This is a genomic window from Catellatospora sichuanensis, from assembly GCF_007483665.1.
Lineage (GTDB): Bacteria > Actinomycetota > Actinomycetes > Mycobacteriales > Micromonosporaceae > Catellatospora > Catellatospora sichuanensis.
Genome location: NZ_ML660192.1, coordinates 8,660 through 66,330 on the forward strand (window position 1 = coordinate 8,660; position 57,671 = coordinate 66,330).

General features: G+C 68.4%; 35 protein-coding genes and 1 pseudogene (1 of these 36 cut by a window edge). 12 read left to right on the forward strand and 24 right to left on the reverse strand.

The features are described 5' to 3' along the window. Positions 1-82: 82 nt before the first annotated feature. From FLL47_RS45150 to FLL47_RS13470, 9 genes are all read right to left on the reverse strand, one after another. Entirely contained in the window at positions 83-964 is an 882-nt protein-coding gene (locus FLL47_RS45150; RefSeq protein ID WP_425457690.1) for a DUF5915 domain-containing protein, read from the reverse strand. Further along, positions 913-3,231, reverse strand: a complete 2,319-nt coding sequence (gene ileS / locus FLL47_RS13435; RefSeq protein WP_425457691.1) for an isoleucine--tRNA ligase — start codon at positions 3,229-3,231, stop codon at positions 913-915. The genes FLL47_RS45150 and ileS overlap by 52 nt, the downstream gene beginning before the upstream one ends. A gap of 777 nt (positions 3,232-4,008) precedes the next feature. Beyond that, entirely contained in the window at positions 4,009-4,230 is a 222-nt protein-coding gene (locus tag FLL47_RS13440) for a hypothetical protein (protein ID WP_144120854.1), read from the reverse strand. Between the two features lie 390 nt (positions 4,231-4,620). Beyond that, positions 4,621-7,176, reverse strand: coding sequence for an NACHT domain-containing protein (locus FLL47_RS13445; protein ID WP_144120855.1), 2,556 nt, complete (start codon positions 7,174-7,176; stop codon positions 4,621-4,623). 11 nt (positions 7,177-7,187) lie between these two features. After that, positions 7,188-8,750 (reverse strand): vWA domain-containing protein, encoded by a 1,563-nt coding sequence (locus FLL47_RS13450; RefSeq protein ID WP_144120856.1) that lies wholly within the window; start codon positions 8,748-8,750, stop codon positions 7,188-7,190. Beyond that, positions 8,747-9,484: a hypothetical protein gene (locus FLL47_RS13455; RefSeq protein ID WP_144120857.1), complete on the reverse strand. Its 738-nt coding sequence runs from the start codon at positions 9,482-9,484 to the stop codon at positions 8,747-8,749. The genes FLL47_RS13450 and FLL47_RS13455 overlap by 4 nt, the downstream gene beginning before the upstream one ends. 1,778 nt (positions 9,485-11,262) lie before the next feature. Beyond that, complete coding sequence (locus FLL47_RS13460; RefSeq protein WP_222106063.1) at positions 11,263-12,099, reverse strand: hypothetical protein; 837 nt, start codon at positions 12,097-12,099, stop codon at positions 11,263-11,265. Between the two features lie 188 nt (positions 12,100-12,287). Then, entirely contained in the window at positions 12,288-16,169 is a 3,882-nt protein-coding gene (locus FLL47_RS13465; protein WP_144120858.1) for a ThuA domain-containing protein, read from the reverse strand. A gap of 1,199 nt (positions 16,170-17,368) precedes the next feature. Then, a complete protein-coding gene (locus tag FLL47_RS13470) occupies positions 17,369-19,255 on the reverse strand; it encodes a hypothetical protein (RefSeq protein ID WP_186315708.1) in 1,887 nt (628 codons plus the stop codon). Between the two features lie 276 nt (positions 19,256-19,531). Between FLL47_RS13470 and FLL47_RS44725 the strand changes: the two genes are divergently transcribed. Then, positions 19,532-19,663: a hypothetical protein gene (locus tag FLL47_RS44725; protein ID WP_281286707.1), complete on the forward strand. Its 132-nt coding sequence runs from the start codon at positions 19,532-19,534 to the stop codon at positions 19,661-19,663. Positions 19,664-19,910: 247 nt separating this feature from the next. Here the strand turns inward: FLL47_RS44725 and FLL47_RS13475 are convergent, their stop codons facing one another. The 5 genes and pseudogenes from FLL47_RS13475 to FLL47_RS42890 form a co-directional block, all read right to left on the reverse strand. Beyond that, positions 19,911-20,459, reverse strand: coding sequence for a DUF3558 family protein (locus FLL47_RS13475; protein ID WP_222106064.1), 549 nt, complete (start codon positions 20,457-20,459; stop codon positions 19,911-19,913). A 70-nt stretch (positions 20,460-20,529) separates the two neighbouring features. Then, a complete protein-coding gene (locus FLL47_RS13480; RefSeq protein WP_144120860.1) occupies positions 20,530-21,303 on the reverse strand; it encodes an LPXTG cell wall anchor domain-containing protein in 774 nt (257 codons plus the stop codon). Between the two features lie 84 nt (positions 21,304-21,387). Continuing rightward, the gene (locus tag FLL47_RS13485; RefSeq protein ID WP_246157892.1) at positions 21,388-24,003 is read right to left on the reverse strand and encodes a helix-turn-helix transcriptional regulator; all 2,616 of its coding nucleotides are present in this window, start codon (positions 24,001-24,003) and stop codon (positions 21,388-21,390) included. A gap of 216 nt (positions 24,004-24,219) precedes the next feature. Further along, positions 24,220-24,591: pseudogene (locus tag FLL47_RS44995) on the reverse strand (hypothetical protein); the annotation flags it as partial. Between the two features lie 84 nt (positions 24,592-24,675). After that, a complete protein-coding gene (locus FLL47_RS42890; RefSeq protein ID WP_186315711.1) occupies positions 24,676-24,852 on the reverse strand; it encodes a hypothetical protein in 177 nt (58 codons plus the stop codon). 375 nt (positions 24,853-25,227) lie between these two features. Here FLL47_RS42890 and FLL47_RS13490 point away from each other — a divergent pair, with 375 nt between their 5' ends. Then, positions 25,228-30,663 carry an AAA domain-containing protein gene (locus FLL47_RS13490; protein WP_222106065.1) on the forward strand — a complete coding sequence of 1,812 codons (5,436 nt, stop codon included), beginning with the start codon at positions 25,228-25,230 and terminating at the stop codon, positions 30,661-30,663. Positions 30,664-30,828: 165 nt separating this feature from the next. Then, positions 30,829-34,188 carry a DEAD/DEAH box helicase gene (locus FLL47_RS13495; RefSeq protein WP_144120862.1) on the forward strand — a complete coding sequence of 1,120 codons (3,360 nt, stop codon included), beginning with the start codon at positions 30,829-30,831 and terminating at the stop codon, positions 34,186-34,188. Between the two features lie 10 nt (positions 34,189-34,198). On the opposite strand, the gene FLL47_RS13500 is transcribed toward FLL47_RS13495, so the two are convergent. From FLL47_RS13500 to FLL47_RS42895, 3 genes are read right to left on the reverse strand one after another with little or no spacing between them, the layout of a single operon-like run. Continuing rightward, entirely contained in the window at positions 34,199-35,860 is a 1,662-nt protein-coding gene (locus tag FLL47_RS13500; protein WP_144120863.1) for an Hsp70 family protein, read from the reverse strand. Then, the gene (locus FLL47_RS13505; protein WP_144120864.1) at positions 35,860-37,965 is read right to left on the reverse strand and encodes a hypothetical protein; all 2,106 of its coding nucleotides are present in this window, start codon (positions 37,963-37,965) and stop codon (positions 35,860-35,862) included. Before FLL47_RS13505 ends, FLL47_RS13500 begins: the two co-directional genes overlap by 1 nt. 31 nt (positions 37,966-37,996) lie before the next feature. Continuing rightward, on the reverse strand, positions 37,997-38,554 hold the full coding sequence (locus FLL47_RS42895; RefSeq protein ID WP_186315712.1) for a hypothetical protein: 558 nt from the start codon (positions 38,552-38,554) through the stop codon (positions 37,997-37,999). A 236-nt stretch (positions 38,555-38,790) separates the two neighbouring features. Between FLL47_RS42895 and FLL47_RS13515 the strand changes: the two genes are divergently transcribed. Genes FLL47_RS13515 through FLL47_RS13540 form a run of 6 tightly spaced genes read left to right on the forward strand, consistent with a single transcriptional unit; the run spans position 38,791 to position 44,100 of the window. Further along, a complete protein-coding gene (locus FLL47_RS13515; protein ID WP_246157880.1) occupies positions 38,791-39,411 on the forward strand; it encodes an RNA polymerase sigma factor in 621 nt (206 codons plus the stop codon). After that, positions 39,411-40,493 (forward strand): CU044_5270 family protein, encoded by a 1,083-nt coding sequence (locus tag FLL47_RS13520; protein WP_144120865.1) that lies wholly within the window; start codon positions 39,411-39,413, stop codon positions 40,491-40,493. The genes FLL47_RS13515 and FLL47_RS13520 overlap by 1 nt, the downstream gene beginning before the upstream one ends. 46 nt (positions 40,494-40,539) lie before the next feature. Continuing rightward, the gene (locus FLL47_RS13525; RefSeq protein WP_144120866.1) at positions 40,540-41,139 is read left to right on the forward strand and encodes a hypothetical protein; all 600 of its coding nucleotides are present in this window, start codon (positions 40,540-40,542) and stop codon (positions 41,137-41,139) included. After that, positions 41,136-42,197: a peptidoglycan-binding domain-containing protein gene (locus FLL47_RS13530; protein ID WP_144120867.1), complete on the forward strand. Its 1,062-nt coding sequence runs from the start codon at positions 41,136-41,138 to the stop codon at positions 42,195-42,197. Before FLL47_RS13525 ends, FLL47_RS13530 begins: the two co-directional genes overlap by 4 nt. Further along, positions 42,194-42,901: an ABC transporter ATP-binding protein gene (locus tag FLL47_RS13535; RefSeq protein WP_144120868.1), complete on the forward strand. Its 708-nt coding sequence runs from the start codon at positions 42,194-42,196 to the stop codon at positions 42,899-42,901. Before FLL47_RS13530 ends, FLL47_RS13535 begins: the two co-directional genes overlap by 4 nt. Beyond that, on the forward strand, positions 42,898-44,100 hold the full coding sequence (locus FLL47_RS13540) for an ABC transporter permease (RefSeq protein ID WP_144120869.1): 1,203 nt from the start codon (positions 42,898-42,900) through the stop codon (positions 44,098-44,100). Before FLL47_RS13535 ends, FLL47_RS13540 begins: the two co-directional genes overlap by 4 nt. Before the next feature lie 185 nt (positions 44,101-44,285). Here FLL47_RS13540 and FLL47_RS13545 read toward each other — a convergent pair whose 3' ends face one another. Together FLL47_RS13545 and FLL47_RS13550 are read right to left on the reverse strand one after the other, a co-directional pair. Continuing rightward, positions 44,286-45,044 carry a VOC family protein gene (locus FLL47_RS13545; protein ID WP_144120870.1) on the reverse strand — a complete coding sequence of 253 codons (759 nt, stop codon included), beginning with the start codon at positions 45,042-45,044 and terminating at the stop codon, positions 44,286-44,288. A gap of 624 nt (positions 45,045-45,668) precedes the next feature. Beyond that, on the reverse strand, positions 45,669-47,825 hold the full coding sequence (locus tag FLL47_RS13550) for a CRISPR-associated endonuclease Cas3'' (protein WP_144120871.1): 2,157 nt from the start codon (positions 47,823-47,825) through the stop codon (positions 45,669-45,671). Between the two features lie 79 nt (positions 47,826-47,904). Between FLL47_RS13550 and FLL47_RS13555 the strand changes: the two genes are divergently transcribed. Then, the gene (locus tag FLL47_RS13555; RefSeq protein ID WP_144120872.1) at positions 47,905-48,306 is read left to right on the forward strand and encodes a hypothetical protein; all 402 of its coding nucleotides are present in this window, start codon (positions 47,905-47,907) and stop codon (positions 48,304-48,306) included. Between the two features lie 427 nt (positions 48,307-48,733). Beyond that, the gene (locus FLL47_RS13560; protein WP_144120873.1) at positions 48,734-50,179 is read left to right on the forward strand and encodes a family 43 glycosylhydrolase; all 1,446 of its coding nucleotides are present in this window, start codon (positions 48,734-48,736) and stop codon (positions 50,177-50,179) included. A gap of 644 nt (positions 50,180-50,823) precedes the next feature. Here the strand turns inward: FLL47_RS13560 and FLL47_RS13570 are convergent. Next, entirely contained in the window at positions 50,824-51,432 is a 609-nt protein-coding gene (locus tag FLL47_RS13570) for a VOC family protein (RefSeq protein WP_144120874.1), read from the reverse strand. A gap of 418 nt (positions 51,433-51,850) precedes the next feature. Further along, complete coding sequence (locus FLL47_RS13575; RefSeq protein ID WP_186315714.1) at positions 51,851-53,128, reverse strand: pectate lyase; 1,278 nt, start codon at positions 53,126-53,128, stop codon at positions 51,851-51,853. A 447-nt stretch (positions 53,129-53,575) separates the two neighbouring features. Here FLL47_RS13575 and FLL47_RS13580 point away from each other — a divergent pair, with 447 nt between their 5' ends. Continuing rightward, complete coding sequence (locus FLL47_RS13580) at positions 53,576-54,907, forward strand: SMI1/KNR4 family protein (RefSeq protein ID WP_144120875.1); 1,332 nt, start codon at positions 53,576-53,578, stop codon at positions 54,905-54,907. A gap of 68 nt (positions 54,908-54,975) precedes the next feature. Here the strand turns inward: FLL47_RS13580 and FLL47_RS13585 are convergent, their stop codons facing one another. From FLL47_RS13585 to FLL47_RS13595, 3 genes are all read right to left on the reverse strand, one after another. After that, positions 54,976-55,581: a P-loop nucleotide/nucleoside kinase family protein gene (locus FLL47_RS13585; RefSeq protein ID WP_144120876.1), complete on the reverse strand. Its 606-nt coding sequence runs from the start codon at positions 55,579-55,581 to the stop codon at positions 54,976-54,978. Positions 55,582-55,733: 152 nt separating this feature from the next. Continuing rightward, positions 55,734-56,720, reverse strand: coding sequence for a cellulose binding domain-containing protein (locus FLL47_RS13590; RefSeq protein ID WP_144120877.1), 987 nt, complete (start codon positions 56,718-56,720; stop codon positions 55,734-55,736). Between the two features lie 283 nt (positions 56,721-57,003). Continuing rightward, on the reverse strand, positions 57,004-57,671 hold the 3' portion of the coding sequence (locus FLL47_RS13595) for a hypothetical protein (protein WP_144120878.1). Its footprint extends 160 nt past the window's final position; only the last 668 of its 828 coding nucleotides appear in the window; its start codon lies beyond the right edge, outside the window; the stop codon is at positions 57,004-57,006.

Genomic DNA, 57,671 nt, shown 5'->3' on the forward strand with positions numbered 1-57,671 from the left:
CCCCCCCCCCCCGCACCCCCCCCCCGCCCCCCCCGGCGGCCGGGGGCCCCCCCCCCCCCCCCCCCCCCCCCGCGCCGGTGGGTCAGGATTCGCCGACGCGGCGGACCGAGACCGTGACGGGCAGGTCAGCGCCGGCGTTCCCGCTGTATCCGGCCTCGACATAGCTCTGCAGCACGACCTCGTCGGCCAGCGTCTCCTGGCTCAGGAAGTCGTGGTGCGAACGCACCGCGGACAGGATCTCGTCAGCGGAGCCGACCGCGAGGTGGATGTGATCGGAGACCTCGAACCCGGCTTCGCGACGAGCCTGCTGCACGAGCCGGATCACGTCCCGGGCGATGCCCTCTGCCTCCAGTTCCGGGGTGAGTGTCGTGTCCAGTGCGATGGTGGCGCCACGCTGCGTCTCGACGATCCAGCCGCTGCGCGGCGCTTCGGTCACCAGAACCTCGTCGGGCACGAGTGCGATCTCCTCGCCGTCGACGGTGACCGTCGCGCCGCCGGTCGAGCGAAGGCGCTGGACCAGCGCCACCGGGTCCGCCGCGTGGACCGCCGTGGCGACGAGCTGGGTCCGATTGCCGAACCGCTTGCCGAGGGCACGGAAGTTGGCCTTCACCGTGACGTCCAGCAGCTCCCCGGTCGACGCCAGCGGCTCGAGGCTCTTGAGATTGAGCTCGGCGGCGATGTCGGCGTAGAGCTCGGAGGAGAGCTGCTCGCCCGACGCGAGCCCGACGAACGCCCGCGCCAGCGGCTGGCGGATGCGCAGCCCGGCGGTCTTGCGCGCGGCCCGGCCTGCCTCCGTCAGCGCCCGCGCGCTGCGTACCTGGTCCGACAGGGCGGAGTCGAGCAGTGTGGCGTCGTGCTCCGGCCAGGTGGTCAGGTGGACGGACTCCGGTAGCCGGGCGTCGCCCGGCCGGATCACGCGGTGCCAGATCTCTTCGGTGATGAAGGGCGCGATCGGTGCGAGCACGCGGGTGAGCAGGCTGAGGCTCTCGTACAGGGTGGACAGCGCGTCCTGGTCGCCCTGCCAGACCGCTGCCGGCTGCGGCGCACGTACCAGTTGGAAAGATCGTCGATGAACTCGGCGAGCTGGCGGCCCGCGCCGGCGGTGTCGTAGTTGTCCATCCTGTCCTGCACCGCGGCGAGCAGCCGCTGGCCCTCGGACAGGATCCACCGGTCCAGGAGCGTGCGCTGCGCCGGCGCAGTGGCGTGGTCGGGGTTCCATGCCGAGTGGCTGGCGTAGAGGCTGAAGAACGACGCGGTGTTCCAGTAGGTGAGCAGCACCTTGCGCGTGATGTCTTCGAGGATGGACGGCCCGACGCGCCGCGCGGACCACGGCGAGCCGCTGCACGCCATGAACCAGCGCAGCGCGTCCGCGCCGTGCGAGTCCATGAGCGGGACGGGAGCCAGGATGTTGCCCAGGTGCTTGCTCATCTTGCGGCCGTCCTCGGCCATGATGTGGCCGAGGCAGACGACGTTCTCGTAGGAGGAGCGGTCGAAGACGAGCGTGCCCACCGCCATCATGGTGTAGAACCAGCCGCGTGTCTGGTCGATGGCCTCGCAGATGTACTGCGCGGGGTAGGAGCGTTCGAACTCCTCGACGCTGCCGGGCACGTGCGGGTAGCCGAGCGAGGCGAACGGCATGCAGCCGGAGTCGAACCAGGCGTCGATCACCTCGGGCACCCGGGTCGCCGTCTTCTGGCATTGCGGGCAGGGGAAGGTGATCTGATCGACGAACGGCCGGTGCGGATCGAGGCTGGACTGGTCCTGACCGGTCAGCTCGCCCAGACGCGCCCGGGAGGCGACCGCCGTGACATGGCCGTCCGCGCACCGCCACAGCGGCAGCGGGGTGCCCCAGTAGCGCGATCGGGACAGGGCCCAGTCGACGTTGTTGTTCAGCCAGTCGCCGTACCTGCCGTGCTTGATGTGCTCGGGATACCAGGTCGTGGCTTCGTTCTCGCGGTCCAGGGCGTCGGCGATCTGCGTGGTGCGGATGTACCAGGCGAGCTGCGCGTAGTACATCAGCGGGGTGTGGCATCGCCAGCAGTGCGGGTACGGGTGCTCGAAGCGCTGTGAGCGGAACAGCAGGCCGCGTTGCTTGAGGTCGCTGGTGAGGATCGGGTCGGCGTCCTTGAAGAAGACTCCGCCCACCAGGCTGACGTCGGCGCGGAAGCGGCCGTCGGACTCGATGGGGTTCACCACGGGCAGGCCGTTGGCGCGGCACACGGCCAGGTCCTCGACGCCGAAGGCAGGGGCCTGGTGCACCAGACCCGTTCCGTCGGTGACCGTGACGTATTCCGCCGCGACCACGACGTGCGCGTCCGGGATCTTGACCAGGTCGAACGGCGGCTCGTAGGACGTCCCGACCAGGTCGGCGCCGCTGATCGTGGCCAGGACCGCGGCGTCGGGGCCCAGCACCTGCTCCCGCAGCGCACCGGCGACCACGAACGTGCCCTTCGGCGTCCGGACGACCTCGTAGGCCACCTCGGGGTGCACCGCGACGGCGGTGTTGGACACCAGGGTCCACGGCGTGGTGGTCCAGATCAGCAAGTGGGCGTCGGCGACGCCGGCGATGGGTGCGGTGAGCGGGAAGCGGACGAAGACCGACGGGTCGGCGACCGTCTCGTAGCCCTGGGCGACCTCGTGGTCGGACAGGGTGGTGCCGCAGCGGGTGCAGTAGGGTGCCACCCGGTAGTCCTCGGACAGCAGCCCATCGGTGTGGATCTTCGCGATCGCCCACCAGACGCTGTCGACGTACTCCGCCTTCATCGTCTCGTAGGCATGCTCGAGATCGATCCAGTAGCCCATCCGCTCGGTCAGCTTCTCGAACTCGCCGACGTGCCGCAGCACCGAGTCGCGGCAGCGCTCGTTGAAGTCGGCCACCCCGAACCGCTCGATGTCCGGCTTGCCGGTCAGGCCGAGTTCCTTCTCGACCGCCAGTTCGACGGGCAGCCCGTGGCAGTCCCAGCCGGCCCGGCGCGGCACGGAGTACCCACGCATGGTCTTGTACCGGGGGAAGACGTCCTTGAAGACGCGCGCCTCGACGTGGTGGACGCCGGGTGCGCCGTTCGCGGTGGGCGGGCCTTCGTAGAACACCCAGCGCGGACCGTTCTCGGTCTGGCGCAGGCTCCTGTCGAAGACGTCGTTGTCGGCCCACCATTTGATGATCTTGTGGTCCATCGCCGGTAGGTCCACCTGCGCAGGCACCGGCTTGAACGGTGACGAGGTGTCGATCATGACGGGTACCGCTCCCTCTTCGTCTCATGCGAGCAACAAAATTGCCCGCGGGGACGAAGGCGGGCTCTCACCCGTTCCGCGGTACCACCCCGCTTGCGCCCGGCCGGCCGCCCGGACGCCTCTCATTGAGCCGCGATGACGTGCGGCAACCCCGTCCGGTTCTACTGAGCCCGTCAGGGCCGTTCTTCCGGAGGCTCCCCGGTGATGGCCGGATCAATGCCAATGGGCGCCAGTATAGCGGCGCCCGCTGCCTGCACAGCGACGTACGCCCGGCCTCCCGGCAGCGAAGCCGGGCCGGGCGGGCCATCGGAGATCCAACGTGGCCGGGCCCGGAGCGCCCGCCTGACGTGAACAAACCGGCAGCCCGAGCGGTCGACATATAGCGATATGTCAGCGCTCCCGACGGGGCGGTCGAAAGGCACACACGATGTCGGCTGACGTTCTCACGCCACGATTCGGCGCGCCGCTCCCGGTCGCCATCGAGTGATGGCGCCAGCCGCCACGCCCTCCGTATAGGAACTCGTCCTGGGCACGGTGACAGACCATCACAGCGAGGCCGCGCCGGTGCACGCGTACCGGATGGACGCCGGGACGGGATTCGGCGCGCTCGTCTGTGCCTACGGCGCATCGCCGCTGGAGGTTTGGACACCAGATCGATCAGATGCCCTTCCTCTATTTCGTCCACCGCGTGCCGGACCTTGCCGCGCCTCGAAGCCCTGCATATCGATCTTGCAGGCGAGGGGCCGCCGCCCCACGACATATCGGTCCATCACGTCGTCAGGCGATGTACCGCGATCTCAACCGCGGCGCCAAGCGCGCCTCGGGACTCGCACGGACGTAGGCCACCAGAATCGGCCGGACCGCGAGGCTTGAGGTCTCGGCGGGCGGCTTGACGACGATGTCACCGCCCAGGTCGTGAAAGGCCCGATCCAGCACAGGCTCATCGCGGACGATCGTGTGACTCACAGAGTACGGCGTGTCGCTGAGCTGGTCGCGCATGACGCCCTTGTCAACCGCCGCAGCAACCGCTTCCGGGTCAGAGCCATGCCACCCGGGGTCACGGGCGAACCGGGCAGCGACGGCACGGAAGTCATGGGGAAACGAAAGGACGGCACCGGGAGGATGGGGCCTCGTTGATGAAGTCTGGAATCTCTGGGGCTACATGAACCCCAACCACATGATCACGATGGCGAGTGATCTGCCACCTTTATGATCGTCGCGGTCGGGCGACGACGCGTAGGATCCGTCGTCGCCCGACCGGCCCGACTCGTCTCGCCAGACGGAGGGCACCTCTTGCGCCGATTATCGAGCCCCGCGTCGGCGACCGGAGATTCACCAGCCTTGCCGTGGTGCCTCCTGTATTGATCAGGTCATCTTGCGGAAGCCGCACTAGCCTGAAGATCGCGCGGCGAACGCAAGCGAGTCTCCTGACTCCAGGAGACGACGTCCACCGAGCCACAGCAGGCCGGCGCGTCTGATACGGCCAAGATCGCGAGTGCGCCGTTGCCCCAATCCATACAGTCTGCGGTACGCGCGCCAGATTGACGTCAGGCCGGCAGTTGTCAGGACGAGGCTTGTGGCCAGCAATGTAAGCACTACAGAATAAGCTGTCGCCACGAGCGGGGATTCCACGATCGATTGCTGGGTGACGGGCATGAAGGTAAACAACCCGATTGTCGCCGCCGCTGGCACCCCGAGCGCGAGTGCGGCATGCAACCAGGCCCTCCGTACCATCCGCACCGGAGCATCGAGATAACGCAAGACGCTCAAAAACGGCGCATCGAGCGCCGCCAATGTTTGGTCAGCGTTCACCGATGCCGTAACGCACGCCTCGAGCATCGACAGTTTGCCGCTCGAGGACTGCTCTATAAGCCACTGGCTGGATCTCGGGTATGCGAGATCGCCGCTCAACAGTTGCGGCGGGGCTTCAGTCGCATGGAGCTTCTCGGCGATGAGTGAGCGCCTCAGTGCAGCCTCCGCCAGAACTTGTGCCCATGATTCCACATCAGCGGTACCTGCAACCTCGATCGCGAGTGCCAAGAAGGCCGGCGTCTCGCATGCCTGCACCACGAGGTCAGGCGCGTCGACCGCGAGGTTGACGTTGCAGGCGGCGGCAAGCCTGTACGCACCGATCGCATCCTGGGCGGCGTACGTCGAGAACAATTGAACCAGCCGCACTCGATCATTGGCCGCGAGATTGCTGAACAGCGAGTCCAACGAGATGGTGGTCACGCGTCCTCCGGCCACCTCATCGCTGTGCGCTTTTGCGGCATCACCCACCACGACCTGGAACAGGTGCAAGCGGTCAAGCCACTCACGATCCCAGCGCTGGGAATCGGCTTCTATCAGGAAACGGGACTCAGCGGCGGCATATTCGAGCCACTTCGGATGGTGATATCGTTGAGTTTCGAGAAGGCATCGTCCGAAAACCGGCATGTCACCGAGGTCGAACACGTCATTAAGTGCTTTCGCTCGACTGCCTTTGTGCGTAAGGGCAACCGCGAAAGGGAAGATGTTGGAAAGTCGCATCCGCAGATTCGGGTCGCCGCTGGAAGCGAATCCCCGTTGGCTACTAACTATATGGTTCCAACCGTCTTCGACGCCCTCGGCGGCCTCGATAGCAGCGAGATATTCACATATCGTCAAGTGAATGAATCGGAAGGTTTCCGAATCGCGCTCTTCCTGGATCAACCCCGTGGCCTTGGCCAGCTCCCGAAGCGTGGCCTCCGCCTCCTGCAATTCAGTACCGGCGATATCGGCGGTCACCTCCACTGCCCGTTTCCAGTTGAGTTGATTGGGAGTCTGCTCTGGATCCAGCAGATTCTCTAGCGCCAGCTTGCCAAACAGAGTCTCCCTGATCTCTGCCTTAATCATACGCGCATCGGCGTCACCCACCTGACGTGCACGTCGATTGATTATCAGCTCCCGAACGATCTCCCGGTAAAAGCTCGAACGCGTGTCTGGGAGTACCGCACTATCGATGTTCTGGTAGTTCGCCACATACATGGACAGAATCAGCGGATTGCTGCAGATCTCGCGGAGAGTGGTACGTTGGCCCAACTCCGCGTAGACGTGATTTGCCAGCCGGTTGCCTTCCTGGTCGTCCTTGTACCATCGGACCAGAAAGTCATAGATGTCCGCAGGCGTGAACGGCTGGATCTTGAGCGCTACCGGAAAATGCTCCTTTAAGTCGTCTTGCGTCCTCCGCTGCACGTGGAACTGAGTGCGTAGCGTTAGGACCACTTTGTTATGTGGACCTTTCATAGCGAGCAGCGCACTGAGCCCGTTGATCGCGCCAACGGTCCGCTCGTATGCCGATCTCCTGACTTCGTCCAAGCCGTCCAGCAAGACGAGAAGGCCGCTACTCCGTGAGCTGAGATCGAAGAAGTCCTCCATCTTGTGGCCCGTGTGTCCCGTGACGTAGGCATTGAGGTACTCCCACAGCCATTCGCCTCGGTCACCATCGTCTTCCAGGTCCTCGGGCATCCGAAGATCCCGCAGGTGGACATGAATAGGCAGCAGACTCCTTGTAGGTTGCTCGATACTCTTGCGGCAGGCCTCGCGAAGCAGTCGAGTCACCAGGGAGGACTTGCCTGACCCCGGATCACCGTGAATGAGGAGGCGCGGTCCTGCTTCCAGCACGGTCTCGCTGGTGTGCGTCGATTGCCGTGCGCCACGCCTCAGGCGCATGGCGACGAACAGTTGATCAATATCGCGAGACTCCTCGCGAAGGCCTGGAATCCGCACCGTTCCAGTGCTGCCGAGCTGAGCCTGACAATAAGATCGCATGTTCGTGGTCGCTCGAACGATCCGCCTGACACGGCTGCTGAATATCCACACCACCGCATCGGCGGCATCGATGGCGTGCTTACGCAGTATGCTGCGTATCCCGAGAAGCACTGTAGCCAGAACGGGGCCGGCCAGCGCTGCGAGATAGCCCGTCATGTCCAGTACTCCTATCGCTGACTTCTGATTAGGTCACGCATGTTCGGGGGCTGGATGTCTGCATCCCACCTGAACTCGACGCCGTTGATGATTACGGAACTGTTCGGCTCGCACTCGGCGATGACACGGCGCTTGCCGTCCCTGGTCGGCGAGAATGTGATCTCCAACAGGTCGAGTCTGGGTCGGATCCCGGGTTTGCGAGTCCCGCGAATCACAGCGGTTCCGGGCAGAGAGGCCAAATGTCTGCCCGAGCCAGGCACGCGGATTTTGCGCCCCTCGAGGTAAACCTCTCCGAAGCTGCTCGTGCTCTCACCGGCACCGCCGGCCTTCAGCCTGCCAATCAATTTGGGGCGCCGCCTGAAAAGTATCAAAAGTGCCAAGGTGATGACGATCGCCAACCCGGTGCCGATACCCCATATACGAGGGTGTCCGAGTTCAACGGATCCACGAACCATCTGGCTCGCATCGTCAAGGTGCCAATTCTTTGAAACACCCAGACTCTCGACCTCCGAAAGATAGGGAGAGTCGAACCTACCGGTGATCTCGAGGGTCTCGTTGATCGTTTCAATGTCAGACGGCGCCATCGAAGCGGGTCCAGCAGGCCACTCCAGGGTTACATCAATTGTCTCGGACGCGTTGGGTTGTAGGGTCAACCGGTCGGCACTCGGGTAGGCAGCAGCTTTCCCGCCCGTGACGGTAATTCGTAGTTCGTGTACCGTGATGGGGAGGTATTTGGACCGGTTCCTGAAAATGACCGGAAAGACGTTGCGCCCCATCCGAATATTGTCAAGTACTTCATCTCTCGGCCAGCTTACGCTAACGACTCCATCAGCCTCCTCCAGCAGAAGGGAGCGCGCCATGCTGTCACGTGTCGTGGCAACCAGCCTCTGCGCATAGCCCGGCGATTTGACTGCGAAGTCTGCGGCATCAGGAATGACCGACCTCATCAATGCGGCGTCAGAATTCGCGCGCAGTCCGGCATAAAATGCAAGCAAGCGGCCGGCGCCAAGAGCTTCGGCGCGTGAACGCAACTCGTCCCACTTGCGACCGTCCCGGAACGGGTACTTGCTTTCTGGTAGCGGCAGGTGCAGCGAGTCCGTGATAAGCAGGAGCGTCGTCGCTGCAGCGTCGTCGTCGGCTTCAGCGGCGGTGATCGCCTGGTCGATGGCCAGTCCGAGGTTCACGTCGTTGCTGCCGTCAGCAGACTTAGGCAAGCCTCTCAGCGCGAGATCGGGGGAATCTCCCAACGGGCCCTGTCGTCCAACGCTTGGCTTGTCGGAGAACGTGATAATGGTGACGTGGTCTTCGGGTGTCATGAAAGCCAGTGTGTGTCGCATGATGCCGATCGCACGTTCGTACAGATTTCCGAGCTGCCTGTCGTGCATGGAATGCGAGACGTCAAGAAGGAAGACGTAGTGGGCGCGCTTGTTGGCTGCCTTGAGCGACTCACACACCTGCTTGCATGTATCAACGGCGGACGCTATGGCGGTGTCGCCTGCACGGAGGTTGGCGAACGCGGCCAGCAGCAATGCAAGAACGGCTGCGACGAGGCGGCGTATCGGCTGCCTGATCATGGACGGCGACCTCTCGTGAGTCGAGCCGTTCGGCTGGAGCGCTGTGCTGCGCGATGGATTCGGATGATCGGTTCAAGGACGTTGATTGGCAGCGGTGGTTGCCAGTCACCTTGGTCCGCAGGTGACGAAACACCAAGTAGTCGGACAGGATCGAAATTCTCGTTCGCGATGAGCGGAAAGCCCCGAGCCGACGACGCGTGATAACTCACGCGATCATCGACGAACTTCTGCTGTACCAACTTTGGAACATCGAATTCTGTGCTGGCAGACAAACTTCGAAGCAGACCCAGGGCATCACGGTCGAGTATGCACGGCAATCGACGTCCTGTTGGGGCCTGATTCAGCCAACGCCCGTCGATCGCGTGGCGCAGCACATCCAACCGATCAAAGTCCAGTGTGATCACCGCGAGGGGATGTGGCAGCCTGCTGCGCACCAACCTGGCGCCGCACGCAGCCATAGCCTCGGCAGTTAGCAAGCGAAAAGCCTCCCTGCTCTGCGCGGCATCGTCGCCTAGCTCGTAGAGCATCACCAGCGCATCGGCATTAGCGATTGCCTCGGCCGTCGGCTCATCGAAGGGCTCGCTGGAAAGCGCCGCCGTATCCACTGCGGTTAGGTCGAATGCTGTACGGCCGCGCCATAGGAGCCTTCGGACTTCACCGTGCACTCGCCACGTCATCGTTTCAGTCGCCAAGGGCACCGGTTTGCGGTCGCTCAGGGCCGCGGAGGCAGTCACCAACCACCTTGTCGCCTCCGGCGACCTACCCTCGATGTTCCAGATACCGGATTCGCTAGGGCCTTCCTCTGTCGCCAGTTGAATTGCTGCAAGGTACCTGCTCCGTGCCTCATCGGAGCCTCCCCAGAGGGCGATGCGCGGCGGTCGCTTCATCTGACAGTCCTAACAAGCGCTTATCGGCTACGGCGAATCTAGTTACATCGCAAGGAATCGAGATCCGTCACCGGGTTCGGGCATTTCGACGATCAGCCGATGAGGTCGAACCGGTTTCCAAATCCGACCGGCATTAGGGCAGCAGCATTTGGCCGAGGCAGCCTGAACCCTTCACTGAGCTGAGCGAATGCCGAATCGGGCGACCGTGGAGACGCAGCGCCGCCGCCGCGATGTCGACGTCTGTTGGGGACGCGCAGGGCGTCCACGTGGTAGCCGCTGTGAAGTGCCCCCTGAGGCCGCACGCCTCCTGACTTGGCTTCTGCCGAGGAGAGGAAGCGCGTTGGGCGGCGTGGCAAGCCATGGCGCGAGTCGGCCTCGACGGCGGCCGCCGCGGACCTGGCGCAACGCCAGTTCGGCGCACCCGCTCCGGACCGGTTGTGGGTCGCTGACCTCGGCGACCTGCGTACCTGGAAGGACTTCCTCTACGTGGCCGTCGTCGTCGACGTGCACTCCGGGGGTCAACGGCTGGGCCTTGGTCGATCACCTGCGCACCGAACTGGTCCTCGACGCGGTCGGCATGGCCGACCAGCAGCGCAGACCGGCCCGCGGCCAGGTAATCCACCACTCCGACAGTGAGTATGGAATGTGCCGGATGCTCCCGGACGACTTAACCCACACGACGACGGACGTACCGGGATGAGTATGGTGCCGGGATGTTCCTGAGCCTCCTACCACCACTCTGATCGACGATCTACTGTCCTTCCCCGCGATTTGTCGGTCGTTCGGGAGCATTCCGGGTGAGACGCCTTCGCCTCGCCGACGGTATGACCTTAGGAGAGCCTGGCCAAGCCGTCCCACCACGGTCTTGTTCGCCAGCTTCGGCGAGCGGCGCGCCCACCCCGCGCCCGCGAAGACCCGAAGGACCCTGGCACGGCCGGCATCGCGTCCGAGTCCCGAGTCGTCATCTGCGGCGTGGACACACAAGGACCTCCACGTCCCCACGACGCTCACGTGGCGGTGCTCCAGCTCGGCCGGGCCTGGCGGCACCTCACCTTGGGCCCTGGCCGGGGCCCAAGGTTCGTGGCTCATGCGTCACAGGCCTGCCGAATACCCCGGTCCGATACGCCGATGCCGGCACGCCGAGAGTCGCCGTAGTCCAAGGCGATGCGAGGACGGCATCGCCCGACCGGACCCGGGTGCAGCGCGGCAACCTGACCGGAGGCGTCGCGCGGCCGGTCCGGCGGATCGGGTCGTGTGGAGCCGTGAAACCATCCGCTCCAGCACCGTGGGCTTGGCCGTGGCTGCGCGTGTAGTGCAAAGCGCGAGGAGCCAGGCGTCGAGGAGCATGCTGTCGAGGTCGACGCGGAACATGCCGCCGGCCCGTGAGCGCTCGGGCGCGCAGGCATGACGGCGGTGTGGGACGAGCGGCAGGCAGGTGGGCACGACTGCCCAGTTTTCGAGCATGGCAGTACACCGGTTTCCAGTGAGAAGTCCGCAGCAGGAAGGTGCGCGGCGCACAGGTGCGACGCGCGACAGGTTCAGCGCTCGGTCGGTCTCACAGCGTGTACAACGGCCGGTCCTTGGCTAGGCGGCTTGGCTGGGCAGCAGGCTAGCAGCGGGTGGCGTCAGCGGATACGTGTTTTCGCGATCTGGATCAGCGACGTCTTCATGGCCTGCACGAATCGGTCCCGAACCGCGGGACTGATCCGGTCGAGTGACAGGTACGGGTTGAGGTCTTCCAGTTCGACCAGGAGCAGGGCTCCGTCCTGGGTGCGGCAGGCGTCGACGCGCTGGATGCCGTGGCGGACGTCGTTCCAGTCGACGAAGCGCTGCGCGAAGGCCAGGTCGGCGTCGGTGGGCTCGTAGGGTTCGAGGACCCACCGCTGATCGGGGTCCGGCGCGTACAGCGCGTACTGGAATTCGCGGCCGACGAAGTAGAACGACACCTCGTACAGGAAGTCGATGCGCGGCTGTACCAGCAGGTCCGTGTAGTCGAGCCGGTCGAGGTCCGCGCGTGGCACGAAGGTCAGCCCGACGGAGTCCGCCCCGAACTTCGGTTTGGCCACGTACACGTCGGTGTCGGGCAGGCGGTCGAGGTCCGTGATCCGGTCGATGGTGGAAATCACCGGGTAGCCGGCCGCGAACAGGTCGAGTAGGTACTGCTTGCCTGCCATGTCGCCCTTGCCGGTGAGCTCGGTGAACACGGGGATGCCGGCGTCGGTGGCTGCGGCCCGGAACGCCTCGTGCTGAGCGCGGTAGTACAGGACCGGGCCGCTGTTGCGCACGGCGACGACGTCGAAGCCGTCCATCAGGGCCTGGGCGTCAAGGGGATGGCAGACCGCCAGATCGAAGTACTTCCGCAGCTGGGAGGTGAGGTAGATGTCCTCGTCGCAGTATCGGCGGCCGCGGGCCTGGTAGGCCAGGTCGCTGACGTACAGGACCCGGAGCCGAGTAGACGTCACCGGCATCTCCTCACGCTCGAACATTCCGCCACGGGTGTGATCATCACACGAGTGCGGAGCGTCGAGGCCACCGACCGGAGGTCGCAGCTTTCACCATCGCCATCCTGGCCCGCCTCCAGCCCATGTGCGGGCGGAGCGCGGAGGACCTGAGCGGTCCTCCGCGCCCGGCGATGTGCCGGCCTAAACGGTCAGCTGTAGACCTCGAACTCGAACAGCGAGTAGCCGTATGCGGTGCCGCGGGCGGTGCCGTTGATCCGCACGTATCGGCCGGTGGCCCCGAGCGCGGTGTTGTCGTCGACGCCGCCGTTGCCGCCGGTGACCGAACGCACCGTGGTCCAGTTCGTGCCGTCGGCCGAGGTCTGGATCTGGTACGCCGAGCCGTACGCGGCCTCCCAGGTCAGCTTGACCCGGTTGATCGCATACGACTGACCGAGGTCGACCCGGATCCACTGCGGGTCGGCGAACGCGCTGCCCCATCGGGTGGTCAGCGACCCGTCCACCGCCGCCGACGCCACGAAGGCGCCTTCCACGGTGGATGCGGTGGCCGGCCGGTTCAGCGCGAGGTTGTTCGTCGGCGGGGGCGGCGTGCCGCCACCGTAGACCTCGAACTCGAACAGCGAGTACCCCCACGCGGTGCCCCGGGCCGTGCCGTTGATCCGCACGTACCGGCCGGTGGCCGTGAGCCCCGTGTTGTCGTCGACGCCGCCGTCACCGCCGGTGACCGAACGTGCCGTCGTCCAGGTGGTGCCGTCGGCCGAGGTCTGGATCTGGTACGCCGAGCCGAACGCGGCCTCCCAGGTCAACTTCACCCGGTTGATCGCATACGACTGACCGAGGTCGACCTGTATCCACTGCGGGTCAGCGAACGCGCTGCTCCACCGGGTGGTCAGCGAACCGTCGACCGCCCCCGACGCCACATAGGCCCCCTCGGCACTCGACGCCGTCGCCGGACGGTTCAGCGCGAGGTTGTTGCCCACCGGCGGCTGGGTGCCACCGGAGGTGAAGGTGAAGTCGTCGATGTCGAACAGCGAGCCGGTGGCCGCGCCGGTGAACACCAGGTACAGCTGTTGCGTTCCCGATGGCACGGTCACCGTGCCGGTCACGTCGACCCACGTCTCCCAGCTGCCGGTCGATGTGACCGGCACCGTGGACACGACCGTGCCGGTGGGTGAGCCGACCCGGACGGTCAGCGTGCCACCGACACCGGCCGAGGCGACGCGCGCCTTGAAGCCGGTGACGCCGGTCAGGTTGTACGGCGTGAAGGAGATCCAGTCGCCGTTCTCGATGTAGCCGATGGCGTTGCCGCCGTGCGCGCTGGCCTTGGCGGCGATCTGGACGCCGTTCATCGTGTTGAAGTGCTCGGCCTGCCGGGTCCGTGGCTGCAGCACGTGCTGGGCCTGGACTGCTGTCCCGGTCGGCGGGGTGTACACCGCGGCGAGCACCCCGAAGATGTTCGCGGCGGCGTCGTGTTCGCCGTCGACGGTGGTCTGGATCGACCCGGTGCAGCCGTTCTTGCTGGTGATGGGGTGTCCGTGGCTGTCGTGGGCCAGGACGTAGTTGACCACGACCCGGTTGCAGTCGATGGTGCCGGCGTTCGGGTCGGTGACCCGTACCTCGTAGGGGACGAGGTCGCCGAACTGGAACACGGTGCCGTTGGCCGGGCCGATGATCTGGATCCCGGGCCGTCCGACGCCGACGACGACGCTGGCCGTGGAGGTCCGGCCGCCGGTGTCGCGGACCGTCAGCGTCGCGGTGTACTCGCCGTTGGCCGCGTAGGTGAACGTCGGGTTGGCCGCTGTGGAGTCGGTGCTGCCGTTGCTGGTGAAGTCCCAGGCGTAGGTGATGGCGTCGCCGTCGGGGTCGTTGCTGCCGGCCGAGCTGAATTGCACGGTCAGCGGTGCGGCGCCGGTGGACGGGTTCGCTGCGGCCTGGGCGATCGGCGACCGGTTGCCGCCGCTGTTGTACTCGATGCGGTAGACGGCCGAGTTGGCGTCGCCGCCGAACCAGGTGGTGCCGTAGTCGAGCACGTACAGGGCGCCGTCGGGTCCGAATTCCAGGTCCATGATCGCGGTCCCGGACCACGGGATCGGTTCGATCGCGCCGGCGGTGCCGTTGGCGTTGATCGTGGCTGCCTTGATCCAGCGGCTGGTGAACTCGCCGAGGATGGCCTTGCCGTTGTAGGAGGCGGGGAACTTCACGTCGGAGACGAGTGCCGGGTTGAACTGGTAGACCGGGCCGCCCATCGGGCCGCCGCCGCCCAGTTCGGGCCGCCAGGGTCCTGCGCCGCCGTAGGGCAGCCAGGCGGCCTGCGACGGCCGGAGGGTGGTTTGGCCGGTGTTGTTGCGCGAGTTGTTCGTCGGGCCGCCGGCACAGTTGAACAGGCCGGCCGACGGGCCGCTGGGGAACGTGTACTCGTGGTAGGGGGTGTTGTAGTTCGAGCAGTAGGGCCAGCCGAAGTTGCCCGGCTGGGTGATCCGCTCGAACGCCACCGTGCCCGCGGGTCCGCGGTTCGGGTCGGCGCCGCCGTCGGGGCCGTAGTCACCGAGGTAGACGACCCCGGTGGCCTTGTCGACACTCATCCGGAACGGGTTGCGGAAGCCCATGGCGTACACCTCGGGCCTGGTGTTGGCCGTGCCCGCCGGGAACATGTTGCCGGCCGGGATGGTGTAGCCGCCGGTCGCGCCCGGCTTGATCCGCAGCACCTTGCCGCGCAGGTCGTTGGTGTTGCCCGCGGTGCGTTGTGCGTCGAACGCGGGGTTGCGGTCGGCGCGCTCGTCGATGGGCGCGGAGCCGCCCGAGTCGAACGGGTTGGTGTCGTCGCCGGTGGACAGGTACAGGTTGCCGGCGGCGTCGAAGTCGATGTCACCGCCGACGTGGCAGCACTGGCCGCGGCTGGTCGGTACGTCGAGGATGGTGACCTGCGACGCCGGGTCGATCGTGTTGTCGTCGCGTACCGTGAACCGGGCCAGTTTGTTGGAGCCGTTGAACGGGGCGAACTGCGCCGCGGTGCCGGTCGTGGGAGCGTCGCCGCCCGGGGTGCTCAGTGGGGGCGCGTAGTAGAGGTACACCCACCGGTTGGTGGCGAAGTTCGGGTCGGCCTTGATGCTCTGCAGACCCTCCTCGTCGTGGGTGTACACCTGAAGGGTCATCGCGATCTTGGTGTTGCCGTTGACGTCGGTGTACCGGACGACGCCGTCGCGGGAGGTGTGCAGCACACCCCGGTTCGGCAGCACGGTCAGGCCCATCGGCTCGCCCGTCTCGGCCACGCCCTTGGCCAGCGTCACCTGGTTGAACGTGCCGACCGGCGGGGGGCCGCCGACCGTGCAGTTGCCGGTGCCCTGGGCCGCGTACCGGATGCCACCGAGCAGGTGGGTGCGGAAGTGGGCCTCGCTGAAGCTCGCCTGGGTGTGGCCGAGGCCGGTGTACCAGGAGCGTCCGCCGTCGTAGGCGCGGCACCAGGAGATCGGGTGGTCGGCGCCCATGCTGCCACCGGTGTACGTGGACTCGTCCAGGTTGGCCAGCACGTGCACCGACGACCGCGGGTTGGTGCGGTAGTTGTACAGCTCGTCGGTCCGGCTCCAGTTCGCCGGCAGGCCGGCGGTGGACGGGTGGGCCGTGTCCTCGATGCGTACCGTGACCGGCTGGATCGCCGGGTGGCTGGCGAAGTACGCGCCGACCAGGCTGCCGTACCAGGACCAGTCGTACTCGGTGTCGGACGCGGCGTGCACGCCGACGTAACCGCCGCCGGCGCGGACGTAGCGTTCGAACGCGGCCTGCTGGGTGGCGTCGAGCACGTCGCCTGTGGTGGACAGCCAGATCACGGCCTTGAATCTGGCCAGGTTGGCATCGTTGAACTGGGTGGCGTCCTCGGTCGCCTCGACCGCGAAGTTGTTCTGTGTGCCGAGCTGCTGGATCGCGGTGATGCCCACCGGGATCGAGTCATGCCGGAACCCCGCGGTCTTGCTGAAGATCAGCACCGAGAAGTCGGGGGCGGCATGCGCGGGGGTGACGTTGAAGCCGACCCCGGCCAGCACGATGGTGGCACAGAGCAGCACTCTGCGAAGGAACATGATCGGTTGGCACCTCTTCCGTGGAAGAACGTTGAAGACGTGCGCCGATCACGTCTGGACGGCCAGCTGTGGCCGCACCATGGCACGGTGGGCTTCAGACTGGGTTATAACTCGATGGGTAGCGCGGGTATCGCCCGACATTGCGAGTGTCGAACGATCGCACTCTTGTCATGTGGTGGCACTGGCTTCGAGGCTGTGTCGACATCGGACGCCCGGAGGTCTCGCCGAGGTCGAGAGGTGCTGCAAGCCCGTAGCCGCAACCGCACTGCTTGTCGTGAGCAGCTCTTGAGCGAGCCACGATCGAAGGGCCTGCGCCTCACCTCCTCCCCGCTGGGGTGCAACGGGAGAGCGCTCTCCGGTCGGGTGTGGACAGTAAAACAGACTGCGCCGCCGTTGTGAAGACTCACAACGTGCCGACCGTCCGGTGCTCCGACCGAGCTGGAGACGACAGTTCCCGCTCGCCCGTCGCTGGCGCTTGGCTGTAGGACAACAGAACAGGCCAGAGCCGGGTATCCGCTCGATCCGCACGTCTCACGGAGGAAGACCCGCCTGCTCAGTGCGGCGACGCTCACCCCTGGGCGTGGGCTCCTGCTCTGTCTCGGCCAGGTTCGCCTGCGCAGCGAGCTGGAACGCCGCGAACACCAGTCGTGCCCCGCTGACGCCCTACGACTGGCTCACGGATGTGGTGTTGGGGTGTACTCCAGCCGGACACCCGAGGCTACGGGCCGAAATCTAATCCGGTCGCGACTCACCAGACCCTGTGAACCCCAACCTCCGCATCCAGCCAGCGCTAGCGGTGTCCCCGGTCTTCTCGCGCATCCAGGCCAGGGTGAGTCGTACGCGGGCATCGCCGCCGCGATTGGCTGCCTGCAAAACTGCGGCCTCGGCGCCAGCAGTCTCCCCGGCTTCCCTCCTCATCCCGGCCAGGTTGTACAGCGCGGAGGGGGGTCCCGATCGGCAGCCAGCGCACGCTGGTCCCTACGCCCGGCTTGGCGCCTGCGCCGCGGGAGTTCCGCCGGATCGGTCAACGCCGCCGAGCAGGCGAAGTAGGCCGCTGGTCGCCTCGCCGGCCGAGCACCGGCCGTCACGGCCTACGTCAACTGCTGACGGATAAGGCTGGTGATGGCGGCGCCTGGGCCGTGGTCACCGGCCATCCTCTGCTCCCGATGACCCGCCGTCCTCGGTCTCCCGGGCCGGGCTCAGTCGGCCGGCGGCAGGGCGTAGGCGGCGTAGCCGTGTTCGACGAGCACCCAGCCGGTCGGCAGGTGATGCCTGCAGACCTGCATGTCGCCCGTGCAGACGATCGCGTCGACCGAATGGGGGTCGGCGGGCGGTCGACTGGCGAAGACCGACTGCAGGGGGACGAACACGCGCCCTCGCAGCAGCACCCACCACGGGTATTCCCAGTTGTCGTTCTGCTGCACCAGCCCGATTCGCCGGGCCCCGGACGCCTCGATCGCCGCGCTGACGGCCACGAAGTCGTCCTTCCACTGCGGCCGGCGCAGGAAGCGGGTGTCGAGCGCGTCGGTAGCGGACACCGCGCCGGTGCCGACCAGCCGGCGCGGGAAGCCGTACCCGATGGTCAGGGTCGCCGAGAGGGCAACCACGGCGAGGCCGGCTATCACGACGCGGCCGGACAACCGGTGCTTTCGGGCCAGTACCTGGTCGAGCCACAGCCCGATCAGCGGGGCAGCCAGAATCAGGGTGAACAGGATCAGCCGGTTGCCCCACGGCTGCCACTTCACGATCGACACATAGAGCAGCAAGGCCAGTGCGACCGCGCCGACGTAACCGCGCAGCAGCTGCGGCCGGTCGGTGAAGCGCCTCGGCCGGACGAGGCAGAACCCGGCGGCGAGCAGCGCCAGCGTCCCCTGCAGCGGCGCAGCGACCCGGTCCTCGTCGGGGTACCAGGCCGGCACCGGGAAGGTGGTCCGCCCGAAGGTGATCTCCCGGGCGTTCGCGTCGACGCCGAGCGCTGCAGCGATACCGTTGATCGTCGTGGCGCCGGCCCGGTTCAGCGCGCCGAGCGGGGTGTCCAATGCGGTGTGCCCGATCCGCAGCGCGTTGACCCCGATCGACGCCGGGTCGTGCTGCTGCATCGTGATCGAGTCATGCAGGTGCGGGGCGCCCAGCACGGTGCCGAACTCGTGGTAGGTCCGGGCCAGGAACGGCCCCACCAGCAGCGCCGCCACGGCCAGCACGCCTAGCGAGGCTGCGAGCACCTGCCCGGCCCCGCCGACCGACCGGTGCGCGCGCAGCTGGCCGACACCCCAGAGCAGCAGCAGCACGCCGGCCGCCAGCATCCCGGTCGCCTTGGTCACCGCGGCCAGTCCGGCGGCGGCCCCGAGCCAGCCGACCATCGCGAGATTCACCCGTGTACGGACTCCGTCGAGCACCAGCGTCACCAGGCAGGCCACCCAGCCGGCGACGATCAGGTCCACCTGGGTGCTGGTCGCCTGCAGCACCACCATCGGCGTGGTCGCCACAGCGAACGCCGTGAGCAGCTGTGCCCGGCCGGAGCCGCCGAACTGCGCGCAGATCCGCGAACCGACCAGCACACACAGCACGCCCATCGCCCACTGCACCAGGTTGTACAGCGCATCGGAGCCGGTCAGCAGACGCAGATGAGCCAGGAGGAACTCCCCGCCGGGTGCCAGCGTCACCTGCCGGTGGATGGCGGTGGCGAAGAAGTTCACGTCCTCGGCCGCGACCCAGTGCTCGATCCGGCTCAGGTGATAGGTCTGCGAGTCGAAGTTGTTCGGCTCGGCCAGCAGCGCGACCGCCAGCTCGGCCAGGATCAGCCCACCGGTCACCACCACCATCAGCCGCTGCACCCGGTCGGCCGCCGCCCAGCCGCTGCGCAGCCGCGCCAGGCCTGCTCTCCCGACCGGCTCCCGCCAGCCGGGTCGGCGAATCAGCATCACCGTCATGATCACTAGCACCAGGGCCCAGCAGGCCGCGATCGTCGGGCCGTTCAGCGCGCCCAGTGCGCCGGCCGCCTCCACGACGACGACCGCGAAAGCACCGGTCCCGACGGCGAAACGCACCACCCGCAACCGGTGCGGTGCCACTACCGGACCATTCATCGCAGAAGTCAAGCACGTGATCGACCGAAATGAATCCCCCGAACCGACTCTTCGGCCACGGAACGAGGGCTATATCCATCGATCGGATATGGTTCGAGCTGGTGGGCGATACTGAGGTCATTTCCACCTGACGGTGGTGGATGTCTCGGATTGATCAACCGGCCGCGAGGATACCGAGGATGAAGCGAAGCTCCTCCTGCCCGGCAGTCGCTGCGCCCCCGTAGCCGATCCGGTCCAGCCGGCGCAGCCATCGGCCCGGCGCCCGCGCGGGGCCACATGGTCGCCGTGGTCGAGTTCCACGAGCACGGCCGCGTGCCGCTCAACTGCACCGCCGGCCGCCTCGACCCGCTGGAGAACGCGCACGCTGTGCCCAGCGCGCACACCCGGCCCTGGCCGGTGGTCCGGTGAGCGTCGAAGCGATCGCGTGGGCGCTCAACGCCGTACCCATCGAGTCACCGAACCTGTTGCCACGCTCGTCGGTCTTGCCAACCACGCCGACGCCGCCGGCCGCTGGGCCGCATTGGTATACCGGACCCGACGGTGCGCAGCACACCTCTCGGATGGGCGTCCTCGACGCAAGTTCATCATCAGCGAGGGGCCGTCCGAGCCCGGCAGATCCGCCAGGCTGGATCGGCAGTACTCGCAGACGGGATGGCTAAATGCGTTTGCGCAGGGCGGTGCCGAGTAGGGTTGCCGTGCCCTGGTCGGCGGCTTGGTTCGCGCCGCTGCGGACCGCCAGGATCATGCCGTATCGGTCAGTGGTGAATCCGACGGAGGCACCGCCCCTGGAGGTATGGCCGATGCCGAGGACTCCGGCGAAAGCGGTGCCCTTGTCACCGAGGGCGGGCACGGTGCCAAGTTTGTTCAGCTTGCCGATGTAGTCTTCTTGCAGGTCGGCGGCGGGCAGGACGGACAACCGGATCGTGGTGTTGCCGGTGCCTTCCCACACGCATTCGCTGAAGCCCGCGCCGTAGCTTTTGGATTTTCCGGCGGCTGCGGTGCCGAGGGTCTTGCTGACTTCGGCGTCGGTCAGCAGCGTGCACGGGTCGGTGAGGTCGCTGGTGGTGCTTTGGGCGGCCGGCGCGGAGGAGGCCACGGTCGACGGGGCTGCTTCGGGTGAGGTGCGTGAGCTGGGGTCGCTTGCCCCGCAGGCACCCGAAAGGGCTGTGGCGAAGACCGCGATGGCTAGTGGCAAGGGGCGCATACCGATGGTCCTTTCATTATTTTGTGGTCTTGGCAGACCTGAAGGTGTGGTTGATACGCCCTGCCTGCGTTCACCCGTTCTGCAATGGGCGACGACGGCGAGACACCAGCAGGAAGACCACACCGGCGGCGACCAGGAGCGCTCCCGCGCCCCACACCGGGCCCGCCGCTGTGCCGGTGACGGGCAGGGTGCCGCCGGGCGGGCTTGCCGAAGCAGCCGGGGTGGGGGTGCGGGTGGAGCAGGCTGCCGGCTTGTCATAGGCGCCGACGATCCAGGTCAGCCATCCACCGCCGGCGCCAGGCCCGCGGACGTAGAAGGGCGTGCCATCGGCCAGACTGAACGTAAGCGTGTGGCTGCCTACCCCGATCGGGGCGAGGTCTTGGGGCACGGGCGACCCTGCCAGCAGCTGGACGCCGGCGACCGCGGTGGTACCGGTGTTGGTGAAGCTGAGCTGAAGCCCGGTGCAGTCGCTGGACGCGACCACGCTCAGCCGCGGAGCGCTATCGCAGCCCTCAGGTGCCTCGTGCACGAACGAGCGTGGGGGCAATCCTTCGCGGCGGATCTCGAAGACATCGCCGTCGATCGCACCATACTCGCGATCGCCTCGCGAAGGCATGCGGAACTGCTCGACGAGCACGCTGCCCCGCAGCACCGTGGTGGCCCAGTCCTCGGTGTCGCCGATGGTTCCGGTGTCCCAGGTGAGCGAGACCGATCCGCACAGGTTCACGAAGCTCAGCTCCGGGGGGTCAGCCGACGCCGGTGCGGCAGATCCCACGACGGCTGCGGCGACGACGAGCGCAGCGATGACTGCGGATGCCACGTTGCGGGAAATGGCCATGCTCATGAGGGAGGCAGCCTCTCGGAAGTTGCGGAGTGGACCGCATTACCCCAGCACGCCGCCCGCCCGATGGCATGAGCAGTGCGGTACTCAGTTCAGGCCGAGTACGCCGCGCAGTTCGGGGCGGCCGGTGATGCCGAGCTTGCCGTAGGCGCGGTGCAGATGATTTTCGACCGTACGTTCTGACAGATGCAGCCGGGCGGCGATGGCCCGGGTCGGCTCGCCTTTCGCGGCGGCGAGTGCGACGTCATGTTCACGTTTGGTGAGCTGGGCAACCGGGCCTTGGCGCCGTAACGCGGGTGTGCTCACCGGCTCCGCGATCAGGGCCAGTTGCGTTCGGGCGAAAAGTTGGGCGCGTGCAACGCCGTTGGGCTGCCCGGACGCCGACCAGGCCACCCCTGCCAAGGTTGCTGCCTCCGCAGCGTGCAGGGCCATGCCGTGCCCGGCGAATTGGCCGGCGACCTGGAACAGGGCTGTAGCGTCGCGGGTGTGGGCCGCGTGGGCGAAGGTGACCACGGTGGCGCCCAGCGGCCAGGAAGGGTGTGGCGGGTAGGCGGCCAGCAGGCCGGTGGCCGTGTCGGCGGCGCCCAGGCGGATCAGGTCCATGGCTCCTAATGTGCCGGTGCCCACGGCACCGAGCCGGCCGTGCCGGGCGACCGCTTCGGTGAGCACGGCCAGGCCCTCGCCGTCGTCGCCGTCAGCAGCTCCCGCCCAGGCGATGGCGCGGGCCACCTCGATGTCGAGTAGTTGTAGCGATTGCGGGCCGCTGGCATAGATGGCGAGTTCGTCCAGTGCGACGGTCCGCCCGAGCTGTGCATCGGCTTGGATGTGCACCGCACAAGCCCACCTGCGCAAGGGGCGCATGTCCACGTCCCGGGCGACCAGGTGTGCTTCGTGTGCCCAGCGGGCCGCGGTGGCCGCCTTGCCACGAAACAACGCGATCTGGGCCAGCGTCAGCGCGTGCAGGGCCTGGCTCACCGGCCGGATGGGGTGCAGGCTGGCCTGGTACCCGGAGAGGACCATGTCTTGTGCCGCGACGGGATCTGGCCGGTAGCAGCGCAGCAGGGCAGCGGTTGGCCCGACGCCGCCCGACTGCATCTGGCTGGGGCCGGCGTGTTGCAGGGTGAGCGGAGCGGCCTGCGCGACAACGGCCTCGGCCTCGGCGAACCGTCCCGCGGTCAGCATGGCGCAACCGGCGGCGGCGCTGGCAGCAAGCCGGACCTCAGCTGGTCCGGGGCGTTGGAACGCGGCCAGCGCCTCATCCACGACGGTGCTGTCGAGTTGGTAGGCACGTAGATAGAGGCTGTAAATGTTGAGCTGGCCGAGCCACCGCTGATCGCTGATCGCTCTTGCGGCTTGGGTCAACAGCGATTGCGCGGCGTGGACGTCGTCTCGGGCGTGTACCAGGATCTCCGCGTGCTGGATGACCACTTGTATCAGGTCCGCCTCACGCGCGCTGCTGGTCATCCGGTCGCACAGTGCGATGGCCTCATCGATGCGGCCGAGCTGAACCATCGCGCGCACCGCAGCCAGGCCGGCCTCCACTTCACCGGACTGGTCATAGGCACCCTGGGCCAGCCGCTGGGCCAGGGCGAATTCTCGGCTCAGCTCGGCCTGCCGGGCAGCAGCCATGGCCAGAGCGGGGTTGACCGGTCCGCCCCCATCCAGACGCCACAGGGCCGTGCGCATCAGGTCTTCATCGCTGAGCTGGCCGGTGGCCTCGAATGCACCGGCGAGCACGCGGGCGTGCCTGCGCCGGCCCAGCACCGGGGTGCCGGCACGCAGGAGCTCGCCGTAGAGCGGATGGCTCAGCCGCACCATGGGCGGCTCCGCGGGTTCGACCGTGATCAGGCCACGGCGTTCGAGCACCTCCAGCACGGTCTCTTCGATGACCGTCACCGCGACGGGCAGGGGTAGTGGCTCGCCTGCTGCCAGCAGTTCGAGAGCGTCGCGTTCTGCCGGATGGGCCACGGCGAGCCTGCTCTGCAGAAGCTCGCTGAGGCGCGCCAGGGTGGTCATCGGGCCGGTCAGGCACCACAGACCGTTGTAGTTGGTCAGTGAGCCGGCCTCGGTCGCCGATGTCACCAGCTCCCTGAGAAACAGCGGATTGCCGGCAGCGGCTTCCGTCAGCCGGCGGGCGGCCTGGCCCTCCACCGGGCCGCCCAGCGCGGCGGACAGCAGCGTTTTCATCTCTACCGGCGACAGCGGAGCCAGCTCGATGCGGGTGACCCCGGCGTCTTTCCACAATGCGGTAACCGGCTGTGGGATCGGCTCGTCGGTACGCATGGTGGCCAGCAGCGTGATGAATCCTTCGTTGAGTGCGCGATGGATGACGGCGGCTGAGATCTCGTCGAGCAGGTGGGCGTCATCGACCGACAGCAGCGCTGTCGTCTGGCCGGCGAGCCGGCGCAGGCCGACGAGGCCACGTTGTACCGGGCCTGCTTCATCGTCATAGCTGTCCGCGACCGGCAGCAGGCCGGCCAAGGCTGCCAGTGCCAGGCCAGAACCGGCAACGGAGCATCGCACAGTCAGCACCCGCCCGCTACGCCAGCTGCCGGCGATTTCCTTGGCCAACCGGGTCTTGCCCACACCCGCCGGCCCGGCGATCAACACTCCAGCAGAAGCCGGCGCGCTCAGCGCAGCAGCCACGCCGGCTATCTGGTCCTCACGGCCGACGAGCGGCAACCCATTCGCCGGCCATGTCATGGGGCGAAGGTTAACGCGTCCGGCTCGATGGGCGCAGTGGGCATATGGCGTGGTAGACCGCTGATCCATTACGGCTGGCGTTTCGACCGTTACGTGACGAAACGGCTGGCTACGGCCGGCGCGTACGCGCAGGCGGCACTGGGCAGCGCCGCACGCGTCCGGGTTCTGGTCGGCGATCTGGCGGCCACTGCCATCGCGCCCGCCGTGGCCCGTGAAGATGATGACGTCACCCTCATCCTGGTCATCTTCGTAGCCGCCAGACATCACGATCGACTCGGCGCCGAGGTCAAGGGGTGGCCTTCGGGCACCTACGCCGACCAGCGACGGGCCGGGCAGGTGAAACGAACCCGGCCCACGACCCAGGCCGCCCACTGGTTCAGCCAGGCACTGTTCAAGGCCATGCTGCTGCGTGACTCGAATTCGCACTTCGAATCGCTGATGGTGCTGCCCGACTACGCCCGCTATCGCGACCTCGCTCTGCGGACCGCCAACAGTCGCGCAGCCGCAGTCATCCACATCGCCTTCATGAAGCCGGACGGCACCATCGACTCCTCGACGTGGGCACCATAGGCGACTCGAACGGGGCATGTCCGCACAGGCAGTGGCGACACCGCATGCAACGACCTGAGGGCCGTTACATAGCGAGCTCAGCGTGGTGGAAGCGACTGACAGTCAGTCCTCATCTTCGGCTGCTCGGTGGATGCTCTCGGCAATGGCGGCAGCGTCCCAGCCGCCATCTGACCCGCTGTCGCGCCATGCGGCCACCGCATCCTGGGCCTGCTCCTCGTCCCAGTCGAATTCTTCGACGAGGGTGTCCGCGATCAGCCGGTCCAGAGTCAGGTCGTCCATGTCAAGAAGTCTACGGCTGCTAATTCGCGAGGCTTCGACAACCATTCCTTCGGCGCGCTTCCACCAGCGCTGAGCTGGTTATTGCTCAAACGCCGGGGCAACAGCGTTGGCCTCGCGGGCGGCCCTGTCCTGCCAGGACGCGAGCGGATGGTCCACATTCCGGTGGATCGCCGGCGCAATCGGTCCAGGTCAAGTAGCTGATCAGTCGGAGCGTCCAGCCGACCGCATAATCCAGGCAGGCACTGACGTGGCAGACCGGGTCAACCGGGCGTGCCTACTTTCCTGCACACCGTTATGTCCGCGCGATACCGCGCAAGACCGCGGTTATGCTCCGCCGGTTCGACGACGACACACGCACCGGGGGACGAAAACTACATGAACGAGACCGACCACGAGCAGGCCATCGACATCGTGGATCCGATGGTCGACCGCGCGGTCCGGCTGTTCACCTTCCTCGGCGCGGCGGCCGGCCTGAAGAACACCCCGATCCGCTCGGTCGACTCGTACCAGTCATCGCTGTGGCTGGGCACCCTGCCCGTGCACCATGGCGTGCGGGTCGCGCACCGCAACGGCGACCCGATGCCCGAGGCGCCACTGCTCACCCTCGACCGGGTGCCCCGCCCAGCGCCGCCCTCGGTACCCGCGGAGCTGGCGCCGTGGCTCAACGGGCCTATCGACGACGCGCAGCGGCCACCGGCCCTGCGTGACACCGTGACCGTGCCCGCCGACAGCCCCACCGTGCCCGAAGACTTCACCGCGCCCGGCGAACCAGACCCGGATGACGAGCCCGAAGCCGAGCCCGGAACGCTGCGCTCGGTGCACCTGCAGCTCAACGAGCTGCCCGACGTACGCGCCGACCTGGACGCCTGGCTCACACGCTGGCAGGACTGGGCCGACACCGAGCGCCGCGACGAGCACGTGCGCGAGTTCTACCGGAAACTGTTCACGATGCACGTGGCCGCCTCCGGCAACCCCGAAGAGCTCGAACTCGTGCTGGGGGTGGCCTGCCTGGGCTGGCTGCCCCCGAACGGCCACCCTGCCGTCAAACGCCACCTGCTGACGGTGCCCGCGGTGATCAGGCTCAACGACGACACCGGCCGGCTGACCGTCGAACGGGCCGAAACCGGCGACACACTACGGGTCGAGGTCGACATGCTCGACCCGAGCCTGGTCAACGCCCGCAACCTCAACGAGGTCCGGGCCCGCGCCCAACAGGCCGAAGAGCATCCGCTGCACTGCGATGCGGTCGGCGCGCTGGCCCGCAGCCTGGTGCACACCATGGACCCCGACGCAGAGTACGACGACGGCGACGAGCAGCCCGCCGTCGGCGCGCGGGCCGCCGCGGCCTTCGCGCCCGCGCTCATCCTGCGCAAACGCTCCCAGCAGGGCATCGTCGACATCTTCCGCACCATCGTCGAGCAGCTGTCCGCGGCGGCAACCGTCCCCGACGGGGTGCTGCCGCTAGTCGACCCCGACCACCGTCCGGCGGTGACCGCCGACCGCCAAGACGGCGCCGTCATCCAAATCGACGACGAGCATTTCCTTCCGCTGCCGGTAAACGACGTGCAGCGGCGCATCATCTCCCACGTCGACAGCCGGGCGCAGACCCTGGTCCAGGGCCCGCCCGGCACCGGCAAGACGCACACCGCCGCCGCACTGCTGGCCCACCTGCTGGCGCAGGGCAAGCGGGTCCTGGTCACCGCCCACACCGACCGGGCGCTGCGGGAGGTACGCAACAAGCTGCCCGCCGCGTTCAAGCCGCTATCGGTGTCAGTCGTGGGCACCTCCCGCGAGGACATGGCCGACCTGAAGGTCGCCGTGGAGCGGATCGCGGCCACCGCCGCCGACCACGACCCGCAGCGCTCCGCCGGCGCCATCGCCGGTCACCTCGCCGACATCGACGAGCTGCGCCGCCGCCGAGCCGCCGTACACCGGCAGCTGATCGACGCCCGCGCCCACGACGTCGCCGAATACGACCTCGACGGCTACCGCGGCACACAGGCCGCCATCGCCCAGCAGCACTACGCCCAAGCCGCAGCCCATAACTGGCTCACCGAATACGCGCAGGTCGGCACGCAGACGCCGGTCCCGCTGACCGGCGACGAGATCACCGCCTGGCACGCGATGCTGCGCGACGCCGCACTCACCGCCGACGAACCCGCATCGCATCGCCGCCTGCCCGACCTCGCCACCATCCCCACCCCGGACGCGTTCGCGCAGCTGATCGCCGACGAAGCCGGCGCACGGGCCAGATACGGACACCACGACCGGCACCGCACCCACCCCGGGTACGCCGTCGTCGGCCGACTGCCCGACGGTTCACGCCGCGAATTCCAGCGGGTCCTGCGCGAACTCGCCGACCGGCTCGAGGAGCTGTCCCGCCGCACCGAGACCTGGATGCCGCAGGCGCTGGCCGACGTGCGCTCGGGCCGCGGCGCCATCTGGCAGGCCCGCGCCGACACCATCCAGCAGCTCGTCGACACCGCAGCCGCACCCCTGGCCGCGCTCGGCCACCTCACCCAGGTCACGGTCACCGCCGCGGACCCCGGGCCACTCGAACCGCTGGCCAGGGCACTGGCCGGCTATGTGTCCGGCGACCGGACGATCAAGACCAGCGCCGACGGCACCCCCAAACTCGGCATCCTCGCCCCGCAGCTCCTCAAGCAAGCACAGCCCCTGTTCGACCAGGTCCGCGTCAACGGCATCGCGCCGACCACCGCCACCCAGCTGCAGGCGTTCCTGCTCTGGGCACAAGCACACCGTGCAGTCACCGCCCTCGACCGGGCCTGGCCCAGCGACACCGTCATCCCCGACGAAGACACCCTCGCCGAACGCCTGCAGTGGCACCACACCGAACTCGAACAGCTACGCAAGGCGCAAGCCCTCGGGGCCGCACTCGACGCCGAAGACCGCCGGTTCGCCCAGGCGCAACTGCCGCGGCCCGACTGGAACGACATCACCTCGCTGCGCGAATACGCCGCGCTCGCCGACGCGGCCACCGCCGCCGACGCACTGTCCGCGGCGTCCGCGCCGCTGTCACGGCTGGACGTCGCGGTCTACGAGGTCGCGCAGTGGGAAGACGCCGCCGACATCGCACGCCTCACCCTGCAGGCCGTCCGCGACCGCGACGTCAACTCCTACGGTTCCGCCCACGCCCGGCTGACCCGGCTCACCGAGGTGCGCGAGTCCTGCGCACGACGTGACGCGCTGTCGGCCCGTCTGGAGCAGGCCGCCCCCGACCTGCACCGCGCCATCACCGCCGAGCCCGGCGAGCAGGCGTGGCCGCAGCGCCTCGCCACATTCGGGCAGGCGTGGGCGTGGGCGCGGGCCCAGGCGTGGCTGCGCGAACACGACAACACCGACGTCAACGCCCTGCAAGCCGACATCCACCGGATCGAACAGCGCATCCACCACACGGTCGAGCAGCTCGCCGCGGAACGGGCATGGAGCCACGCGGTCTCCCCCGGTCGGCTCACCGGCCGCTCGCGGGCCAACCTGGAGCACTACGCCTACCTGGTGCGGCGGCTCGGCAAGGGCACCGGCAACTACGCCCCGCAGCAGCGGGCCGAGATCCGCCAGGCGATGGACAAGTGCCGCCCCTCGGTGCCGGTCTGGATCATGCCGATCTACCGCATCGCCGAGCAGCTCGAGATCCACCCGGACATGTTCGACGTCGTCGTGGTCGACGAGGCCTCGCAGGCGAGCCTGGAAGCCACGTTCCTGCAGTACCTCGCCCCGAAGATCGTGGTGATCGGCGACGACAAGCAGATCTCCCCGTCCGCGGTCGGTGTCGACCAGGCGGCACTGCGGGCGCTGGCCGGCCAGTACATCCACGACGACCCGTACCGCTCGTCCTGGCAGGACCCGCAGCGCAGCCTGTTCGACGAGGCACGCATGCGGTTCAGCGGCCTGCTCACCCTGGTCGAGCACCGTCGCTGCGTACCGGAGATCATCGGCTTCTCCAACCGCATCGCCTACGAACCCGACGGCATCCGCCTGCAGCCGGTACGCCAGTACGGCGCCGACCGCCTCGAGCCGATCAAACCGGTGCTGGTCCCCGACGGGTACGTACGCGGCACCACCAACAAAGTCAACCCCGCCGAAGCCGACGCGATCGTCGACCAGATCGAAAAATGCATCGCCGACCCGCGCTACGACGGGCTGACCTTCGGCGTCATCTCACTGCTGGGCAAAGCGCAGGCGGCCGCGATCGAGAAGCAACTGCTCGAGCGCATCCCGCCCGCCGAGTGGGCAGCACGCGACCTGCGCTGCGGCGACTCGGCCGACTTCCAGGGCTCCGAACGCGACGTGGTGTTCCTGTCGATGGTCGCCGCCATCGAACCAGGACGGACGCTGATCTCGCTGACCCGCGACGACTACGTCAAGCGCTACAACGTCGCCGCGTCGCGGGCCAAGGACCAGATGTGGCTGTTCCACTCGGTCCGGCTGTCCGACGTCGGCAACCCGGAGGACATGCGCTTCCAGCTGCTCGACTACTGCTACGGCGTGGCCGGCCGAGCCTCGTCGGCGATGCCGGCGGCGATCTGCGGCGGCGCGCCGCACGACCGCCGGGTGGAGCCGTTCGACTCGCTGTTCGAGCAGCGCGTCTACAACCGGCTCGTCGACCGCGGGTACACGGTGCTACCGCAGTACCAGGTCGACTCGTACCGCATCGACCTGGTGGTCGTCGGCGGCAAGGCGCGCCTGGCGGTCGAGTGCGACGGCGACGCCTGGCACGGCCCGGACGCCTACGAACGCGACCTGGCCCGCCAGCGCAACCTGGAACGTTGCGGCTGGCGCTTCTTCCGCATCCGCGAATCCGCGTTCTACGTCGATGAGCCGGCTGCACTGGCCGACCTCTGGGCGACCCTGCGTGAGCTGGACATCCACCCGTCCGGATGGACCTCCGCCGCCGAGGAGCCGATCGGTGACCAGACCGCAGCCGGATTAGCCGATCCCTCCCCGACAGCCACCGGCACCCACGACGCCGAGGTCATCGAGGCGGAAAAGCCCGACGCGCTGCCCGCAGAGCCCGGTATCGGCGACGCCTCGCCGCCCGACACCGGCCGGCAGGAAACCTCCGCCCTTGACACCACCCCGGTCATGGCCGCCGTGCCCGGCACCTTCCTGCTCGGCACCGTCCCGGCAACCACCCCGATGACCGACACCCAGGTACTCGACGCGGTGACCACCATCGAGATCGATCTCGGGCCCGAGGTGGAAGCGGTGCTACTGGAGACGACGCAGGCCGACCCAGAACCGGACCCGGCCATGGTCGCGCCCGTCGCAGAACAGCCCAGCACCCTGCCCGCCTACCACGAGTTCCTCGGCAGCGTCCGGTCACCGGTAGATGCATCCAAACAGGACTTGATCGACGGGATCGTCGCGATCGTCACGGCCGAAGGACCAGTGCTCGGCGACCGCATCCACACCGCCTACGTGCGCAGTTCCGGTGGCCAGCGGGTGGGCAAGTCCATCGCCAGCGCGCTGAACTCGGCAATCACGCTCGCGGTGCGCCGCGGCACGCTGGTGGAGGAGAACCCGCTGCGTGAGGCCGGGAACAAGCCACGCACGTACCGGCTGGCATCCCAGCCCAGCGTGCAGGTACGCCGGCTCGGCCCGCGCGCGCTGGACGACGTGCCTCCTGCCGAGGTCGCCGCGCTGCTGGAAACGGTCGCCGCGACTCACGGCTGGGACAATGCGGAAATCCTGTTCCGGGTGACGCTGGAGACGTTGGGGCTCAAACGGCTGACCAAGAATGTCGGCGACCGCCTGACCCGCTGCATGCTGCTCACCAGGCGGTCCTCTTAGCCGCCCAGCGCTGCCATAGCCCGCGAGGATGACGCCGCCACTGTCCTGACCGCCAGTCCGTGTCGTCCTTACAGCCGGTGCCCAGGCCGCACGAGGGCGGCGACACTCCATGGCAGGAAAGCCGCAAAGCGTGGCAAGGGCCGATATCTCGACGGGACAAACACGATGGATGACCTGCGCTACGAGCCGCCGCACCTGGCATACGGCTGGCTCGGGGCGCTCAAGCCCGCCACCTGCCTCGTCGTCGGCAACGTGCCCGACGACGACCGCGACGTGATCAGCGCAGCCGCAGCCGAGACACGTTCGGTGGAGACCAGCCCTTTCGTCTCGATGCTGCACCGCGGCACGTACGCGTTCGCGCACGGGGGCATCTGGCATGTGCTGATCGCCGGCTCCGGCAGGCAGCCACGCGGCACCGACAGCGCACGTCGCAAGCACACCGAGGACAGCCACCTGGTGGCCGCCTACCTACTGCATGAGCAGCTATGGGGCGAGGCGGGACCCTTCGCGGGCCGGGCCAGGTTCAAGCCACTGGACATGGTGCGCGCCAGAGGCGCCAGCCACGTCGGGCGGGTCAAGCGCGTCACAGCGGTGGGCGACGGCTACCGGTACCACGTCGACGTCCAAGGAGAGATCAAAACCTACAGCGAGCAGGCACTGCACCTTGAGGTCGGCGATCCCCGCGACCCCGAGTTCTGGCTGTCCCAGGACCCGGTCGGCGCCGCGGACCTTTCACTGACCCTGACATGGACGAAGCTGTCGCATCCGCTGACCGACACGCTCTACTCGTTCGCTTCCAGCAAGACGGTGTTCCGGTCGTACCAGTTCAAGCCGGTGCTCAAGATCCTCACTGGTTCGTCCGGACGGATCCTGATCGCCGACGAGGTCGGCCTGGGCAAGACCATCGAAGCGGGCCTGATCTGGAGCGAGCTGGAGCAGCGCGCCGCGCTGGAACGGGTCCTGGTCGTGGCGCCGGCGGTGCTGACCCTGAAATGGAAATCGGAGATGGAACGGCGGTTCGACCGCAGGCTGGACCTGCTGCGTCCGTCGCATCTCGCCGATCTCGCCCAGCGGCTGGAAGACGGCGACCCCGCGCAGATCCATGGCGTGATCTCGCTCGAGTCGCTGCGTGCTGCCGGGGGTGTGCTCGAAAACCTTACGAAGGTGAGCCCCCGGTTCGACCTGGTGATCGTCGACGAGGCCCACTACCTGCGCAACCGCACCAGCAGGTCCCACCAGCTCGGTCAGCTGCTCGCCGACTGGTCCGACTACCTGGTCTTCCTGTCGGCGACCCCCCTGAACCTCGGCAACGACGACCTGTTCAACCTGTTGAACCTGCTCGACGAGCGCAGCTTCAACGACAAGGAAGTCTTCACCGGCCAGCTGGAGCCCAACGAAGTCCTCAACGACGTGGCCCGCTCCCTGATGGACGTCGGACGCACCGCGCCGCGCAAGCTGCTGGCCCGCCTCGACGACCTGAACGGCATGGAATTCGGGCCGACCGTGACGGACCGGCCCGACTACGGTCTGCTGCGCCGCATCTTCGACGTCGACCGGCCCCTCGACCACGACGAGCTCGCACGGGCACGCCGGCTGCTGGCCGACCTGAACGTCCTGGGCGGTGTGCTCACCCGCACCCGCAAGGCCGACCTGCACGAGGCCAAGGCGATCCGTGAACCGCGCGCCATCGACGTGACCTGGACGGAAGCCGAGCAGGCCTACTACGACGCGGTCTACAGCTGGTACATGGACAAGGCACTGGACCTGGGCACACCGCCCGGCTTCGCCATGCAGATGCCACTGCGCCAGGCGGCCAGCTGCATCCCGGCATCCCAGCAGCTGCTACGCGAACGCAGTCCCGAACTCTTCCTCCGCGAGGCCGACCTGGACGAAGTCGACCTCGACGACAGCGGCGCCCCGCTGGACCTGTCCGGCCTGGAAGGCAGACCTCCCCTGACCCGGCGCCTGGCGGTGGACACCAAGTACGACCGCCTACTGCAGGAGCTGCTGCGGATCCGCGACAGCGGCATGCGCCAGGTCATGATCTTCTCGTTCTTCCGGCGCACGCTGGCCTACCTCGCCAGACGACTGCGGGAGCACTTCGACGTCCGGGTGATGGACGGCAGCGTGAACATGGACGACCGGCAGCAGATCATGCGGGACTTCCGCAACGGCGACTTCGAAATCCTGCTGCTGAGCGAGGTCGGCGCCGAAGGACTGGACTTCGAGTTCTGCAACGTCCTGGTCAACTACGACCTGCCCTGGAACCCCATGCGCGTCGAGCAGCGTATCGGACGCCTCGACCGCTTCGGGCAACAGCACGAGAAGATCTTCATCTACAACATGCGCGTGCCGGGCACCATCGAGACCGACATCTTCCAGCGCCTCTACGACCGCATCGACCTTTTCCAGAGCTCCATCGGAGAGCTCGAGCCGATTCTCCGCAACGAGCTGAGCGACATCACCAAACGCCTGCTCGACCCAACGCTCAGCGACACCGAACGCCACCAGGAGACCGAGCGGATAGCCATCGGCCTCAAACAACGCTCGCACGACATCGAACAGCTGCGCGCGTCGCAGGCGCAACTCGCCGGCATCGACAACATGCTCATCGACGGCTTCACCGACGCCGGCCCCAGCCACGGCCGCTTCATCGGAGCCACCGAAATCGAGCGGATGCTCGACAGCATGTTCAGCCGCCTCGGCGGGCGACGCCGCAAGCCGGACAAGCACGGCATCTTCCACATCATCGGCTCCGACCTGCTCGCCGACCGACTACGACGCAGTGCGATTCCCGAGGGCGGCAGCCGGCTCACCCTCACCAAACTCGCCGCGCGGCTGCAGGACCAGGCCCCGCTGGAGTGCACGTTGCGACCGGACACCGCCAGCAGGTACGACGTCGAACTGCTATCCAGCCGCCACCCGCTGGTCAAACTCGCACTCGAAGACCTCACCGGCGACCCGCTCGACCTGAAACGCTTCGGCACGGTCTCGGTGCCAGGCCTACCGGCAGGCCGGCACTACCTGGTCACCGTCGACCTCGCCGAGACGACCGGCCTACGGCCGATGCTTGAACTCTGGGCCACCGCAGTCGACCTGACGACTTTGGAGGAAGACCACGAAGTCGGCACCACCCTGCTGACCGCGCTCGCCGAAGGAACCCTGACCGACGGGCTGCCCGCCACCCCAGCCGGCGTCCAGCGCGCCTGGCAGGCTGCGCAGCGCTGCGCTTTCCTGCGGCAGCAGGCCGTCGAGCAGACCCGCGGGCAGGAGAACACGGCACTGGTGGACGGCCGGATCCGGGCCGGCGAAAGCTCGCTGGACCTGCAGATCCGCAAGACGGCCCTGCTCCTCCTACGCGCGACCGTTGAAAAGCAGGCTGACAGCATCATTCGCCTTCATGACGGCCGGCTGCGCAACCTGCAGACACAGCGCCAGGGGATCAAAGGAAAGCTGCTCGGCCGCAAGGAGCTGAGCATCTCGCTGACACCTGTCGCCGTGGTGCTCACCGGACCTGCTCAGTGAGCACGCTGCCCTACTGCACCTGGAACGCCGGCGGCGCGTACTCCTTGTTGTGATACCACGGCACGAGCGCGACGGGCGCCTGGCTGTCGAGACTGGACAGCACCAGCCGGGCGTGGTCCCGGCCGCGGATCACCGGCCAGCTGTCGACCCTCAGGTGGTAGGCCTGTCCTGTCCCGTCCTGGACCAGGACCTGGCCGTTGCAGTAAAGCTTGACCATCATGTCCCTGCCCATGCGCAGGCTCAGTCCGTCCATCTGCTGCCCGTTGAACATCAGCTCCAGACGCTCGCCTGACATGGACTGCACCCGGAGCACCCCCACGCCCCGCCAGGGCAGGTCGGCCTCGCGCGCACGCCACTCGAAGCCGAGATGCGAACGACCGCTGAGCACCTCCCACGGCTCGTAGAACGGCGTATACGCGGGGTAGACGGTGTGCTGCTGGACGAGGCCGTGCTCCTGCCACTCCAAGACGAAGTCAAAGCCTGGGCGGTGCAGGTTGAGCCGCTCGTAGCCGCCGGTGTCGGCGAGCCCGGCGACGATCGCCTCATCGGGGGCCACGCCGGCGTTGTCGAAGACCTGGGCATGCGGGAACAGCGCCCCGATGCGCCGCTCGACGTACGGAATACGGCTCATCCCCCCGGCGAGCAGCACGTAGTTGATGTCCTTGACGAGCTCGGCAGCGCCGCGGCGGCGCAGTTCGTCCGGCGACCCGCTGCCGCGTACGGTCAGCAGCGCCGCCCGCAGCGCCGCCCACACCAGCTGCTCAGCCACGTCCATCTGCGGCCGGAACGCCTCCTCCAGCTGCTCGCGGGAGTAGACCAGCACGGGCAGCTCCCCGAGTGTGCGGGGCAGCACGACCGAATGCGAAGGCGCCTGCGACAGCCTCACCTTCGCCTCCCGAGCAGCCCGCAGCAGGTGCGCCGCCACCAGCTCCGGCGGCACCGGCAGGGCCGCCACGTCGACCCCCCGTTCGGCCAGGCCGGCAGCGAGGTCCGCCGCAATGGCCTGGTCCAGGCTGTCCCCGGCCATAGCGGTGCCCAGCGAGGCCAGCACCGAGATCTCCGGCCGCGAGCCGCCCTCGATGTCGAGCACCGCGATATCGAGCGTGCCGCCGCCCATGTCGAAGACCAGCAGGCGGCCCGTCGGGTGCTCTCCGTAGGCGAGGTAGCGATGGGTCACCCACGCGACTCCCGCCGCGATCGGTTCGTCGACCAGCGTCGAGCCGTCGACGGGCAGGTCCGCCTTGGCGGCCAGGTCGAGCAGCCGCCGCCGCTGGGGTCCGGTCCACATCGCCGGGCACCCCAGCCGTACGTCGCCACCGGAAGGCAACGGCTGTCCGGCGGCCGCGGCCCGACTGCCGATCTCGGACAGCACAGCGATGATCACATCATCGGCGCTGACCTCGCGGGTTCCGGACGCCGACGAGACCGCAAGGACGTCGAGATCGTCGGTGATGGCTCGCTTGACGGAGCGGACGACCTGGCCGATGGGCAGCCCGTCTGCGTCCTCCCCGACCAGCAACGCCTCGCCCCGGTAGCCGGCCAGCGAAGGGAACGAGCGAGTGGAGCGACCCAGCGAGGCGATCTCCACCGGCAGGCCGCCGAACTTCTCCGCCACCAGCGAGGTCGATGTTCCGAAGTCGATGCCGATCGCGTGCCCGCCGGTGCCCGTCATCAAACTCCCCCAGTCGCCACCACCAGTGCCTTGGCCACCAGAATGGACTCGCCGGAAGTCCGCCACCAATAGCCTGGACGGACAACATCCACTGGCGAACCAGCCTCCGGAGGGTCGAGAAGCGCCTCATGCGTCTGCCGGTCGAAAGCCGCTCTTTCGCCGACGGCACCCACCGCTTCGAGGTCTTGCGCAGCGACCAGACCGCGCACCCGCTCGACGAGTACGCGAGCGTCCGAGCCGTTGACCGCCAGCTCCTCCACCTCGGCGGCCAGCGCGGCCAGCGCACGCACCACGTCGATTCTGACCTGCCGCTCCTGCGACGCCCGCAGCTTCACCGCGTGCGCGTGCTGCGCGCGCACCGTCTCCTCCAACCGGCCGTAGCGCTCGGCGAGCTCGCGCTCCTTGGCCTCTGCGGCCATGGCCGTGTCGAGTGCCGCTGCGGCCTCGGCGCGCGCCCTGGCGAGCTCACCTTCGAGAGCTGTGATCCGGGTCTGGCCGGACAACGCCTGAACCCATCCGCGTGCGACAGGTTCATCTGCCGCCACCCGGCGAAGCGCCTCGGCAACACTGTCCGCCGGAAGTTGAGCCGCGAACTCACGTGGCAGCCCGAGCAGGAACGCCAGCCCGGTGCGGGTGGCCACCGTGGACAGCTCCCGGCCCACCAGCGGCGCCAAGACCTGCTCGGCGACGGCCGCCTGCGAGGTGACGGCCCCCAGCGGACCCGCAGCGCACGCAACGAGGTCCCGCAGTGACGCCCCGGCCCACCACATCCGGGCGGTGACCTGCTCCGGTGCGAGCCGACCCGCCGCTGCGACCACGGCGGCCCGCGGTCCCTTCACCGTCCATGGCAGGCAGGCCACCACCGCGGCGACGCCCTGCAGGTCGACCGATGCCCGGCCCTCCGGCGGAACCTGTGGCAGCAGGCGCGCCAGCGCACCTGCCGCCGCTTCCAACGCCGCCGCATCCGGCTGCCGGCCGTCCGCGACGAAGCCGGCCACTTGGACGAGCGAACCGAGTCCCGGCACAGCCACCCGCGCCGACACCCGGCGTATCAGCCAGGCCGCCGCCGTGCGGCACGCCGGGTCCGGTTCCCGCTGCGCCGAGATCTCAGCCGACGCGCCCGCGAGAAGCGACTCGACGACGGCCTCGTCGGCCGGCGGCAGGTCAGCGCCGTCGATCATGTCGTCGTGCTTGGGTAGCGCCAGCAGCAGCACCGATATCGGCCGGTGATGCGGGGACGCCAGCAGCGAGGCGATCACCGCCTTGGACAGCCCGCTCATCCGCGCGCCAGTCCTCAGCGGGTGCCGGACCAGGTCACTGACGTCGGCGTTCTCGACTCCGATCGCCTCGGCGAGCACTTCGGCCAAGGAGCCCGACAACGCCCTCGGCGCGACCTCGGCAGCGGGCGCCACGACGGCTGGCGGTGCGACCGTCGCCGCCTCGGCGTCCGGAGTCGCCACCTCCGCGGCGGGCGCTGGTGCGGCCTCATCGGTGTCCGGAGGCGCCAGCTCTGCGGCTGACGCCGGTGCGGCCTCCTCGGCGTCCGGAGGCGCCACCTCTGCAGCCGGCGCCGCCCCCTCGATGTCGGAAGGCGCCACCCCTGCGGCAGTCGCCGGTGCCGAGTGACCTCCAGGGTGATCACCCTTCGCGGTCGCCGCGGGTCGCGCCATGTCGACCCACTTGTACGTGCGGCCGCTGCCCTTACCCGAAGCCGCCACATTCGGGATGGCAGCGAAGCCGCGTTGTGCCGCACTCCACGCGTCCGCCACGGCCTGCGCCGGGAGCCCGTATGCCTCCAGCTGGCTACGTGCCCCGCCGGCCGTCAGTGGGCTGAGGCTCTCCCGCAGCAGCCGCAGCACGATTGCCTTCGGGTCCGCCGCGAACTGCGCGGCCAGTGCCGCAGGATCGACAAGGTACAGATGCCGCAGGGAGTCACGGGCGACAACCACCACGCGGTTACCCGCGGTGATGACCTCCTCCTCGCCGTCGCCCCAGCGCACCAGGTACCTGTTCAGCTTCCCTTCGGCGCGGGAAAGCACCGTGCCCACCCGCACCGGCTCGGAACCGTTCACCGGCCGATGTATCACTACCTGCGTTCGCTCCACGGCTGAGACTGTAGACATGACCACCGCCCGTTCACGATCCGCCATCGGCGCGAACAATCTCGGCCAGGCGCCGATCTCCAGTACTACGGACGCAGCGGGAGAGCCGGTGCAGCATGATCCGGGCGATCAACGCCACGGAATCCGGCAACCGGCATTGCTTCTCGGCGGCCCGATGGCGAAGCAGGCGTCCTGGACCACCGAATGCTCGCTCGATCTCCCAGCGTATGACCAACCCGAACAAACGCCGGAGGATCGGCATGTCCGAGAACCAATTTCCGCCCGTCCGGGGTACACGCAACATCGACAGGTCCGACCCACGACCGGCCTCCTCCGTGCCATGCATGGCCGCGCGCACGGCGCAATCATTCAGCGACGGCATGCGGATAACGCTCCGCCATGAGGCACCGCCACGCACACATGCAGGGCATGCGGTCACACAGCCCGAGCCGCCGATGCGGCGCAGCGTCGCGTCCAGACACACGACCAGTGTCGACAGGCTCTGGCCCCAGACCAGCAGCACGGCCCGGAACCGCGACCAGGACAACCACACGCAGAACAGGCTCGTCCACCGGCCGGCGATGACCGCCACGGAACCCCAGTCGAACGGGATCCACATCCCCGGCTCGGGCACCACGGCCGATAAGCCCGCCGATGACCGGCCTTCGCCACGGCGACCAGTGCCGCGGCGAACGCACGGCTCCCACGCGGTACTCGAACAAATCCTCACCCACCGGCCGGTGCGGCGGCCGTGAAGGGCCCCGGCAGGATCGGGCATTCACGTGGTGGAAGACGTCACACCGACCGCCGAGGAGGGACGAACGTCAGGTGCTGATCGAGCAAGCCGTGCCCGGCATGTCCGACGAAGCCGTCCTGCGCGAATCCCGTAGCCACCCGGAGGTGTTCGCGCAGCTGTTCGACGCCTACCACAGCGAGATCTACCGCTACGTCGCCGGACGGCTCAGCACCGCGCACGCCGACGACCTGGCCGCCGAGACGTTCCTGATCGCGTTCCGGAGCCGGGCCCGTTTCCACGGTGACGGCGGTCATGTACGCGCCTGGCTGTACGGCATCGCCACGAACCTGATCCGCCGCCACCACCGAGACGAGGAACGCAAGTACCGGGCGCTGGCGCGCACCGACGCCGCCGACCGGGCCCGCGCCGGCGATCACGATGACGACACCCGCATCCTCGCCCGCGTCGCCGCCCACGGCGTCCAGCGTGACCTGGCCGCAGCCCTGCGCTCGTTGAAACGCCGCGATCGCGACGTGCTGCTACTCGTCGCGCTGGCCGAACTGAGCTACCCCGAGGTCGCCCGGGCCCTGGACATCCCCGAGGGCACGGTCGCCTCACGCCTGAGCCGCGCCCGTAAGACGGTCCGCACCGCGCTGGGTGGGGTCGACCCCACCCGTGACGACACCCGAGCAGAGGACAGGAGGAGCACCTGATGGACGACCTGAACCTGATCCGCGAGGTCTTCAACGCCCCGCCGCCGTCGGCGCGGGCCACCGGACAAGCCCGCAGCCGGCTGAACGCCGCCCTCGTCGCGCCGCAACCGGCCCGCCGGCCGCGGCGCCGGCTGCTGGCCGCTGCTTTCGCGATGGCAGGCATCGCTGCTTTCGCGCTGGCCGTCGCCCCGCCCGGTCCCCGCCCCGCCCCCGGCCCGCAGCCGCCGGACCTCTCGGCCCGCGGCATCCTGCTGGCCGCAGCGCACCAGGCCGCCACCGCGGAAGCCGGAACCGGCCGGTACTGGCGCGTGCGCCGACTCGTCCACTCCGGTCCGCTCAAAGTCGGCCAAGCCCCCGACTACTACTACATCGTCGACCGCAACGCCGAAGAGCAGTGGATCGCCCGTGACCCAGCCGATCCCAGCTGGACCGGGCGCCGCAACCTCGGCTCCCGGCCCCGCAGCGAAGCCGACCAGCAGGCATGGCGCAAAGCCGGCTCACCCACCCGCTGGGACCTGCCCGGCGACAACGGGTCGGTGCACCGCAGCACCGCACCGGACAAGGGCGCGCTCTGGCCGCTGAACCCCGCACACGTCCTGGTCGACCTCGGCGGTTTCGACCGTGCGCAGGTCGAAGCGCTGCCCACCGACGCCGGCCTGCTGCGGGAGCTGTTCACCGCCCGCATCGCGGCCGGCCGCGGCGGGTTCGCTCCAGGCACCCGCGGGTCCGACAGCCGGCTGTTCGGCGCCATGTGCCAACTGCTCATGGACGTACCGGCCCCGCCGGCGGTACGCGCGGCCGCGTTCACGGTGCTGGCGGGCATCGCCGGGATGCGCGCCACCGGCGAGGTGACCGACGACCTGGGACGTACCGGGATCGGTATCGAACTGATCCAGCAAAGCACTGAGGTGTCCGAGTCCCGGCGGCTGGTCGTCGACCCTGCGACCCACCTGCTGCTGGCCAGCAGCTACTCGGCGAACTCAACCGGCGGCCACGGCGCGCAGCCGGTCAAGGAGCAGCACCAGATGATCCTGCAGGCCGGCTGGACCGACGCGCCGCCGGCCGTCCCGGCCCTGTCCTGACCCGCCACACCAGCACCTCCCATCCCACCTCCCGAAGGGCTCCGTCATGTCCCGAGAACACCGCAACGCTGCTGCGGCAACCGGTCTCCTACTGCTGCTCGGGACGGCCGCCTGCGGTGACGCCCCGGCCTCGCCGACCGTCGCCTCGGCCGAAACCCCGGCCGCGCCCACCGCCACTGCCGCTGCCAGTGCGCTCACCCGATACGTCGACGCGCAGCGGGCGTGGGTCGGCTGCGTGCGCAAGCAGGGACACAACATCCCCGACCCTGACGCCAAGGGTCACGTCGACCTGGGCGCCTACCTGGCGGGCGCGAAGATCCCCAAAACCGACCCCGGATTCGTCGCCGCGCAGCGCGCCTGCGCCGACCTGCACGCCACCATCCCGGCCGAGCTGGAGCCCAGGCTGCCGCCGCTGACCCCACAGCAGCTGGAATACCGCCGCCAGTACGCCAAGTGCATGCGCGACAACGGCATGCCCACCTGGCCCGATCCGGGCCCCGACGGCGAGTGGCCGCTGGACGGGCTCGGCGGCGAGCTGACCCCGGCCGAGCATGACGCCAACCAGCGCGCCCTGCAGATCTGCGATCCGGTGCTGGAAGGCAAACCGAAAGCCGAGTACGACCCGACCAAGGTCGTCCAAGGATGACCGCCCGGTTCTGGCGCACCCGCGCAGCGACGACGGGCCTCAGCGTGGCCGTGCTGGCGCTGCTGGCCGTCGGGGTGGCGGCTGCCCTGGGCCTCGGTGGCGGCAGCGACCCGCCCGCGGACCGCCGCACCGGCCCGGCGGCCACGACGAAGGTGACCCGCCAGACCCTCGTCGAAGCGATCACCGTCGCCGGAACGCTCGGCTACGGCCCGGCCACCCCCGTCACCTCGAACGCCACAGGCACCGTGACGTGGCTGCCCGCCGTGGGTGCCACCGTCAGGCGCGGCGGGCAGCTGCTACGCGCCGACGACCTACCCGTACTGCTGCTCTACGGGCCGCTGCCGATGTACCGGCCACTGGGCGCCGGGGTCGTCGGCGCAGACGTCATGCAGTTCGAGCAGAACCTCGCCGCCCTCGGGTTGCGCGGCTTCGAGGTCGACGACACGTTCTCGCCCGCCACGGCCACCGCCGTCAAGCGGTGGCAGAAGAGCCTCGACCTGCCGCAGACCGGCAGCATCGACCGCGACCGGGTGATCTACGCGTCGGGCCCGGTACGGATCTCCGCGCAGCTGGTGCGGGTCGGCGCGTCGGCTACCGGCGACATCCTCCAGTACACCGGCAGCACCAGGGTCGTGACCGCGACCGCGGACCGGTCCAAGGCCGGCTGGGCCGTGCCAGGCGCGAAAGTCAACCTGTCGCCCCACGGCGGCACACCCACCCCGGGCACGGTCACCACCGTGACCGACGCCCAACCCGCGGCAGGCACCGAAAGCAGCGGCGCCAACGTCACCATCACCATCGCGTACGCCGCGCAGCAAGCCCTCGGCACCCAGAACGGCGCCGGAGTCACCATCCGGTACATCGTGCAAGAACGCCGCGACGTCCTGACCGTTCCCGTCAACGCCCTGCTGGCCTTGGCCGAAGGCGGATACGGCGTCGAGGTCGTCACCGACCGCGCCCGCATCGTGGCGGTGCAAGTCGGCCTGTTCTCCGACGGGCGTGTCGAGATCAGCGCCGCAGGCATCGACAACGGCACGACGGTGGGGATCCCCGCATGAGCGAGCACACCGACAAATCCGACGGCCCTCTCGTACAGCTGACCGCAGTGTCGCGAACCTATCCCGGCGGCGTCACCGCGCTGGCCGACATCGACCTCACCATCGGTCACGGCGAACTCGCCGCGGTCGTCGGACCCTCCGGCTCAGGCAAGTCCACGATGCTGCACCTGATCGGCACCCTGGACCGGCCGTCGGCCGGCTCGGTCCGCATCGCAGGCCACGACGTGGCCCGCCTCGACGACCGTGCCGTGTCGGCCCTACGCGCCCAGCAGATCGGATTCGTGTTCCAGCAGTTCCACCTCGCCGCCGGCGTCCCGATCCTCGACGCCGTCGCCGACGGGCTGCTCTATGCGGGAGTGCCGATGCGCCGACGCCAAGCCAGAGCCGAAGCGCAGCTCGTACGGGTCGGACTCGGCCACCGGCTCGGCCACCGGCCGCACGAACTATCCGGCGGCGAACGGCAGCGGGCCGCGATCGCCCGCGCAGTCATCGGCGAACCGGCACTGCTGCTGGCCGACGAACCCACCGGCAACCTCGACTCGGTCTCCGGTGACTCGGTCCTGTCGCTGCTACGCGGCCTGAACAACGCCGGCACCACCGTCGTGGTCATCACCCACGACCAGCAGATCGCCGCGAACCTGCCCCGGCAGATCACCCTGCGCGACGGCCGACTCGTCCACGACTCCGTCGCGGTGACGGCATGACCACACCAGCCACACGAAGACTGCGCCCGGCTCGACTCAACCCCGCCGACCTGGCCCGCCTCGGCGTCGCCGGCCTACGCGCCCGGCCCCTACGCGTTTTCCTGTCCGCACTCGGCATCGCGATCGGCATCGCCGCCATGCTGTCAGTCGTCGGAGTGACCACCTCCAGCCGCGCACACCTCGACCAGACACTGCAACAGCTCGGCACCAACCTGCTCACCGTCGTACCCGGCGAAGCCGGCAACGGCCGCCCCGAATCACTACCCGAGGAATCCGTCGCCATGATCGGACGGATAGGGCCCGTCGTATCGGTCAGCGCCACCGGCAAGGTCACCGCCGCCGTCTACCGCAACGACCACATACCCGCCCCCGAAACCAGCAGCGTCGAAGTCCTCGCCGCCGAATCCGGGCTGCTCGACACCCTCGGCCTGACCGTCGGCGAGGGCAACTGGTTCACCCACGCCACCGCCACCTACCCGGCGGTCGTCCTCGGCTCCGTCGCCGCCCGACGCCTCGACATCCCGGCACCCGGCCTGCGCCTGTGGCTGGGCAGCGAATGGTTCATCGTCGTCGGCATCCTCCACCCCGCCCCGCTCGTACCCGCCCTCGACTCCGCCGCACTGGTCGGCTGGGACGCCGCCCGCACCTACCTCGACTTCGACGGCCGCCCCACCGTCGTATACATACGAGCCGACGAACAGCAGATCAACGCCGTCCGTGACGTCCTCGGACGGACCGCCGACCCGCAGTCACCCCAACACGTCCGCGTGTCCCGGCCCTCCGACGCACTCGCCGCGAAACAGGCCACCGACACGACACTCAGCGGCACCCTGCTCGGACTCGGCATGGTCGCGCTGCTCGTCGGCGGGGTCGGCATCGCCAACACCATGGTGATCTCGGTGCTGGAGCGACGAGCCGAGATCGGGCTACGCCGGGCACTGGGCGCCACCAGAGGCCAGATCCGCGTGCAGTTCCTGGCCGAATCACTGCTGCTATCCGGCCTCGGCGGCGCCAGCGGCGTGATCATGGGCACCGTCGCCGCCGGACTGTACGCCTCCAGCCAGAACTGGCCAGTGTTCGTCCCCGCCTGGGCCACCGGCGGCAGCCTGGGTGCGGCACTGCTCATCGGCGCGCTCGCCGGCTTGTACCCGGCTGTACGGGCCAGCCGCCTGGAGCCGACCTCCGCGCTGAGCGGCTGAGCGCGATGGCAGGTGGGCGGCCCAGGCGCTGGCTGCCCACCTGCGCCAGTCAGGTCGGGACCGGCTGCCGCAAGAAGATCGCGCATTTCAACGACTTGAACCGTTCTGACTGTGCACAAGTTGCGCACGCGCAGCAGGGTGCTCCGAACGATGTTGGGCACCCCTTCGTACCGGATGCCAGACGCTTATCGGCCGTCCGCCGGCGGATCGGCGGTCAGCCAGATCTCGAGGTCTGCCGCGGTGCGCAGCTCCGCGTCGACTCGTTCGCGCTCCGACTCGGTGAGTTGGACGGTCCGCAGCTCCGCGGCGTACGTCTCGATCTTTGCGGGTTCGCCCATGGCAACCGCCAGCTCGATCAGCGCCGCCAACGCCAGCGCCCGGTCGATCGGCGCTGCCTGGTCGCGGTGTTTGCGCAGCCCGGAGGTGAGCGCGCGGTAGGCTGCGCGGTCGTCGGTCTTGAACTCGCGGTAAATCCGGGCGTTGTCGAGCACCCGTGCCAGCCCTTCGAGCTTCTTCGAGCCGCCGTACTCCACCTCCTCCGGTTCGTCGCGCTGGATGAAGACGATCGAGTTGCCGGACGGGTCCATCAGGGTGAAGCGGCTGGCGCCGGGTCGGTAGCGGGTGAGCCGGGGCAGCCCGGTGGCCAGCACTTTGCCGTAAGCCTGGCGCATCGCCTGGGTGAAGGCGGCGTGGTACGGCGCGACCGCGTCGACCAGCACCAGGCAGCCGCCGCTGTTCTCCTCGCTGGGGTCCAGCCCCTGCGGCGGATTCTTGAAGTGCAGGTCGAAGCCGCCCAACTTGAAGGCAAGATAGAGGTACGGCTTGGTCTGCCGCCAGGTGACCTGGAAGCCGAGCGCCTGGTAGAACGCCAGCGTGTCGTCGGCGGACACGCACGGCAGTAGCGGCACGGTCGTCTCGGTCGGCTGGCTCGTCGCCTCGTTCATGTTCTGTGCCTTCCCCCTCGCAGCTGTCGCTACCGCATTGTGGCCGGTCACAGCGTTTTCCGCACATGGCCGAGTTTGCGTCGATGGATTGCCCTCACAACACGGTCGGGCAGCCAGAGGACCACGCGTTCGGCCGATCACGCGGCGGGTTGAACGACGAAGCTGCACCTGGCCTGCGACCAGGGCCGCAAACCCCTGTCGATGCCACTGACCGCCGGCCATCGGAGCGTTAGCCGTCAGTTCGCAGGTGTCCTGCCAGCATCCGCGTGCCCCCGCACCCTCCAAGTGCCGCCCTCGGACCCGGCCGGACCTCGTCCTGGCCGACCCGGACTACACCTGCAGCGCCGACCGGGAACTGCTGCGCCGCCGCGCAATCAAGGCGTGCATTCCGAAGATCGACCACGACGCCCACCGCAAAGCCAAACCTCCCGAGGCGAACGCCCCCCCGCCTTCGACCCAGCCGTGTATCGGCAGTGGCACGCCGTCGAATGTGGCATCAACCAGCTCAAACGCAACCGAGTCACGGCCGCTCGCAACGACAAGTTCACCGTCTGCCTCCTCGCCACGATCCACGTCACCGTGATCAACGAGTGGCTACACGCACTTCGACCCCTGCCAGGACCTTTAAGCCCGTTCCCCACGCCGGATCTCGTCCTGCCCGCCGACGCCCCGCCCTGGAAGCCGACAATCATCACCAGCTCCCCGGCCGAGTTCACCGTCACCTGGTGAGACTGGGCCGTCGTGGCGGGCGCTGGAACGCCAGTCGGCAACGCGAACCAGGGTCTCGAGGTAGGCGAGCCGGAAGGGACCGAGGTCGTCGCGCAGCGTCTTCGCCCGTTCGGTCCACGGGCCGACCGTGAAGACATCGGTCTGCAGGGACTGGGCGGGGAACCGCTCGCCGGTGGACAGTTCGATCGGCGGGATACGATCGCCGTTGCGCACGCCCATGAGCAAGGGTGCCTCCTCCCCCGCCGGGCGCACGGTGATCCGTACCTTGCCGTGGTGTGCTGCGACCAGGTAGTTGATCAGCGGCTGTCCGTCCGGCACGATCAGCGCGCTGACCAGCTCGTGCCTGAAGTGCGGCCGGCGGGAGCGGCCCGTGTTGTAGGGGGCTGCGGACTTAGCCAGCAGGCCGTCCGGGAAGTCACCGCCGCCTGCGCGCAGCATCTCCTGGAACACCTCGTGGCATTTGCCGAGGTCGTGGTAACGGGCAGCCCGGGCCACGGCCTCCCGCTGCTCGGCGGGCAGGCCGGGCAGGGCGTCGAGGAGCAGGCGCGCCTCCTCCTCGGTCTCCATGAGGTGCTGGTCGAGGCTGACCCACTTGGTGCAGGCGAAGGTCTGCGTGCCGGCAGGCAGGGCCAAGGCCGTCACCGGGGTGCGGCTCTGCGGGGCCCAGCCTTCGTCCGGCAGGTAGCCGCCGTGTTCGGCCTCCAGCAACACGGTCGCGCCGGGCTGCAGGTCCCCGGCCACCGCCTGCCGCCAGCGGCCGTCCAGCCGGTCCCGGACCCAGGCGTGGTCCCGCTGCTGCAGGTCGGCGAGCGGGACCTGGCAGAGCTCGTCGCGGCCGGGGCCGGGATCGGCGTCGGAGGGCTCGCCGTCGCGCCAGGCGACCATCATCGTGAGGTCGGCGGCGTCGCAGATCCAGCGGCTGACGTCCGTGTCGGGGTCGGCGGTGTCGAACAGCTCCAGCAGGTCCTGCAGACGCAGGACCTCACGGGGCGCAGTGTCCGGACGGACCGGCGGCCCGTCAGGATCCAGGAGCCAGCGAGCCACGTCAGGATCTCCGCCGGTCGGCGGCTCGCACCAGAGCAGGTCCCCGCCCTCGGGGTGCTCGCCGTAGCGGTTGCAGCGCCCTGCCCGCTGCACGATCGAACTCACGGAGGCAAGCTCCGTCAGGAGCGTGCGGCTGGAGACGTCGATCCCGGCCTCCAGCGCCTGCGCCGAGACGACGATCCGGTCGTGCCCGGTCTCGCCGAGCTCGGAAAGCAGACGCCGACGGTCCGCGGCCCGGAACCTCGGATGGATCAGCAGGACGTCCCGTCCCGCCTCCCGCAGCGCTGCGTACAGCGCCCGCGCCCGCTCCACCGTGTTGAGCACGGCGATGGTCTGGGTGCCGGGGACATGCGCGGCCGTCAGCGCGCCGACGAGCCCGTCGATGTAGTTCGCGGGGTCGACGTCCAGCCGGGTGATCCGCCGGACCGATGGCAGAGACGCATCCGATGACATCCACATCGTACTGGTCGGCGAAGGCGTGCCGACCTCGTCCCGCAGCCGCTGGAGCTCGACGCTCGCCGCCAGCGCGGGGCCGAGCAGGTCCATCTCGTCGAAGACCCACTGGGTGTCGGTGTGCAGCAGCGCGTACGACACGGGGGCCATCTCGGTCGCGTCGCCGAACCCGCGCATCAGGGCACGGCTCAGCATCAGGTCATGGGTGCCCACGAGAATCGCAGTCCGCTCGGGATGACGCCGCCAGCCGCCGTCCGTGATCGGGTGCAGGCCGACCTCGTCGGCGCAGCCGAGCCTGTCCAGCCACTGCCCGATCTGCTCGATCAGCTGATCGTGGAGGCTGTGCTGTGGCAGCACGTACACCAGCCTGCGCGGCGTACTCTGCGGTGCGGCGACCAGCCGCCGGTAGAGCCAGGGCAGCACGCCCGCGACGCTCTTACCCGCACCCGTCGGTGCGCTCAGCAGCTCGGGCAGCCCTTCGGCGGCCAGCCGCGCCTGGTACGGGTAGGGAGCGTGACCTGTCGCGGTACGCATAAAACCCTCGAACCCGTCCACGATCCGCACCCTACCGGTTCAGAATCAGCAGCCGCCTGGGGTGAAGGCCTTGCCCGCGAACCGGTCGATGAGGAAGTCCTTGACTCGGCCCGAGGTCGAGCACGCTGGGCGCGACACCGATACGGCGGGGCAGGCGCATGACGCGGCTGCCGAGTTGCTGCGGCGGCCTGCTTCGGCGGCCCGGCTTCCGGCCGGGCTGACGGCGATCAACGCTGCACGGAGGTCTCCGATCCGGCGGGCGTATCGCAGCGAGATCGCGGCGGTCAAAACAGATCCGCAGACCGCTCCGACCGTGCGGAGGTTCCTCGCCCCGCGGCTGACCGGCCACAACGTCGCCAGCACGGCCCGCGAACGCAACGAGATCGGCGTTCCGTGCCCGTCCAGCGCCGACCCGGACCGCAACACGCACCGCAGTGGCGAGGCGTGGATCCTGCGCATCGTCACGGCGATCTGGCCAACCCTCTTCGCCGGCGCCTCGTAGATCGACGGCTTCCCTGCCACGAACCAGGTGACGGACTTCGCGGTCCAACTGAGCCGACCCGCCGCTCGTCAACAGCCCCGCCCCCGACTGTCGCTTGCCCACGGTCAGCGGGGCTCGACCTGCCCGCCGATCCGCCCGCGTGGCCGCGCCGGAGCGCCGCGTATCAACGTCGCCAAGGCATTCACCCATGTGAACGCTCACACCTTCGTTTCAGCGACCTGCAGCCTGCCACTCTGGTGACGCACGATGCCCACAGCACAGGCACCTGCGTCGCCCAGCGCATCGAAACCTGCTGTTGACATCCCCGTAACCACTGGAGAGGCTGTTAGCGATCACAAAGCGACCCGATCGCGCGCTAGAACCCCGCCGAGAACCGCCCTCGCCCGCGAGCGCAACCCCTCCCACCTCTCCCCGAAGGAGCCCGCCGATGGCAACGTTCACCCGCGTCCGTCAAAGATTCGCGGTCGCGCTCGGCACGATCATCGTGCTGCTGGCCGTGTTCGCCCCGCCGGCCACCGCGCAGTTCATCACGGTCAACAACCCGGTCATCCGGCAGCGCGCCGACACGGCGATCTACAAGCACACCGACGGCTACTACTACATGACCGCCTCGGTCCCCGACTACAAACGGGTCGAACTGCGACGCGCCACGACCCTGCAGGGCCTCGGCAACGCCGCGACCGCCAACGCTTTCACCGCACCGTCGAGCGGCCCACTGAGCGGCTGGATCTGGGCACCGGACATCCAATTCATCGACGGCGCCTGGTACATGTACTTCTCGGCATCGCCCAACACCGCCCGGTTCGACCAACGGCTCTACTGGATCCGCAACACCTGCGCCAACCCGATGACCTGCGCGTGGACCGCACCCCAGCGCTTCAACACCGGCTGGGAGTCCTTCCAGCTCGACGCGGCGACGTTCGTCAACCGCGGAGTGCGCTACTTCACCTGGGCCCAGGACAGCCCGTCCACCAACTTCAACAGCCACATGTACATCGCCCGGATGAACGGCGCCACCGCCATCACCGGCACGGTCACCGAGATCGCGCGCCCGACGTACGCCTGGGAGAAGGAAGGCGTCGCCGGCGTGGTGGAAGGGCCATCGCCACTGGTCAAGAACGGCCGCGTGTACATCGCCTACTCGGCCTCGGCGACCGACTCCCGGTACAAGCTAGGCCTGCTGTCGTCCTACGACACCGCCGACCTGCTGAATCCGGCCTCCTGGTACAAACACCCGAACCCGGTGTTCCAGACCGCGAACGGGGTCTATGGCCCGGGCCACGGCAGCTTCACCGTGGCCGAGGACAACACCACGGACGTGCTGGTCTACCACGCCCGTGACTACGCCACCCCGACGCCGGACGCGCTCACCGACCCGAACCGGCACACTCGCTTCCAGCAGCTCTACTTCCGCGACAACGGCGACCCGTTCTTCGGCCAGCCGCTGCCGAACGCAATGACCGCGCCCGGCATCCGGGGCCGGCACAGCAACCGCTGCGTCGACAACTACAACCTCGACACCACCCCCGGCGCGCTCGTTCGGCTGTATGACTGCAACGGCAACGCCGCGCAGGAGTGGGAATTCAACTACAAGGGCATCAGCTGGTACGAGATCCGCAACCGCAACACCGGCACCTGCCTGACCGACATCAACGCCAGCACGGCACTGAACGCCGACGTCGGCCTGGTCGCCTGCAACAACACGACGGCCCAGCAGTGGCAGATCATCGACCGGGGCACCGGCTGGTTCTCACTGCGCAACGTCGCCGGCAACATGTGCCTGGACAACTTCGAATGGAACGCCGCGAACGGGGCCCGGATCTCGCTCTACACCTGCAACGGCAACGCCGCCCAGCAGTGGCGGCGCGGCTAAAGCAGCACCGATGTCGCCAATCTGAAGGTCTGCCTCGCCGCGGCCCGGGCCGGTCCCCCGCTTTCGTGAGATCGGTCCGGGGCCGCTGCCTGCTCGACGCGACAAGGTGGCGGCCAGGCTCGGTCTCGCGGACCATGAATCTGGTTCGTTAGACGTGTATGGCCCGTGGAGACCTGAGCAACACCGAGTGGGCTGTGCTGGAGCCGTTGCTTCCGGCGCAGCCCGCTCGTGGCGGTCAGTGGCGTGACCACCGGCAGGTCGTCAGGTCGCGGTCCCGCGTCCCGGTGGCATCGGCCGACCACGCAAGCGACCGGACTCGTTGACCGGCGACAAGGCGAGCTCATCGCGGGCCAACCGGGCGCTGCTGCGTTCACGGGACATCACTACGGTCTTCCCGGAGCCAGCGGCCAGATCGCCAACCGGAGGCGGCGCGGCCGCTCCGGTGGTAGACCACCGAACTTCGACCGCGCCGTATACCGCAGACGCAACCAGGTAGAACGCGGGTTCGACCGGCGCAAGCACTGGCGCGGACCGGCGACCCGCTTCGACGAGCTGGCCAGCCACTACCAAGCCACCCTCGACCTCGTCGAAGCCCTCGACCGGCTACGCGCCGTACCCGACGGACATGATCTGTGAGCCAGAACCTAGGCGGACACGGCCTCCCACCGGAAGCCGTCGAGGTCGACGAAGCCTCCGGCGTCGCTGCCGACGGCGATGCGGTGCGAGCCGGAGCCCTCGGGTGACACGCCGGAGTCCTTGGCGGCGAACTTGCGGCTGTAGAGCGCCATCTTGATGGTCGAGGTGCCGAATTCGACGTACTTGCTGCCGAAGCTCTTGGTCACCGGCAGGCCGCGGTCGGCGTAGAACTGCCTGGTCGCCTTGACGTTGTCGACGCCGAGCAGCAGCACCACATCGTTGACCTGCCGCGTGGCGGGGCCGGAGTTCTTCTTCTCCGCCGACGCGAGCTTCCAGATGGTGCCGAACGGGTCCTGGATGGTGCCGCCGTAGCCCCAGAAGCTCTTGCTCGCCGGCTTGAGCGTCGTCGCTCCAGCGGCCACGGCTGTGCCGAAGAAGCTGTCCACGTCGCATGGCTGGGGCACGACCAGCGAGATCACGTAGCCGCGGAATCCGGCCGACGGTTCGTCGCCGGCCCGCACGCGGATGCGTTCGCCCAGCCCGAAGGCTGCGGTGTAGAACGAGTCGGCGGCGGCCAGGTCGGTGACTTCGAGGATGAGGTGGTCGATGGAGGTCATGGCGTGCTCCTTCGGGAGGCTGTCGTAGATCGCTGTGTCTGAGCACAGCTTCGCCTCCCGGGCCGCCCGCCCACATCCGTGGTGACCACGGAAGCCGCCACGGAGCCGGCGCACGGAGACACACGCAGGGCCACGATCCGCGAGACGGAGCCAAGCCGATCGCCCAGTGCTCGGCGTTGTTGTCCAGGCAGGCAAGTGCCGGACCACCGACCCGGCGTAGCGGCGAAGTTGCAGTCGTCGTCGGTGGAGGTCTGCCAGGCCGAGATCGGCAAGGTCATGGCCACCGAACGAGCCGGGCGACCCGCCCGACGTCGCCTGGGCGGAATGCCGTCCGGGCAACTCATCGACGTACGAGCAGGCGGCGCCCACCTGTCGGTGGACGCCGCCTGGGTGAGAACTCGGTCAGGCCGGTGCCGGCCTACCGGTAGGTGATGTCGCTCTCCCTGACCTTGCAGTTGCTGTCGTTCCAGCCCTCGCCGAGGTACGAAGGTTCGCTGCCCTTGGGCACGCCGTTGTACTTGCCGCAGACTGTGGCGCTGGAGCTGTTGACCAGGGTGACCCGGGTGATGGTCGCGATGTCGCCCCAGTTGCTGTTGATACCGGCGACCATGTCGATGTCGTCCAGAAGAACGTTATCGATCTTGACGTTTCGCTGGTAGGAGCTGGAGCAGTTGCCGCAGGCACGGTAGAGCTTGCCGGCGGACTTCAGGTAGAAGCCGCTGATGCTCACGGTGCCGTTGCCGTTGTGCTGGAACACCTTGTCGCTGCCGGAGCGGGCGCCGCCGCCGATGACGTACGACGTGCCGCCGCCGGTGCCCTTGAAGGTGGCGGCGTCCTCGCCGATGTCGTTCCACCACACGTTCCTGAGCGTGCAGGTGCCCTCGCAGTGCACGCCGTCGCCGGCAGGCGAGCCGAGGATGACGTTCTGCAGCGTGGCGCCGTTGGCCAGCTTGAACATCGGGTCCTGGCTCTCGTCCTGGCCGCCGTCGCCGATGCAGCAGTAGGTCTTCATGCCGCCGTCGAAGGTGCCGGAGACGCTGATCGTGCCGGAGACGCTGGCCGAGCCGGCCGACGTCGGCCACGTGGCGCTGGGGCCGCCGCTGCCTCCGGTCGGGGTGGGAGTGGGGGTCGGGTTGGTCCCGCCACTGCCCGCCTTGACGAGGCGGAACTGCTGGTTGGTGCCGTTGAGGTCCTGGAACTGCGAGATGCGGGCGCCGTCGGCCGACGACCACTCCCACACGTCCAGGGCTTTGCCGCTGTTGCGGTTCTTGAACCGGACCACGTTGTTGCCGTTGTCCAGCAGTGAGAACTGCTGCTGGTAGGCGCTGCTGCCGGCGCCGGCGTTCATCTGGACGGTCGCGCCGTCGGCGGTGCTGCTGCCGGCGATCTCGATGACCTTGCCGCTGGCCTTCGACTTGAGGCGGTAGTAGCCGCTGCCCATGTCGAGGAACTGGAACTGCTGGTTGGACGCCGAGCTGTCCGAGCTGCGCTGGACGACCGGGCCGTTGCTGCCTTCGATCGCCTTGCCGCTGAACACGTTGACCAGCTGGTAGTAAGCGCTGGTGTCGATGGTGGCGGCCGACGCCGGCATCATCGAGGCCAGGGCGACGCCGCCGACGACGGTCGCGACCGTGGTGATCGCGAGTGCCAGGCGTAGCCGCGGCCGCCGCCTCCGGGCGGTGGGTGATGTGTGCATGGGTTCCTCCGTAGGGTCCACCGATGATCCAGTTCGGTGGCGAGGATGGGAGTGGGGACGGGACGGTGCGTAATCGGGTAAGCGCTTACCAAGCCGTACCGTAGGGCATCCGCCGGAGCCGGTCAATAGGTGATGCTCGATGATGGGAGCGTTCCCGTTTACCGCATCGTCCACTTGCCCCACGATGACTAGGACAAAGGCGCAGCAGCCGGTGACGCCGAGCCGGGCGCAAATTGAGGGCGCGGAGCGAGCGAACCCCCCACGTGACTACTTTCGGTGACTAGAGGCATCGCGAGGCGGGGACCCGCCCGTTCAAGATCTGAGCGAGGGACGGCCGGAATCGCTCAGCCCAGACAAACCAGCTCTCATCCGCGGGCAGCGGGCAGGAAAGGCAGAAACCCTCCGGAGAGCCTGTGGGTCGTCCGACCCGCCGCCTACGATCAGCCGATGATCGACGCCACGTTGTTCCAGGCCGATGCCTGGCGTCCGTTCGTGACAGCGCTGCGCAACAGCATTCCCCCCGAGGCAGGGCAGGCCGAGTTCCGCGGCACGATGGCGCCGGGCGCGTTCGGCGGCTCGATCGCCTACGACGGCGACCACCGCCTCCCCGGTCTGAGCCTGGAGCGCGGTGAGCGGCCGACGGACATGCTCAGACCGCTGGCCGAGCTGACCGGCGGACAGGCCGTCGCGGTACGCGGCATCACGACCCCCTCCGGCGCGGCGATGGTGAGCATCGTCCCCAGCACGCCGCAGGTTTCGTTCGGGATGGGCAGCGACCTACTGGAGGACGTACACCTGGTCGCCGGAGCGCATCCGGAGCCCTACCGACGCCAGCCGGTCCGCTACGACACCGCCGTATCCGCCGGCGCCGACGCGGCCACGGTCACCGCGCTGGTCCGGCAACTGCTACCGGACGCACGGCCGGCCGACCCGTCGGAGCTGGACGCGGCGGAGGCCGACCTCGGCGTCGCGCTGCCCGACGACGTCCGGGCACTCTTCCTCGCCGCGGCCGAGGGCACCCTGATCCTGCAGCCCACCGACCGCGAACGTTTCTACGGCCTGCGGATCGTGCCACTGACCGACGCCGCCGCCCGCGCCTATCTGGAACCGCAGGCCCGGTACCTGTCCTGGACGCACGGCGCGACCGAGGTCGTCGCGCCCGATCCGCACGGCCGGATGCAGCAATTGGCAGCCTCGCCGGCATGGTTCGTGGTCGGAGAGGACGGCGGCGGCAACCTCTACGTCGTCGACCTCGCCCCCGGGCCGCAGGGGACGCTCGGCCAGGTGCTGTTCGTCGACCACGAGATGTCGGCAGGCGCCCGCTGGCTGGCGCCCTCCCTGACCCAGCTGCTCACCGAGCGGCCCGCCACCCTGGCGAAACCGGGCCCGGAAGGCGGACTGCTGGTGCGGGTCGGATCGCGCAGCGGCAAGACCCTCGCCGATGTCCAACCGACGACCGAGGTGCTGTACATCAGAGCCGCAGCCGCGCCCTGCGACCTGTCCGCGCTGGCCGGCCACCGGCTGCGCACCCTGGTCACCGAATCCGCCGCCGTCGCCGATCTTCCCGCCGTCACCGAACTGCCCGCGCTGGAATACCTGCAGCTCGACGTCGCGGGCTGGCAGCAGCTGCTGCGCGCCGGGCAGGTCCCGTCGACCCTGCTGGCCGCCGGCCTGAGTGGCCGTGCCGGCTGGACAGACACGGTCGAGGTGGTCAACGGTCTGCTGGCCGCCTGGAACCAGGAGCCGATCCAAGTGATCGACGTTGCCGTGCAGCTCTGATCGCCGGTCCGGGTCAGGCGAACACCAGCCGGACCGCGAGGCCGACGAAGACGGCGCTCCGCAAACCTTCATCTCTCGGTGAGCCGCCCGTTCAAGCTCTGAGCGAGGGAGGGCCAAAATCGCTGAGCCCAGTCAAACCAGCTCTCATCCCCAGGCGGCGGCGAGGGCAGAAACGAACCGGAGAGCTCGTCTGAGTCGGGGACCTCGAATTGCTCTCTCCAGGGGTCGAGCTCCGCCTCTGCCATAGGGAATGTCTGCTCTGGCGTATGTTTCCAGCGGTTCTGAATCCGGCTCCACTGCACCTCGCGTTCCACCGGCAGGTACACGATCTCACATGACGCTCCCACTGAAGCGGCCATCCAGCGCAGGGCGGAGCGCTCATCGCGCGACCAGAGTCCGAAGTCAAGAACGACGCTGAGCCGCAGCCGCAGGACGTCGATGGCCAGTGCGATGAGCCGGCCCTCCAACAGCCACCGCTTGCCGTCGGGCCGCGCCTGGTGACGGTCTTCCTGGCCGAAGATGGACAGCGCCCAGTCATCGGCGGTGAGCTGCAGGGCTCCACGTTCCGCCGCCAGCTCCCGCGCTCGCACGGTCTTCCCGGACCCCGGAAGGCCCACCATCAAGAACAGTGTGGGTGCCTGGCCCACCCGCGTATCGCCCACCGTCTGATTCATGTGATCCATGGTGCCCGACACTTGCCGACAAGCATTCGCGACCAGACCGCAAAGTCGGCCAGTCCGCCGCCGCAGAGATGGGCGACGGTAGGTGCGAAACAGGCAACGCCGGGTGTGGCATGACTGCACACGCCACGCCCGGCAGACCGACGTCAGCGTGCCGGTGGTGGCGGCGGCGGGTCGATGGCGATGCTCATCTGGGCGTACGGCCCGAAGTTGCCCGAAGCGTCCCAGGCCCGCACCCGTACCGTGTAAATCCCGAAACCGGTGAACGGAACGTATCCGCTGGTGCCGCCGACTTTGCTGATCAGCGTGCCGTTCAGGTAGATCTCGTACCCGACCAGGAACGTCTCGTCCGTCGCGGCGTCCCAGCGCACCGTCAGGTGGGCGGGCGACATGCCACCGATCCGCAGGTTCGCGGGTGCGGTCGGCGGGATCGAGTCCGGCAGCTGCCCGACGTGCAGCGGCGCGAACGCGGAGATGTTGCCGGCCGCGTCGACAGCCCGCACCCCATAGGTCGTGACCATCGGTGGCGGTGTCGGCATGCTGTAGCTCGTCGTCGTCGAGGTCCCGATCTGGGTGGACCGGTGGAAGATCTGGTACTCGACGACGCCGGTGTCGTCAGTGGACGCGGACCAGGTGATGCCGGTAAACGAACCGGTGGCGAAGCGAACGTTCGTCGGCGTGGAGGGCGGCGTCACGTCGACCGCCGGCGGGCCGGAACAGGGTGCGCCGTTGACCGTGCAGCCCCGCGGCTCACCGCTGCCGCTCGCCACCCAGCCGAAGCTGGTCGAGGCGCCGGCGGTCAGCGTGCCGTTCCACGACATGTTGGTGAAGACGAAGCGGCTGCCGTCACGGGTCATGCTCGCGTTCCAGTACGAGCCGAGCGTGGTGCCGGCCGGCAGGTCGAACTCGACCCGCCACGAGGTGAGCGTCGCCGGACTGGGGTTGTGCACGGTCATCTTGCCGACGTAGCCGCTGGACCACTGGCTTTCCTTGACGAAGGCCACGGTCGCCGCGTGTGCCGGCGCGGGCAAGAGGATGATCGCTCCTACGCCCACGACGACTGCCGTGGCGAGTCGGGCGATCCGACGTACAGGAGCGGTTGATAGTCTCATATCAATGAATCCTAGAGACATCCATCAATCATAGGCAACGGCCACTGCCGCGGTCGGCGCTGTCACGAACCGGTCCCCGTTCCCGTAGCCGTGCCCGTACGGCCAGGCCGCCCGCCAGGCCGGCGAGCACGAAGGCCCCCGCTACACCAGCCGACACGCATCGAATTACACCCCACCGAACGCGAGATGGCCGCCGACAGCCTGACATCCAAGCGGACCTGGAACCCCGCCGACCGGTGGGCGTAAACATGCCCGGTCCTCCTCCTTGGAGGAGGACCGGGCGCGGCGGGTCTAACTCGGACCGTTACCCGATGCAGATGCGCTGCATTTGCACACTCCAGTTGCCACCGAACGGGCCGACCTCGCGTGCCACGATGCCGCCGCCCACAGGCAGCGGGGTGAGCGTAGCGATCGACGCGGCACCGAGCGCACCGGTGATCACGCCACCAACTGCGGACACCTGCGAGCCGACTGGGCAAGGAGCCCCGTTGCTGCCTTTAGGTGAGGTGGGGTTAAACGCGGAGGTGGCGCTCCAGTAATCGCTGATGGGCAGAGGATCAGCACAAACGGCCTGCGTCGTGAGCGTATAATTGCCCACGGCCGCATTGTCGTAGGCCGCAACGGACAGCTGCGTCATCGCCGCGTTGTAGGAGACCTCGTCAATGGACACGTTGCCGAAGGCGTCGGTCAGGAAGTAACCGCCGCCGACGATGTTGTCGCCCGCAGGGCAGGCCGCGGTTTGGAACTTGTCATTCATGTTGGAGGCAGACACCGTCTGCACCACGGACCGGTTGACGAGCGAGCCGGCTGTTGCACAGACGAGGGTGACCTCGACTGTCCAGGCCACGCCTGTCGGGATGGCCTCGATGCCAGAAGCGGTCCCGCCGCCGGCGGCATCGATGTAGGCACGAGTCAGAAGGACGTCACCAGCGCCATTGTTGACCTGCCCCATGACGCTGACGATGTCGTCAC

What these genes read in the sequence shown, in the direction of transcription:
- ileS (WP_425457691.1), bottom strand. Translation starts at nt 3,231, where the DNA reads ATGATCGACACCTCGTCACCGTTCAAGCCGGTGCCTGCGCAGGTGGAC.
- FLL47_RS13440 (WP_144120854.1), bottom strand. Translation starts at nt 4,230, where the DNA reads ATGCGCGACCAGCTCAGCGACACGCCGTACTCTGTGAGTCACACGATC.
- FLL47_RS13445 (WP_144120855.1), bottom strand. Translation starts at nt 7,176, where the DNA reads ATGACGGGCTATCTCGCAGCGCTGGCCGGCCCCGTTCTGGCTACAGTG.
- FLL47_RS13450 (WP_144120856.1), bottom strand. Translation starts at nt 8,750, where the DNA reads ATGATCAGGCAGCCGATACGCCGCCTCGTCGCAGCCGTTCTTGCATTG.
- FLL47_RS13465 (WP_144120858.1), bottom strand. Translation starts at nt 16,169, where the DNA reads ATGTTCCTTCGCAGAGTGCTGCTCTGTGCCACCATCGTGCTGGCCGGG.
- FLL47_RS13470 (WP_186315708.1), bottom strand. Translation starts at nt 19,255, where the DNA reads ATGAATGGTCCGGTAGTGGCACCGCACCGGTTGCGGGTGGTGCGTTTC.
- FLL47_RS44725 (WP_281286707.1), top strand. Translation starts at nt 19,532, where the DNA reads ATGGTCGCCGTGGTCGAGTTCCACGAGCACGGCCGCGTGCCGCTCAAC.
- FLL47_RS13475 (WP_222106064.1), bottom strand. Translation starts at nt 20,459, where the DNA reads ATGCGCCCCTTGCCACTAGCCATCGCGGTCTTCGCCACAGCCCTTTCG.
- FLL47_RS13480 (WP_144120860.1), bottom strand. Translation starts at nt 21,303, where the DNA reads ATGAGCATGGCCATTTCCCGCAACGTGGCATCCGCAGTCATCGCTGCG.
- FLL47_RS13485 (WP_246157892.1), bottom strand. Translation starts at nt 24,003, where the DNA reads ATGACATGGCCGGCGAATGGGTTGCCGCTCGTCGGCCGTGAGGACCAG.
- FLL47_RS42890 (WP_186315711.1), bottom strand. Translation starts at nt 24,852, where the DNA reads ATGGACGACCTGACTCTGGACCGGCTGATCGCGGACACCCTCGTCGAA.
- FLL47_RS13490 (WP_222106065.1), top strand. Translation starts at nt 25,228, where the DNA reads ATGAACGAGACCGACCACGAGCAGGCCATCGACATCGTGGATCCGATG.
- FLL47_RS13495 (WP_144120862.1), top strand. Translation starts at nt 30,829, where the DNA reads ATGGATGACCTGCGCTACGAGCCGCCGCACCTGGCATACGGCTGGCTC.
- FLL47_RS13500 (WP_144120863.1), bottom strand. Translation starts at nt 35,860, where the DNA reads ATGACGGGCACCGGCGGGCACGCGATCGGCATCGACTTCGGAACATCG.
- FLL47_RS13520 (WP_144120865.1), top strand. Translation starts at nt 39,411, where the DNA reads ATGGACGACCTGAACCTGATCCGCGAGGTCTTCAACGCCCCGCCGCCG.
- FLL47_RS13525 (WP_144120866.1), top strand. Translation starts at nt 40,540, where the DNA reads ATGTCCCGAGAACACCGCAACGCTGCTGCGGCAACCGGTCTCCTACTG.
- FLL47_RS13530 (WP_144120867.1), top strand. Translation starts at nt 41,136, where the DNA reads ATGACCGCCCGGTTCTGGCGCACCCGCGCAGCGACGACGGGCCTCAGC.
- FLL47_RS13535 (WP_144120868.1), top strand. Translation starts at nt 42,194, where the DNA reads ATGAGCGAGCACACCGACAAATCCGACGGCCCTCTCGTACAGCTGACC.
- FLL47_RS13540 (WP_144120869.1), top strand. Translation starts at nt 42,898, where the DNA reads ATGACCACACCAGCCACACGAAGACTGCGCCCGGCTCGACTCAACCCC.
- FLL47_RS13545 (WP_144120870.1), bottom strand. Translation starts at nt 45,044, where the DNA reads ATGAACGAGGCGACGAGCCAGCCGACCGAGACGACCGTGCCGCTACTG.
- FLL47_RS13560 (WP_144120873.1), top strand. Translation starts at nt 48,734, where the DNA reads ATGGCAACGTTCACCCGCGTCCGTCAAAGATTCGCGGTCGCGCTCGGC.
- FLL47_RS13570 (WP_144120874.1), bottom strand. Translation starts at nt 51,432, where the DNA reads ATGACCTCCATCGACCACCTCATCCTCGAAGTCACCGACCTGGCCGCC.
- FLL47_RS13575 (WP_186315714.1), bottom strand. Translation starts at nt 53,128, where the DNA reads ATGCACACATCACCCACCGCCCGGAGGCGGCGGCCGCGGCTACGCCTG.
- FLL47_RS13580 (WP_144120875.1), top strand. Translation starts at nt 53,576, where the DNA reads ATGATCGACGCCACGTTGTTCCAGGCCGATGCCTGGCGTCCGTTCGTG.
- FLL47_RS13585 (WP_144120876.1), bottom strand. Translation starts at nt 55,581, where the DNA reads ATGAATCAGACGGTGGGCGATACGCGGGTGGGCCAGGCACCCACACTG.
- FLL47_RS13590 (WP_144120877.1), bottom strand. Translation starts at nt 56,720, where the DNA reads ATGTCTCTAGGATTCATTGATATGAGACTATCAACCGCTCCTGTACGT.